Here is a 54313-nt window from a genome sequence, read left to right as displayed (position 1 = left end):
CGGGGTGTGTGCGGAAAGATCTGACATTCAGGGCCTTACAGGGGGGATCTGGTTGGCGATGGTAAACCCGTAATGGTACAGGCTTTTTCGTTGCGTTGCAGGCGCGTGCTGTGGGGCGTGCGCCTGCAGTCTGGCGGGCAATGGTGGAGCTGCGCCGCGTAACCCTCTAGAATGCGCGCCCCTCGATGAATGCCCCTAGCCGTGACCTGCACGATGAATGTGTCCAGCCCTGTCCCTTATGTAACGCAACAGCTGATCTACCTCCTTTATGGCGAGCGCCGGATCTATCAGCTGGAGGCAAAACTCAGCATTCTCACCGCCCTGGCCCGTTGCAAGCCGGCTGAGCTGCCGGTGATCCGCGTGCTTACCGACCAGCCACAGGCTTTTGCCGGCTGGCCGGTGGAAGTGATCGCACTGGACGAGCAGACCTTGCAGGCCTGGGCCGGCGACGGCGGCTACACCCATCGGCGCAAGGCCTGCGCCATCGCCCAGGCCGGGCAGTGGGCGGACAAGACCGTGTTCATCGATACCGATACGGTATTTCTGCAGTCACCGCAAAAGCTGTTCAGCCAGGTCAATGCCGGGCAGTTCTTGGTCGACGAGGTGGAAATGAGCTGGGCCGAGGCCTCGCGCAGCAGCTATTACCACAGCTTCGTCGAGGGGCTTGCGGAGTCGGGCGAAGCACCGGCCGATGACCTGCGGCTGTGTAACAGCGGTGTGATGGGCTTTACCCGCGACAACGTTGGCATCGCCGAGCGCGCCATCGTCCGGATTGACGACTGGACGCCGTATGCCCGTGACTTGCATACGATCGAGCAGATCGCCTTTTCCTTCGAATTGCATGGCGCGCCGATCAACGAGGCGCGCGGCGTGATCAGCCATTACTTTGCGATGAAGCAGTACGTGCATGCCATTCTAGAAATCTTCTTTGCCCGGCATGGCGAGCATTTTCATTCGAAGATGCCAGGTCTGGCCCTGAAGGTGCCGGCGCATCGCCCGGTGCCCTCGTGGTTGGCTCGGCTCTCGGTGAAATGGAGCCTCAAGCATGTACCCCGGGAGTTGCGTGGCATCGGCCGCAAGTTGCTCTACGGCAGTGTGATGAGTGGTGATGATTATCAGCGCGCGTGCAAGGTGGTCTGGTGGCGTTCGGCAATCGAGGACATGCGCACGCTGGGCGGCTTCGAATGGAGCCGGGAGTGGCCTGAGGGGCTGCCGCGGTTGGGGCAGCGTGACGAACTGGCGTTCAGCGAAATCGCCCGGGCCAGCCTGAAAGTTTCCTGAGCCAGAGCCCGAAGCAGGGTGATAGGGTAGAGAGCCGCCCTCAAGGAGCACCCACATGGACCCGATCACTACGCTCGCCACCCGCCTGGGTGAACACCTGCGCCGATTCAATGCGCAGGTGACTACCGCCGAATCCTGCACCGGTGGTGGCATTGCCGAAGCCATTACCCGTATACCTGGCAGCTCGGCCTGGTTCGAAGCCGGATACGTCACCTATTCCAATGCCCAGAAAACCCGCCAGCTGGGAGTGCCTGAAGCGTTGTTCGGTCAGGTGGGGGCAGTCAGCCAGGAGGTGGTCGAAGCCATGGTTCGTGGGGCTCAGGCCGCCAGTGGCGCACGCTTCGCCGTGGCGGTGAGTGGTGTGGCCGGGCCGGACGGCGGCTCGCCAGCCAAACCGGTGGGCACTGTGTGGCTGGCCTGGGGTGATGGCGACCGGGTGTTCAGCGAACGTCGGCAGTTCGACGGTGACCGCGAGGCGGTGCGCCGACAGACGGTGATCGCCGCGTTAGACGGCTTGTTACAGCTTGGTGCCGAGTAAATCGACGACAGGGGTTTGCGCGGGCGTCTGCCTGTGGAATAATACTGGCTACTTATACAGGTATTCCGGCCGTCAGGGCCAAGTCGAACACGTGAGGATTTCAATGGACGACAACAAGAAGCGCGCCTTGGCTGCGGCCCTGGGTCAGATCGAACGCCAATTCGGTAAAGGCGCGGTCATGCGCATGGGTGACCATGAGCGTCAAGGCATTCCGGCCATCTCCACCGGCTCGCTGGGCCTGGATATCGCACTGGGCATCGGCGGTCTGCCAAAAGGCCGTATCGTCGAGATCTACGGCCCGGAATCGTCGGGTAAGACCACGCTGACCCTGTCTGTCATCGCTGAAGCGCAAAAGAACGGTGCTACCTGCGCCTTCGTCGACGCCGAACATGCCCTTGACCCTGAGTACGCCGGCAAGCTGGGCGTCAACGTCGATGACCTGCTGGTTTCGCAGCCGGACACCGGTGAGCAGGCCCTTGAAATCACCGACATGCTGGTGCGTTCCAACGCGGTCGACGTGATCATTGTCGACTCCGTTGCCGCGCTGGTACCGAAGGCCGAGATCGAAGGCGAGATGGGTGACATGCATGTGGGCCTGCAGGCCCGCCTGATGTCCCAGGCACTGCGCAAGATCACCGGTAACATCAAGAACGCGAACTGCCTGGTCATCTTCATCAACCAGATCCGTATGAAGATCGGTGTGATGTTCGGCAGCCCGGAAACCACTACCGGTGGTAACGCCCTGAAGTTCTATGCTTCGGTCCGTCTGGACATCCGCCGTACCGGCGCGGTCAAGGAAGGCGACGAAGTGGTCGGCAGCGAAACCCGCGTCAAGATCGTCAAGAACAAGGTCTCGCCTCCGTTCCGTCAGGCTGAGTTCCAGATTCTTTATGGGAAAGGTATCTACCGTAACGGCGAGATCATTGATCTGGGGGTATCTCAGGGCTTGGTCGAGAAGTCCGGCGCCTGGTACGCCTACCAAGGCAACAAGATCGGTCAAGGCAAAGCCAACGCTGCCAAGTACCTGGCTGAGAACCCGGCTATTGGTGCCGAGATCGAGAAGCAGATTCGTGAGAAGTTGCTGAAAGCGGGTGCTGCTGCTGAAGCCGGCAAAGCTGCTGCTGCCGAAGCTGATGCCGATGACATGGCCGACGCTGACGCCGGTTATTGATTGCGCAGTAGATAGCCAAATATGTCTGCCGTACTCGACACCCCCGTCGCCATCCGGCGGACAGCCATGGACCTGCTCGCACGACGTGAGCACGGTCGAGTCGAGCTGACGCGCAAGTTGCGTCAGCGCGGCGCTTCGGACGAGCTGATCGAGCCTGAACTCGATCGGCTCGCCGAAGAAGGGCTGCTTAGTGAAGCCCGCTACCTTGAGAGTTTCATTCGTTATCGTTCCGGCTCTGGCTATGGCCCTGCGCGTATTCGCGAAGAGCTGTGTCAGCGTGGTTTGGCGCGTGCAGATATCGACCAGGCCCTGCGTGAAAGCGAGGTGAATTGGGGCGAGCGTATGCGCGACGTGTGGCAGCGCAAGTTTGCCGGGCAGCGCCCGCAAGATCCGCGCAGCCGCGCCCAGCAGACCCGGTTCCTGGCTTACCGTGGGTTCCCTATGGACATGATCGGTCGTCTGCTCAGCGGGCGTGATCTCGACGATTATTGACGCTCTAAACCACAGTGGCACGTGCCCGTAGCGGATAATCTGTTTTGCCAAATGCCCCAGGCTGTCTCCATTCCATGTGTAGGAGCGGGTTCACCCGCGAATACGGTGGCGGCTGCGACGCTGAATGGCCAGGGATATTGGGCAGCAGGTCAGGCCCTTTCGCGGGTAAACCCGCTCCTACGAAGGTCTGCGCCCAACAACCGATCATGTGCAGGAGCAAACAGCCTAAGGTTGCTCCTGCAGGTATCACGCGAGCTGTTATAGAAAAGCATCAACTCACTTTCAGCGCCTGCCTGGCCCTCTGCGTGGTATGCATGGGTTGTGGCTTGGCCCAGTTCTCCGGCAGGTTGATGAAATCCACCAGCTCACGCAAGCGGCCCTGATCCCGGCCGTTGAAGGCGAATGACAGGCGGGTCAGGTGGCTGTAATTGCCAACTTCGTGCTCGGCGCTGCTATCCGCTTGCTGGTGATATTTGCCACTCAGGCGCAAATCGGCAAACCCTTCCTGAATGTCATACAACGCCGCCTCGCTGAGCGCATGGTGCATGCGGATCACGAACTGGCTCTTCAGCCAGCGGCTGGAGTGGTAGTTGCTGTAGAACTGGTTGATTTCCTCAACCGCCTCGTCAGCGCTGTGCACCAGGCGCACCAGCTTCAGGTCGCTGGGCAGGATGTAGCGGTTTTCTTCCAACTGGCGGCTGATGAAGTCCAGGCAGTCGTGCCAGAAGCTCCCGCCCGGCGAATCCAGTAGCACCACCGGCACCAGTGGGCTCTTGCCGGTCTGGATCAAGGTCAGTACCTCCAGCGCTTCATCCAGGGTGCCGAAGCCGCCAGGGCACAGCACCAGGCCGTCGGCCTCCTTGACGAAGAACAGCTTTCGAATGAAGAAAAAGTGGAACGGCAGTAGTTTGTCGGTACCGTTCACCGTCGGGTTGGCATGTTGTTCGAAGGGTAAGGTGATGTTGAAGCCCAAGCTGTGCTCGCTACCGGCGCCTTCGTGGGCGGCCGCCATGATGCCGCCGCCGGCGCCGGTGATAACCATCAGGTCGGAGCGCGCCAGAGTGGCGCCCAGCTCGCGGGCCAGGGCGTACATCGGATGCTCCAGCGGGGTGCGTGCCGAGCCGAACACGGTCACTTTGCGTCGGTCCTTGTAGCGCTGCAGGGTCCGGAACGACTGGTCCAGTTCGCGCAGGGCCTGCAGGGTGATCTTGGCGCTCCAGCGGTCGCTGTCGTCATGGGCCATGCGCAGGATGGTCAGCATCATGTCGCGGTAGAGCGGCAGGTTGGGGCTGTTGGGGGCAACCAGTTGCAGTTGTGCTTCGATATTGCTCAGGTCGATATTGTTGTCGCGGAAGTGGCTGAAAAGCAGTTCATTCGAATGGTAAGGCATGCGACGTCTCCTTCTGCACCAATACCTCTGACCTCAATCTAGACCCTTGCGCCCGATCGTGCCGAGGTGTTCGGCGCAGCCGCCTGTCGGCCGGCGGCCATCGGCAGCACGGGTTTGGTTAACTGGTAGAGTGAAACGTGTCGATGCAGGAGGTGGCGGTATGCATCGCTTGGTCATCGAAGTGGACTGGCAGCTCTACCAGCAGCTGGAGAACGCGGCCCAGGTGCATCACCTGAGCCTTGAAGCCGAGTGCCGCCGCAGGCTGTCGGGGCTGGAGTGCCGGTCGCGATACTTGCAGGCGCTGTTGGCGGAGATGCGCGCCGATGCCGCTGAAGGGCGCTGGCACGCTCATGAGGACGAGAAGGCGTAGCGTCGTCGCTGTGCTTACTTCTTCTTGTTGCCGGCCACGCAGCTGGCGTTGTCGAAGGCCTGGTCCATGACTGGCTGGTTGGTCTTGTAGACCGTGAAGCGGTAGACCATGACGGCACCCTTGGACATCAGGTTGCGGAAGCCGTTGTTGCGGCACACGCTGTCGCCGAGTTGGCTGCGCACCTGCTCAGGGTTGGCCTGCATGCGCGCTGCGTGGCTCTGGCGTACGCTCAGATGGTTGACCAGTGCCTTGCCTTCAACGGTGTAACCCTGATCGAGAATGTCCTCGTTGATTGCGCGTGGGGTGCCGACGCTGCTCTCTTTGGCGACCTTCTGCAGCAGGGTGTTCAGGTCGTAATCCTGCTTGGATGCCGCCTGGGCTGCCAGAGGCAGGGCGAGCAGCAGGCTCAGGGCGGGGGCGATAAGGCGCAGCATGAATCTCTCCTGGTTCGATGACTGGCGCTTTGACATGCGCGGGTCAACGGCGTTCCGTAAAATTGCGCGTGGCGAGGACCGGCACGGTAGAAACCCGATTATAAGGAGCGCATTGCCGGCTGCACAGCAATTGCCACCTGTTCTGGTAGACTGGCCGCCTTGTTTTCTCCGAGTCATCCTTGTGCCCATTTTCAATCTGTCCAGAGGCCTGCCGGCATGAGCCATGCGGTAGCGCGTCTGCGCGCCGAACGCCTGGCCCGCAGCAACAAGCCTTTCATCGCCCGTGGCTCGCGTGCCGAGCGTTGCCCGGATTGCCGGGTCATCGCCACCCATTGCCTGTGTGCCTGGAAGCCTAGGGTGCAGGCTGACGCAGGTGTGTGCCTGCTGATGCACGACACCGAGCCGCTGAAACCCACCAACACCGGCTGGTTGATTGCCGACCTGATTGAAGATACCTGGGCCTTCGGCTGGTTGCGCACCGCGGTTGACGAGCGCCTGCTGGCCTTGCTCGATGACCCGCGCTGGCAGCCCTATATCGTTTTTCCGGGCGAGTTCGTTGCCCAGGAGCGGGTGGTCAGCGAGGTGGTGCGCGAGCCGGGCAAGCGTCCACTGTTCATCCTGCTGGATGCCACCTGGACCGAAGCGCGCAAGATGTTCCGCAAAAGCCCGTACCTGGACCGCTTCCCGGTGTTGAGCCTGCAAGCCGAGCAGATGTCGCGCTACCGCCTGCGGCGCTCCAAGCGCGATGATCATTTCTGTACGGCAGAAGTTGCGGCGATGTGCCTGGACCTTGCTGGCGATAGTCAGGCTTCGCAGGCGCTGGATGCCTATCTGGATGTGTTCAGCCTGCATTACCTGAGCGGCAAGCGGCGGCTGCCGCTTGACGAGCAGGACGACACCCACCAGCGTTTGCATACCTTCCTATAGTCCAAGGGGCACAACCCCTGCTTTGGTTCATAATGACGGAGCTGGCAGCCAGGGTGGGCGAGGCGGCAGGGCGATTGGCTTGATCACCCTTGACCGTGCTCGGCATCCTTGGCGCCGATTCCCCGCCGGGCGCTTCCCTTCCCCTCGAGTGCCTGGCACAGAACAGGATCCTTAGATCGATGGCCACATACGAAATCCTGATTGCCGATGACCACCCACTGTTCCGTGGCGCCCTGCGCCAGGCCGTTACCCTCGGGCTTGGCTCCGATGTGCGTCTGGTCGAAGTCGCGAGCATTGCCGAACTGGAAACCCGCCTGAGCGAAAAAGCCGACTGGGACCTGGTGCTGCTGGACTTGAACATGCCGGGTGCCTACGGTTTTTCCGGTCTGGTACTGCTCCGCGGGCAGTACCCGCAGATCCCCGTGGTGATGGTTTCGGCACAGGAAGAGGCCGCCGTGGTGGTCAAGTCCCGCGAGTTCGGCGCCAGTGGTTTCATTCCCAAGTCCAGCACCCTGGAAGTGATCCAGGATGCGGTGCGCAAGGTGCTCGACGGCGAGGTCTGGTGGCCGCCGCAGGCGTTCGAAAAGGTCGATGTTTCGGCCGAGGCCAAGGCCGCCAGCGAAGGCTTGGCCAGCCTCACGCCGCAGCAGTTCCGCGTACTGACCATGGTCTGCGAAGGCTTGCTGAACAAGCAGATCGCCTATGAGCTGAGCGTGTCGGAAGCGACCATCAAGGCCCACGTAACCGCGATCTTCCGTAAACTGGGCGTGCGTACCCGGACCCAGGCTGCACTGCTGCTGCAACAACTTGAATCGGTTGCCAGCAACTGACTGCGTGTGGCTTCACGCTTTTTTGACCCGAGCCGGTCTAGTCTGCTGGCCTTTCTGCTGTGAAGTGACTCAGATGACATCGCCATTCAAGGGCCAGACCGGCCTCAAACGCATCTTCAACGCCGCTGGCTACTCGCTGGACGGCCTGCGTGCCGCCTTCAAGGGCGAGGCCGCATTCCGCCAGCTGGTGCTGCTCAACGTGCTGCTGATCCCGATCGCCTTCTGGCTGCCGGTCAGCCGCGCCGAGCGGGCAATCATGATCGCCGTTTGCCTGTTGGGGCTGATCGTCGAGCTGTTCAACTCGGCGGTGGAGGCGGCCATCGATCGCATTTCGCTGGAGCGCCACCCGCTGTCGAAAAATGCCAAGGACATGGGCAGCGCCGCACAGCTGGTGGCCCTGACCATGGTGGCGCTGGTGTGGGGTGTGATCCTGCTTTAAGCGATCGGCGGCAGCACGATCTCGTCACTGCGGGTAAAGCCGGCAGTGAAGTTGCGGCATAGCTCGAGAAACTCACGCATGGCCGAGGTCTGGTACTTCTGTTTGTGCCAGATGAAGTAGAACTGACGCAGCAGGTCCAGCTCCGGTGTTTCCACAGGTACCAGGCTGCCACGGCGGAAGGCGTCGCGCAGGGCCAGACGTGAAATGCAACCGATGCCCAGGCCCGACTCCACCGCGCGCTTGATCGCTTCGGTGTGCTCCAGCTCCAGGCGAATATTGAGGTTGGCGCGGTGATGGCGCATGGCCTGGTCGAAGGTCAGGCGCGTGCCTGAGCCTTGTTCGCGCAGGATCCACGCCTCTTGCGAAAGGCTTTCGATATCGGCGCGGCCCAGTTTCGCCAGTGGGTGCTGTGGCGCACAGAACACCACCAGTTCGTCCTCGACCCACGGCTGAACTTCCAGGTCGGGGTGATTGCAGTCACCTTCGATTAGACCCAGATCAATTTCGTAGTGCGCGACCTGTTGCACGATATGCGCAGTATTTTGGACATGCAGTTTTACCTGGCTTTCCGGGTGTGTCTGCATGTAGTTGCCGATCAGCAGGGTGGCCAGGTAGTTGCCGATGGTGAGCGTGGCGCCGACCGCCAGTGAGCCGAAACCGGATTTGCCGTTGAGCAGGTCTTCGATTTCCTTGGCCTGGTCAAGCAGGGCTACTGCTTGTGGCAGCAATTGATGGCCCAGGGCATTGAGGGCCAGGCGCTTGCCGGCACGGTCGAACAGCTGGCAGCTCGATTGCCGCTCCAGTTCCGTGATAGAGGTACTGGCGGCCGACTGCGACAGCGCCAACAGGCTGGCGGCCCGAGAGACGCTTTGGTGCTGGGCGACGGCGACGAAGACTTGCATTTGACGGAGTGTGAATCGCATATCGATATAACCGATAACACATATCTTGATAATCCAGTTAACAGATATTGTCGCTGCCCCTAAACTATTGCGCAACTGTGCGCTTTGCGCGCGCGTTTTTCTTCAGGAGCCCCATCGATGAGCAACATGAACCACGAACGTGTCCTCAGTGTGCACCACTGGAACGACACCCTGTTCAGCTTCAAGTGCACCCGTGACCCGGGCCTGCGCTTCGAGAACGGTCAGTTCGTGATGATCGGCCTGCAGCAGGACAACGGCCGTCCGCTCATGCGTGCCTACTCCATCGCTTCGCCAAACTGGGAAGAGCACCTTGAATTCTTCAGCATCAAGGTGCCGGACGGCCCGCTGACCTCGCAGCTGCAGCACCTGAAGGAAGGCGATGAGATCATCATCAGCAAGAAGCCTACCGGCACCCTGGTGCTCGACGACCTGAATCCTGGCAAGCACCTGTACCTGCTGAGCACCGGCACTGGCCTGGCGCCGTTCATGAGCGTCATCCAGGACCCGGAAACCTACGAGCGCTTTGAAAAAGTGATCCTGGTGCACGGCGTGCGCTATGTGAACGAAGTGGCCTACCGCGAGTTCATCACCGAGCACCTGCCGCAGAACGAGTTCTTCGGTGAGTCGGTTCGCGACAAGCTGATCTACTACCCGACCGTGACCCGCGAGCCGTTCGAAAACCAGGGCCGTCTGACCGACCTGATGCGCAGCGGCAAGCTGTTCAGCGACATCGGCCTGCCGCCGATCAACCCGCAAGACGACCGCGCGATGATCTGTGGCAGCCCGAGCATGCTCGACGAGACCAGCGAAGTGCTGGACAGCTTCGGCCTGAAGATCTCCCCGCGCATGCGCGAGCCGGGTGACTACCTGATCGAGCGTGCCTTCGTCGAGAAGTAAGGCGCAGGTGGGTACAGGAAGGCGACTCTCGGGTCGCCTTTCTTATGCCTGGGATTTGTGCATTGCCTGTTCCGGCCCTTTCGCGGGTAAACCCGCTCCTACGGGGGGGGGCGTGCAATTCTCGAGACGTGCGCTGCACCTGTAGGAGCGGGCTTGCCCGCGAAAGGGCCGGTGCAGGCGACCCCCGATCTATTCGACCCGCGTCTCGCCGCTGTACACCAGGACTTCCCGGCACCGCTTGCACAGGTATCGCCGCCCTTGGTGCACCAGCTTGTGCCGCTGCGCGGTAAACGGGAAGTCGCTTTGCGGGCACGGGCAGCGGTAGATGTAGCGGGTCACTGCGCGCCGTTGCACGTCATAGTTGTGGCAACGATTGGGCGGCAGTTCATACACCCCGCGCATGATCAGCTGCCACTCTTCACCATGGGCCTGGATGCGGTCGCCAAACAGTTGGTGGGCAACCAGGTGTGCCACTTCATGGGCCACGGTCTGGCGCAGGAAGTCTTCCTGGTTTTCGCGGTAGAGCTGCAGGTTGAAGCGCAGCAGATTCTCGTGCAGGTGGGCGACGCCGGCTTTTTGCCCGCGCAGTTTGAAGCTGACTTCGGGGCGCGGGAAGCGGCGTTTGAAAAAGGCTTCGGCTTGCTGGTAACAGGTTTCGACGCGTTGTTTGAGCTGCTCGGGCATGGCGGGGCGGTTCTCCTGACCAGGCATTATGCCGCAAGCGCAGGTGGCTTGCCGAGTCACCGGTCAGCGCACAGCCAGAGGCCGCCTTGCGGCGGCCCCTGGTTGATGCCCCAGTGTTGGTTCGGTCTGTTCTAGTTGGTGTAGACGGGCCCCACGCCCAGTCCCCAGATAATTACGGTAGCGGCCATGATAGCCACCAGTACCACCAAGCCTACTGCCAGCACCGAGCTGGAGAACAGGAAGCCTTCATCCGACGGTATGTTCATGAACGTCGGCAAGCCGACATACAGCAGGTACACCGTGTAGCAGATGGCGGCAGTGCCGATCAGCATGCCCAGCCACAGGTGCGGGTAAAGCGCCGCCAGGCCGCCGATGAACAAGGGGGTGGCGGTGTAAGTGGCAAAAGCGATGCATTGCGCCATGGACGGGTTGGCATCGTAGGTGCGGGCCATCCAGTGGATGAACGCGCCCATTACCGCCACTCCGGCGAGCATGGCCAGGTAGGACATGATGCTCATCCAGATTGCGCTTTCCATGGTCAGCATCACTGCTGGTCGGTCACCGATCACCCAGCCCACCTGGGTAGTGCCGATAAACGCCGAAACGGCCGGAATCGCCGCGAGGATCAGGGTGTGTGTCAGGTACATGTGGCTGATGGTTTCTTCTTCGCCACGAATCTCCCGCCATTCCTGATCGGGATGGGTAAACAGCCCCACAACGTGATGAATCATGCCGATCACTCCTCTCAATGTTGCCAAACGCCCCCCAATATGGAGCGTAAGCGGCCCGAGGCCCTAACACCGATGCAAGCGGTAATGTGGCCTTATGTCGCAGTATAGGAAGCCGTTACCTACATAAACCGCGCTTTTTAGAGCAAATTGCGCTGTAAGCCGTGCTGTTGATTACAATGAAGTCTTTATCGGAATGCCTACAGCGGCGTCGCGTTTGTGCGTAAAATAGCCGGCTTTTGTCACACCTCGCGGATCCAAGCGCTATGGGCACCCTCTCGGTCAACCAGAACAAACTGCAAAAACGCCTGCGTCGTCTCGCTGGCGAAGCCATCACCGACTACAACATGATCGAGGATGGCGACAAGGTCATGGTCTGCCTGTCCGGCGGCAAGGACAGCTACACCATGCTCGACGTTCTGTTGCACCTGCAGAAGGTGGCACCGATCACGTTCGAGATCGTTGCGGTGAACATGGACCAGAAACAGCCGGGCTTCCCTGAGCACGTACTGCCGGCCTATCTCAAGGAACTGGGGGTCGAGTACCACATCGTCGAGAAGGATACCTACTCGGTGGTAAAGGAGTTGGTACCCGAAGGCAAGACCACTTGCTCGCTGTGTTCGCGCCTGCGCCGCGGTACCCTGTACACCTTCGCCGACGAAATCGGCGCTACCAAGATGGCGCTGGGGCATCACCGCGACGACATCGTCGAAACCTTCTTCCTCAACATGTTCTTCAACGGCGCGCTCAAGGGCATGCCGCCGAAGCTGCGCGCCGACGATGGCCGCAACGTGGTGATCCGCCCGCTGGCCTACTGCAGCGAGAAGGACATCCAGGCCTACTCGGACATGAAGGAATTCCCGATCATCCCGTGCAACCTGTGCGGCTCGCAGGAAAACCTGCAGCGCCAGGTGGTCAAGGACATGCTGGTGGAGTGGGAACGCAAGCACCCGGGCCGTACCGAGAGCATCTTCCGTGCCTTGCAGAACGTGGCACCGTCGCAGTTGGCCGACCGGAACCTGTTTGACTTCACCAGCCTGAAGATCGACGAAAACGCTACCCCGCGCTTCCTCGACGTGCTGAACATCTGAGCCCATGCGTGATTACCAGTGGTTGCATGAGTACTGCCTGAACCGCTTTGGTTCGGCCCAGGCGCTGGAGGCTTTCCTGCCGCAGCCGCGCACGCCGGCGCAACTGCGCGACATCAGTGACGACCGCTACCTGTCGACATTGGCCCTGCGCGTGTTCCGCGCGGGGCTCAAGCACAGCCTGGTGGATGCCAAGTGGCCGGCGTTCGAGCAGGTGTTCTTTGGCTTCGACCCGGAGAAAGTGGTGCTGATGGGCGCCGAGCATCTGGAGCGGTTGATGCAGGATGAGCGCATTATCCGCCACCTGGGCAAGCTCAAGAGCGTGCCGCGTAATGCGCAAATGGTGCTGGATATCGCCAAGGCGCATGGCAGTTTTGGTGCATTCATCGCCGACTGGCCAGTGACCGACATTGTCGGCTTGTGGAAGTACCTGGCCAAGCACGGCAACCAGTTGGGCGGGTTGTCGGCGCCACGGTTCTTGCGCATGGTCGGCAAGGACACGTTCATCCCGACCGATGACATGGCAGCGGCGTTGATTGCGCAGAAGGTGATCGACAAGCAGCCAACCAGCCAGCGCGACCTGGCTCTGGTGCAGCAGGCGTTCAACCAGTGGCATGCAGAGAGCGGGCGGCCGCTGTGCCAGTTGTCGGTGATGCTGGCGCACACCGTCAACCATTGAGTCTTGTGTTGCTCCCATTCGCGGGCACGCCCGCTCCCACAGGAATCGCACCGCACTTAAGGCCTGTGCAGTAACTGTGGGAGCGGGCGTGCCCGCGAAAAATCTAACTGCCTTCGCCTGCCATGCGCCGCTCATGCTGAAACTTCCAGCGCACGTACAGTAGCCCGGCAATGAACAGCCCCAGGCTCACCAGCACTTCAAGCCAGCCGAATACCGCCCGGGCCGGGTCGAACGCCGCCAGCACGCCTTTGATGAAATAGATATTCACCACGAAGCAGGTCCAGGCATGCGCCCGGGCGCTGCCTTTCAGCATGCCTGGCAGCAGCAACAGCAACGGCACCAGCTCGATCGCCAGGATCACCTCGACCCGGGCCCCATGCAGGTTGGCGAACCACAGGTTGTTCACCACCAGCAGGGCGATCAGGCCGAAGAAGCATGCCAGGCTCAATGCCCGCGTCAGGCGCAGGCGTGGTACCAGCCATTGCAGCGGCGGCAATACCTTGGGCTTTCTAGCCACGCGCCGCCTCCAGGGCCTTGGCCGTGGTCGCCAGACGTTGGCCCAGGGCGCGGCACAGGGTGACTTCGTGTGGGTCGAGTTCACGCTTGCCATCGGCGCCTGCGTGGTGGCTGGCGCCATAAGGCGTGCCGCCACCACGGGTCTCGAGCAGTGCCGACTCGCTGTAGGGCAGGCCCATCACCAGCATGCCGTGGTGCATCAGTGGCAGCATCATCGACAGCAGGGTGGTTTCCTGGCCGCCGTGCAGGCTGGCGGTGGAGGTGAACACGCCAGCCGGTTTGCCGACCAGCTCACCGCCGAGCCAAAGGCTGCTGGTGCCGTCCAGGAAGTACTTGAGTGGCGCTGCCATGTTGCCGAAGCGGGTCGGGCTGCCCAGTACCAGGCCAGCGCAGTGGCGCAGGTCATCAAGGGTGGCGTACAGCGCGCCACTGGCCGGAATATCCGGGGCCACCGCTTCGCATTCGGTGGAAATAGCCGGTACCGTGCGCAGACGCGCCTCCATGCCGGCCAGCTCGATACCGCGGGCGATGTGCCGGGCCATTTCGCTGGTCGCGCCATGGCGGCTGTAATACAGCACCAGGATGTAGGGCGCGCTCACGGCAGGATCTCCAGCACTTTTTCCGGCGGGCGACCGACCACGGCCTTGTCGCCGGCAACCAGGATCGGCCGCTCGATCAGTTTGGGGTGCTGGGCCATGGCCTCGATCAGTTGCGCGTCGGTCAGTGCCGGGTCGGCCAGGTTCAGCGCTTTATATTCGTCCTCGCCGCTGCGCAGCAACTGACGCGGGGCGATGCCCAGCTTGCCGAGCAGGGCCTTGAGGGTGACCGCGTCGGGCGGGGTTTCCAGGTAGCGCACGATGGTCGGTGCCAGGCCGCGGGCTTCGAGCAGTTCCAGGGCGCCGCGGGATTTCGAGCAGCGCGGGTTATGATAGAGCGTGAGGTCAGTCATGTCGGGTCGCATCCAGCTGGGTGTGGCGGCTATTCTAACCGCAGCGACTGACCAATTTGCTTTAAAACTCGAGAAGGATTGACCCATGGCAAGGCGTCTGGCAGCAGTACTGGCCATCACCGCGAGCCTGTTGCTCGGTGGTTGCGGTGCCGATTACGGCGTGGACCAACACGGTAATACGGTTAAGGCCGAACAGATCGAAGGGCACTGGCTGGTGCTCAACTATTGGGCTGAATGGTGCGGACCGTGCCGTACCGAAATCCCGGAACTGAACGCGGCGGCCAAGCAATGGGCGGCTGATGGCGTCAAGGTGGTGGGGGTGAACTTCGATGGCCTGCAGGGGCAGGACCTGAAGCAGGCTGCCGAAACCCTGGGTATCGGTTTCACCGTGCTTGCCCAGGACCCGGCCGAGCGCTATGACCTGCCGCGCAGCGAGGCGTTGCCGGTGACCTACATCATCGACGACAAGGGCAAGGTGCGTGAGCAGTTGATGGGCGAGCAGACCCTGGAAGGGTTGCAGGCCAAGATCAAGGCCCTGAAAGGCGCCTGATGCATTCGGGGCCGCTTTCGCGGCCCTTCGCGAGCAGGCCCGCTCCCACAGGGGGGACGCGACAAACTGTGGGAGCGGGCGCGCCCGCGAAGGGCCGCAAAGCGGCCCCGGCAATCCTCAGCCTTCTTCAGGCCAGAAGCGCAGCGGCTTGCCTTCGGCCGGCCAGAAGCGCATTTGCCCCACCGGTGATACATCCCAACGCTCTACCGTTTCCAACGCCTGCAGGAAGCGCTTTTCCTGTTCCATCAGCGCGGGTGCGCACAGCTTGCGGGTCTTGCCGACCTTGCCGAAGCTCAGGTGTTCGCCATCGAGCGTGTAAGGCGCAAACCAGTGGTTGCAGCCGCCGTTGCCATAGGCACGGCCGTCGCTGGCCAGGGTCAAGGTCAGGTGGCTGTAGTCGATCAGTGGTCGTTCGCCAATCCACTCCAGCACGTAGCTGCGTTCCTGCTGCAGCCGGGAAGGTTCCGTGGCGCAGCCGAGCAGGCCGGTTGCAATCAGCACGCCGGTCAGCAGATTCTTCACTCGGCGCTCTCCTGGCAACGCGGGCACAGGTGTTTTTCGCCACGGCTGGCCCAGCCCAGCTCTGCGATACGGGCGCTGGCAGCCGGCTGACGAGCTGCCTTGCCGAGCTTGGCGTCTACTGCGAACTCGAAGCCCAGCACCGCATCGCAGCGATCGCACTCGACCTGCCAGGTGAGGATTTCCAGCTCGTTGAATACCGGGCCGCTCGCCACGGCCACCCACTGGCCGCGTGGGTTGATCAAGTGGCGCACGCTTTCCACGGTCAGGCGCATGGACAAATCCTTGCTGCCCTTGAGCGTGACCAGCAGGCTGTCGCCTTTTTGCATCGAACCGCCGTTGCCCGTGACCTGATAGCGGCCCGGCACCAAAGCGCGGCACTCGATCAGGGTGTGTTGCGGGTTGAAAAGGGTGTAGCGAAAATCGTGTTCGACCATGGGTCCTCCAGAAATGCCGCGTATCCTAGCATTAACCCATCACCAGGTTCTGTGGATTGCCTGCCGCCCAGCGGTTGATGTTGTCCAGTGTGGTCGCGGCAATGGCATCCAGCGCCTCGCGGGTGAGGAAAGCCTGGTGGGCGGTGATGATCACGTTGGGGAAGGTCAGCAGCCGAGCCAGCACATCGTCTTGCAAGGGCAGGTCGGAGCGGTCCTCGAAGAACAGTTGGGCTTCTTCTTCGTAGACGTCCAGGCCCAGGTAGCCAAGCTGGCCGCTTTTCAGTGCGTCGATCAGCGCCGGGGTGTCGACCAGCGCACCGCGACCGGTGTTGATCAGCATGGCGCCGGGCTGCAACTGGGCCAGGCTTTGCGCGTTGATCAGGTGGCGAGTGTGTTCGGTCAGTGGGCAGTGCAGGCTGATGATGCGGGCTTCGCGCAACAGCTCGGGCAGGGCCATGTAGCGGGCGCCAAGGGCCAGCAGCTCCGGGTTGGGGTAGGGGTCGTACGCCAGCAGCTGGCAGCCGAAACCGGCCATGATGCGAGCGAAGGCGGCCCCGATCTGGCCGGTACCGACGACCCCGACGGTTTTCCCGTGCAGGTCGAAGCCGGTCAGCCCGTGCAGGGTGAAGTCACCTTCGCGGGTGCGGTTGTAGGCCCGATGCAGGCGTCGGTTGAGTGCCAGGATGAGCGCCACGGCATGCTCGGCAACGGCGTGTGGCGAGTAGGCCGGCACACGCACCACGGCCAGCCCCAAGCGCTGGGCGGCGGCCAGGTCGACGTGGTTGTAGCCGGCCGAGCGCAGGGCGATCAACCGCGTGCCAGCGGCGGCCAGGCGCTGCAGCACCGGCGCGTCGAGTTCGTCATTGATGAAGGCGCAGACCACCTCAAAGCCATCTGCCAGGGCGGCGGTGTCGAGGGTCAGGCGGGCGGGCTGGAAATGCAGCTCCAGGGCGGTGCCGCTGGCAGCCTTGGTGAAGCTTTCCTGATCGTAGTGCTGGCTGCTGAACAACAGGGCGCGCATGGTCGAACTCCTTTGCAATGCATGTCTTGGGTGGGTCACTGCCTGTCAAGGCATGCCCAGCGTGGCCCAGATCCCCTCAAGCGCTCAATCTGGCCTGTGCCGCCAGCCGGCTGATCGCGCTGTCCAGTTCATCCAGGGCCTGCTGTGCCTGGGGATTGTCCTGCTTCAGCAAGGTCTCGCTGCGTTGGCACGCTGCCCGTAACTGCGGCACGCCGCAATAGCGTGAGGCACCGTTCAGACGGTGTACCTGCTCGATCAGGCCATTGCGGTCATCGGCGGCGCGGGCGGCGCGTATGGCTTCGCGGTCTGCATCCAGCGAGGCCAGCAGCATGCTCAGCATGTCAGCCGCCAGATCTGCCTTGCCAGCGGCCAGGCGCAGGCCCTCTTCGGGGTCGAGTACCTTCAGTTCGTCGCCGTTGGTCAGCAGCTCGGCCTGTGCCTGCTGCGGTGTGCCCAGGCTCAGGCCGGTCCACTTCATCACCACCTGGGCCAGTTGCCGTTCGCTGATCGGTTTGGTCAGGTAGTCGTCCATGCCGCTGTGCAACAACGCGCGTTTTTCGTTGGCCATGGCATGGGCAGTGAGGGCGACGATCGGCAGCGGGTTGCCGCTCTGGGTGTTTTCCCACAGGCGGATCTGTTCGGTACAGGCGCGGCCGTCCATGCCGGGCATCTGCACATCCATCAGCACCAGGTCGAACAACTCTTCCTGCACGGCCTGTACCGCCGCATAACCATTGTTGACGGCCAGTACCTCGGCACCCAAGTCTTCGAGCAGGGTTTTTACCAGCAGCAGGTTGGCGGCATTGTCGTCGACGCAGAGTATTTTCGGTCGTCGCTGGCCGTTGGCGTTGCTCCCCTCGGCCAGCGGACGGCGAGGTTGTACCAGCTCCAGCAAGAGGCGCCGCAGCTTGCGGGTGCAGGTCGGCTTGGACAGCAACTGGCCATGGCCGTTGGGCAGGTACGGGTGGTACAGCGCCTGCTCGGTGGTCGGGCACAGCACCACGCATTGGCAGTGGTAACGCTCGAGCTGCTGATGATAACGGCCCAGTTGCTCGGGCGACAGGTTACCCAGGTTGGCCCCGAGCACCGCGAACTCGAAGGGCAGGCCGGCCTGGCTGGCGGCCTGCACCCCCTGCAGCAACTGGTCGTAGGTAGCGAACAGGCTCACGCTGAGGCCGCAGTCTTCCAGCTGGTGCTCCAGTGCCTGGCGCGCCAGTTCGTGGCCATCGACAATGGCAGCACGGCGGCCCAGCAATGGCTGCGGTGGCAGCGCTTCGGCATCGTCATGAGCCTTGGGCAGGTTGAGGCTGATCCAGAACTGCGAACCTTCGCCCGGGGTACTGTCGACACCGATCTCGCCGCCCATCTGTTCGATCAGGCGCTTGGAAATCACCAGCCCGAGACCGGTGCCACCGGGCTGGCGGGCCAGTGAGTTGTCAGCCTGGCTGAAGGCCTGGAACAGTGTGCGCACATCCTGTGGCGACAGGCCGATGCCGGTGTCCTGCACGCTGATGCGCAACTGCGCGCAGTCTTCGTGCTCATCTTCCAGCATGGCGCGCACGACGATGGTGCCTTCGCGGGTGAACTTGATGGCGTTGCTGACCAGGTTGGTGAGGATCTGCTTGAGCCGCAACGGGTCGCCAACCAGCGAAGCAGGCGTGTCGCGGTAGATCAGGCTCAGCAATTCCAGCTGCTTGGCGTGGGCGGCCGGAGCGAGGATGGTCAGGGTGTCCTGGATCAGGTCCCGCAGGTTGAACGGTATGCTGTCGAGCACCAGCTTGCCGGCTTCGATCTTGGAGAAATCGAGGATCTCGTTGATGATTCCCAGCAGGTTGTCAGCAGACTTCTCGATGGTGTTCAGGTAGTCGAGCTGGCGCGGTGTCATCTCGCTTTTTTGCAGCAGGTGGGTAAAACCGAGGATGCCATTGAGCGGGGTGCGGATTTCGTGGCTCATGTTGGCCAGGAACTCCGACTTGATGCGGCTGGCCTCAAGTGCCTCTTTGCGCGCCATGTCCAGCTCGATGTTCTGGATTTCGATGGTTTCCAGGTTCTGGCGCACGTCTTCGGTGGCCTGGTCGATGCTGTGTTGCAGTTCTTCGTGGGCGTTTTGCAGGGTTTCGGCCATGCGGTTGATGCCGTGGGCCAGTTCGTCCAGCTCATGGCTGCCCATGGTCGGCAGGCGTTCTTCGAGGTGGCCGTCCTTGAGCTGATTGACCGCGTGCTTGATGCGTTCGATGGGGTCGTTGATGGTGCGGCTCATGCGCAGCGCCAGCAGGCCGCTGAGTGCCAGGCAGGCGAGAATCAGCAACAGGCTGGTGAACAGGTTGCGGTAGCCGCGCAGCAGCGTGCCGTCATGCGACAACTCGATCTCTACCCAGCCCAGCAGGCGCTCGGCTTCGGCCGGCACGGCGTCGGTGGCCAGGTCGCGGTGGTGGCCGAACACTGGCATCAGGTAGCGGGTGGCGTCGTTGCCACTGCGCTGCAGGAGTTGGGTGCCGGTACCGCCGCTGGGCGGCAGATTGAGCATGCTCGGGCCGGCGTGGGCCAGGCGCGTGCGGTCCGGGGCCAGAAACGCCACTGCGCGCACATCGGCCTGCTCCAGGGTTTGTGCGGCAATTCTCTCCAGTTGCGCAGGCGCGAGCCGGGCCATGGCGGGTGCGGCCAGGGGCGCCAGTTGTTCGGCGATCATCTTGCCGCGCTGCAGCAGCTGGGTGCGCAGGTCGTTCTGTTGCAGCCAGGTGAAATAGCTACCCAGCACCAGGGCCATCAAGCCGGCCGGTAGCAGTGCCAGCAGCAGTACCCGGCTGCGGATTCCCAAGCGATCGAGCACACTCGCCTCCTCTGATGTGCCTGGATGCCGTCAAGTGGTAACGGCCAAGCCGCGAAGTTACTCCGCCTGCCGCACCATTGCATCTCTTTAGTACGTGATATGCGCCGTTGCCGAGGCATTGGTCGCAGTGCGGTTGCCTGGCAGGTGGCGAATGCTCAATAATCACGCAATTGAGAATGCATGGCAGTTGCCAATGAATCCTGTATCTATTTACAACACCAACATCCTTGCCATCGAGGACGACCCGGTGCTTGGTGCCTATCTGCAGGAAGAGCTGCAGCGTGGCGGCTGCCAGGTCACCTGGTGCCGCAATGGCCTGGAGGGCCTGGAAACGGCTGGCCGCCAGGCTTTCGATGTGGTGCTCATGGACATCCTGCTGCCCGGGCTTGATGGGCTGGACGCCTTGGCGCAGTTGCGCAGGCACAGCACCACACCGGTGATCATGATGTCGGCGCTGGGGGCCGAGGCGGATCGTATCAGCGGCTTTCAGCGCGGCGCCGACGATTACCTGCCCAAGCCATTCAGCATGGCCGAGTTGCAGGTGCGCATCGAGGCGATTCTGCGCCGCGTGGCACTGGAGCGGCGGCATCAGGGCCCGCTGGAGCAAGCCGGCTGCGGCGAGCTGCAGTTCGATGAGGGGCTGTGCGACGTGCGCCTGAATAGCCGCCTGGCAGGCCTGACCCCCAGCGAATACCGCCTGCTGGATATCCTCAACCGCAACCTCGACGAAGTCCTCAGCAAGCCGTTCCTGTACCAGCACGTGTTGCAGCGCGGCTATTCACGGCATGACCGTAGCCTGGACATGCACGTCAGCCAGATCCGTCGCAAGCTCAAGGGCATCGGTTATCACGAACGGCAGATCCGCACCGTGTGGGGCAAGGGTTACGTGCTCAGTGCCAGCGAGGCGGAGTGAACCATGCTCGACCGCCATTCGCTGTTCTGGAAGCTGACCATCTTGCTGGTGGGCTTCTGCCTGCTGATGATCGGCCTCAGTTATACCTGGGGCCGACACATGGAAACCCAGAATGCCTTCCTCTCGGAGTCGGCACGGCAGACCCTGCGGGGTTATGCCGCCGAAGCTGAGCAGGCCTGGCGCAGCGGCGGGCGGGAAGGGCTGGACCAGTGGGTGGCGGCCATGCATCAGCGCGAACGGGGCTGGGTGGGCGTGCTCGACATCAACCTGCGCCCGCTCGACAACGCCACACTCAACCCACTGATCATGCAGCGTCTGACACGCCTGCGCGGTGTCGATTGGCCGATGAGTCGGCGCAGTGTCGACCAGCCGTGGGTGCGCATACCGTTCCCGGGGGCGCCGGAGCAGGGCATGCTGGTGATCGAACTGCCGCAGCGCTTCAATCCGGGGCAGCACCGCTTGCTGTGGCGCATTGTCACCAACGGCATCATCCCGGGGCTGTTCACCTTGCTGTTGTGTGTAGGCCTGTACCGCATGCTGATCGTGCCGCTGAACCAACTTCGCGAGCAGGCCAATGCCTGGCGGGCCGATCAGCTGTCGGCCCGGCTGGACTCGCGCACCATCGCCCGGCATGACGAGCTGGGCGAACTGGCGCGTGCCTTTGACCAGATGGCCGAGCGGCTGCAGGGCACGGTGGCTATGCAGCAGCAGTTGCTGCGCGACCTGTCCCACGAAATGCGCACGCCGCTGAGCCGGCTGCGGGTGGCCTGCGATGGTGAAACCGACCTGCAGCGTTTGCGTGACCGCCTGATCCGTGAAGTGGACTGCATGCAGCAACTGGTCGAAGACACCCTGCAACTGGCCTGGCAGGACGCCGAGCGTGCGCCGATGAACCTTGAGCCGATCGAGGTCCACGCCTTGTGGGAGTTGCTGGCCGAAAATGCCAGCTACGAGAGCGGCTGGTCGCCTGCGCAACTGCGCTGCGAAGTACCGGCCGACTGCTGGGTGCAGGGCAACCTCAACCACCTGGCTCAGGCGCTGGAGAACATCTTGCGCAATGCCATTCGCCACTCGCCGGCCGAGGGTGTGGTGCGGTTGGGTGGGCAGCGTGAGGGCAGCTATTGGTGGCTGTGGCTTGAGGATGAGGGTGGCGGTGTCGCTGAAGAAGACCTGGAACGGATCTTCGCGCCGTTCTCGCGGTTGGATGGTTCGCGGCCCGGGGATGGTGGCTTCGGCCTGGGGCTGAGCATCGCCCGCAGTGCCATCCAGCGCCAGGGCGGCACCTTGTGGGCGCAGAATGGCAACCGCGGGTTGCGCTTGTGGATGAGGTTGCCGTTGCATGTGCCGGCCGCTTCGCGGGTAAACCCGCTCCTACAGGCTTGCGAGTCCCCGTAGGAGCGGGTTTACCCGCGAAGAGGCCAGCACATGTCACACCGTTATAGCTTGTAGCTATATGCACTACAGATTGCGTGATATGGCCGTGAAGGGTTTGCCGGTATGATAGGCACCCCCGCCGTCCGGATTGCGAAATACGCCATGACCTTGCAGTACCCAACCATCGCCGATTGCGTCGGCAATACGCCACTGGTTCGCCTGCAGCGCATCGCTGGCGAAACCAGCAATACCCTCCTGCTCAAGCTCGAAGGTAACAATCCTGCCGGCTCGGTGAAAGACCGCCCGGCCCTGTCGATGATCGCTCGCGCCGAATTGCGGGGCCAGATCAAGCCAGGCGATACCCTGATCGAAGCCACCTCCGGCAACACCGGCATCGCCCTGGCGATGGCGGCGGCGATCAAGGGCTACAAGATGATCCTGATCATGCCCGACAACTCCACCGCCGAGCGCAAGGCCGCCATGACGGCCTATGGCGCCGAGCTGATCCTGGTGACCAAGGAGGAGGGGATGGAAGGCGCCCGTGACCTGGCCGAGAAGCTGCAGGCCGAAGGCCGTGGCCTGGTGCTCGACCAGTTCGCCAACGGCGACAACCCGATCGCCCACTACAACAGCACCGGCCCGGAGATCTGGCAGCAGACCCAAGGCACCATTACCCATTTCGTCAGCTCCATGGGTACCACCGGTACCATCATGGGCTGCTCGCAGTACCTCAAGGAACAGAACCCCGCGGTGCAGATCATCGGCCTGCAACCGATGGAGGGCTCGGCTATTCCGGGCATTCGCCGCTGGCCCGAGGAATACCTGCCGAAAATCTTCGATGCCACCCGCGTCGACCGCGTGGTCGACATGTCGCAGCAGGAAGCCGAAGACACCACCCGTCGCCTTGCGCGTGAAGAGGGCATTTTCTGCGGCGTGTCTTCTGGTGGTGCGGTTGCGGCCATGTTGCGCCTGTCCCGCGAAGTGGAAAATGCCGTAATGGTCGCGATCATTTGCGACCGCGGCGACCGTTATCTGTCCACCGGCCTGTTTGATCCACGCTAAATGTCCAAGAAAAAAAGCAACAGCGGCCTGCGCTTCCAGCCGGCCGGCGGCAATCGCACCCCCCAGGTACCCGTGGGCAAGAAGCAGCGCCTGGACATCGAGCGCCTGGCCGGTGACGGCCGTGGCATCGCCTTCCTCGACGGGCGTACCTGGTTCGTCAGCGGTGCCTTGGCCGGTGAGGCCGTGGAGGCGCGGGTGCTCAACGCCCGTGGCAAAGTGGTCGAGGCACGCCTGGAGCGGTTGCTGCAGGCCGCGCCCGAGCGCCGTGAGGCGCCGTGTCGCTACTACGACCGCTGCGGTGGCTGCAACCTGCAGCACCTGCCGCACGAAGCGCAACTGGCGCTGAAGCAGCGCACACTCGCCGAGCAGTTGCAGCGGGTGGCCGGCGTGCAACCCGAGGCGTGGGCTGCCCCCCTGAGCGGGCCGGAATTCGGCTACCGGCGCCGGGCCCGTGTGGCCGTGCGCTGGGACGTCAAGGCGCGTCAGCTGGAGGTGGGCTTCCGCGCCGAAGCCAGCCAGGACATCATTGCCATCGACGATTGCGCAGTGCTGGTACAACCCTTGCAGTCCATTTTGCGCCACTTGCCGACTGTGCTGCGTTCGTTGAGCAAGCCGCAGGCGCTGGGCCATGTAGAGCTGTTCAGTGGCACCGCCGAGGCGGTTCTGGTGCGCCACGTCGCGCCATTGCCGGCTGAGGACCAGGCCAGGTTGCAAGCGTTCTGCGAGCAGGCCAACGCCCAGCTGTGGCTGCAAGGCGAAGGTGAGCCGGCGCCAGTGGACCCAGCGGCGCAGTTGGGCTTTGCCCTGGCACCCTGGCAGCTGGAGCTGGCCTGGCGCCCGGGCGATTTCGTGCAGGTGAATGCCCAGGTCAATACGGCGATGATCGAGCAGGCTTTGGCCTGGCTCGCTCCACAAGCCGACGAGCGTGTGCTGGACTTGTTCTGCGGTCTGGGCAACTTTGCCCTGCCGCTGGCCCGCCAGGCGCGTGAAGTGGTGGCAGTGGAAGGTGTACAGGCCATGGTCGATCGGGCCGCGGCCAATGCCCGGAACAACAATGTGCATAACGCACGGTTTTTTCAGGCCGATTTATCGCAGCCTTTGGCCGGCACCGGATGGGCCGCCGAGGGCTTTTCTGCGGTACTCTTGGATCCACCGCGCGACGGTGCTTTCGAGGTGGTGCAAGGCATCGCCCGCCTCAAGGCCAGAAGGCTGGTCTACGTATCGTGCAACCCGGCCACGCTGGCGAGAGACGCCCAAGTGCTGGTCGGCCAGGGGTACCGGTTAAAAAGGGCCGGGATTCTCGACATGTTTCCTCAGACGGCGCATGTCGAGGCCATGGCGTTATTCGAAGCGGGCTAGCTGACTGGCCCCTTGGTGCGGTTGCCACGGAAGGGCGGCCGCACGGTGATCGCCAGCACACCCGTATGGTGTGCTGCATGGAAAGGTAAAACAAAGATGGTACAGGTGAGAGTGCACCAGCCGGTCAACACCGACGGCAGTATCAATCTCGAAGCATGGTTGGACCATGTGGTAAGCGTCGATTCGGCACTGGATCGCGCAGCGCTGAAAGAAGCCTGCGAGTTTGCCCTTGAGGTAGAGAAAAAGGGCAACCCGGCCAAGCATTCCTGGGCGGATGGTACGTCCAGCTTCCAGGCAGGCCTGGAAATCGCCGAAATTCTGGCTGACCTCAAGCTCGACCAGGACTCCCTGGTGGCTGCGGTCATCTACCGCTCGGTGCGCGAGGGCAAGGTCACCCTCGCCGAGGTCAGCCAGCGGTTTGGCCCGGTGGTGTCCAAGCTGATCGACGGCGTGCTGCGCATGGCCGCCATCAGTGCCAGCCTCAGCCCACGACAGTCGCTGGTGCTGGGCTCGCAGGCGCAGGTCGAGAACCTGCGCAAGATGCTGGTGGCCATGGTCGACGACGTACGCGTGGCGCTGATCAAGCTGGCCGAACGCACGTGCGCAATCCGGGCGGTCAAGTCCGCCGATGACGAGAAACGCCTGCGTGTCGCGCGTGAAGTGTTCGACATCTACGCGCCGCTCGCGCACCGCCTGGGTATCGGTCACATCAAGTGGGAGCTGGAAGACCTGTCCTTCCGCTACCTGGAGCCCGACCAGTACAAGCAGATCGCCAAGCTGTTGCATGAGCGGCGGCTGGACCGCGAGCGCTTCATCAGCGATGTGATGAACCAGTTGCAGAACGAGTTGCTCGCCACTGGCGTGAATGCCGACATCAGCGGTCGGGCGAAACATATCTATTCGATCTGGCGCAAGATGCAGCGCAAAGGCCTGGAGTTCAGCCAGATCTACGACGTGCGTGCGGTGCGCGTGCTGGTGCCGGAAATCCGCGACTGCTACACCGCGCTGGGCATCGTGCACACCTTGTGGCGGCATATTCCCAAGGAGTTCGACGACTACATCGCCAACCCCAAGGAGAATGGCTACCGCTCGTTGCACACTGCGGTAATCGGCCCCGAGGGCAAGGTGCTGGAGGTGCAGATCCGTACCCACGGCATGCACGAAGAGGCCGAACTTGGGGTATGCGCCCACTGGCGCTACAAGGGCACCGACGTCAAGCCCAGCTCCAACCACTACGAAGAAAAGATTTCCTGGTTGCGCCAGGTGCTGGAATGGCACGAAGAGCTGGGCGACATTGGTGGCCTGGCCGAGCAGTTGCGGGTCGACATCGAGCCTGACCGGGTTTATGTGTTCACCCCCGACGGCCACGCCATCGACCTGCCCAAAGGCGCCACGCCATTGGACTTTGCCTACCGCGTGCACACCGAGATCGGCCACAACTGCCGCGGCGCGAAGATCAACGGCCGTATCGTGCCGCTGAACTACAGCCTGCAGACTGGCGAGCAGGTGGAGATCATCACCAGCAAGCACGGCAACCCCAGCCGTGACTGGTTGAACTCCAACCTGGGCTACGTGACCACCTCGCGGGCGCGGGCCAAGATCGTCCACTGGTTCAAATTGCAGGCCCGCGACCAGAACGTTGCTGCCGGCAAGACCTTGCTTGAGCGCGAGCTCAGTCGTCTGGGCCTGCCGCAGGTTGATTTCGAGCGCCTGGCCGAGAAGACCAACGTCAAGACCGCCGAGGACATGTTTGCCTCGCTCGGTGCTGGCGACCTGCGCCTGGCTCATCTGGTCAACGCTGCCCAGCAGTTGCTGGAGCCTGAGCGTATCGAGCAGATCGAGTTGGTGCCGCGCAAGCCTACCGGGCCGCGTACCGGCAAGCGTGGCGACATTCAGATCCAGGGTGTCGGCAACCTGCTGACACAAATGGCCGGCTGCTGCCAGCCGCTACCGGGCGATGCCATTGTCGGTTACATCACCCAGGGCCGGGGCGTGAGCATTCATCGCCAGGACTGCGCCTCGGTATTGCAACTGGCGGGCAAGGAGCCAGAGCGCATGATCCAGGTGAGCTGGGGGCCGATCCCGGTGCAGACCTACCCGGTCGACATCGTCATCCGCGCCTACGACCGCCCGGGCCTGCTGCGCGATGTGTCGCAGGTGCTGCTGAACGAGAAGATCAACGTGCTGGCGGTGAACACCCGTTCGAACAAGGAAGACAACACCGCGCTGATGTCGCTGACCATCGAGATTCCAGGCCTGGACGCGCTGGGGCGCCTGCTGGGGCGGATCTCGCAGTTGCCGAACATCATCGAGACGCGGCGTAATCGTACCCCTTGAGACCGGGGCGTCTGCTTCGCGGGTAAACCCGCTCCTACAGGATGGATGCAGGTTTGAAATCTGCACCGTACCTGTGGGAGCGGGCAAGCCCGCGAAGAAGCCACCACCGAAGGACCTGCCTGTATGACCTACACCCTTGACGACCTGCTGCACCTCATGGCCCGCCTGCGTGACCCGCAGTACGGCTGCCCGTGGGACCTGAAGCAGAACTACGCCAGCATCGTCCCGCACACCATCGAAGAGGCCTACGAGGTCGCTGACACCATTGAGCGCGGCGATTTCGAGCACCTGCAAGGCGAGCTGGGCGACCTGCTGTTCCAGGTGGTCTACTACAGCCAGCTGGCCCGCGAAGAAGGGCGTTTCGAGTTCGATGGCGTGGTCGACAGCATCACCCGCAAGCTCATCCGCCGCCACCCGCACGTTTTTCCGACTGGCGAGCTGTACGCGCCGGTGGACACGCCCAGCTTGAGCGAAGCCCAGGTCAAGTCGCGCTGGGAAGAAATCAAGGCCGAAGAGCGCGCGGAGAAGAGCCAGCCCGAACAGCTGTCGCTGCTTGATGACGTGCCGGCAACCTTGCCGGCGCTATCGCGGGCAGCCAAACTGCAAAAACGTGCGGCCACGGTCGGTTTCGACTGGCCGGCGGCGTTGCCGGTGCTGGACAAGGTCCGCGAAGAGCTGGATGAAGTGCTGCAGGCCATGGCCGACGGCGACGCCGATGCGCTGGAAGATGAAGTCGGCGACTTGCTGTTTGCTGCGGTCAACCTGGCCCGCCACCTCAAGCAAGACCCAGAGCATGCGCTGCGCCGCGCCAATCGCAAGTTCGAACGACGTTTCCGTTTTATCGAACAGGCATTGCGCGACAGTGGCCGCCCCATTGAAGATTGTGACCTTGACGAGCTGGATGCCCTTTGGGGGGAAGCCAAACGTCAGGAAAAGAACCTGCCCAGCTGCGGCTGAGCTGTTGCATAAGTGAGTGAATATTCATGAGCCTTTCCCTTCGCGACCAATTGCTCAAAGCCGGTCTGGTCAACCAGAAACAGGTCTCGCAGACCAACAAAGCTGAAAAGAAACAGAAGCGCATGGAGCACAAAGGCCAGGTCGAAGTCGACGACAGCCAGCAGCGCATGGCCAAGGAAGCCATGGCTGAAAAAGCCCGGCGTGACCAGGAGCTGAACCGCCAGCAGCAGGAAAAGGCCGAGCAGAAGGCCCGTGCCGCGCAGGTCAAGCAACTGATCGAGGCCACTCGCCTGCCCAAGCTGAGCACCGAGGATTACTACAACTTCGTCGACGACAAGAAGGTCAAGCGCATTGCCGTCAACGCCCTGATGCGTACCAAGCTGAGCAACGGCGCGCTGGCCGTGGTAGCCCATGCCGGTGGTTACGAGGTTATCCCCCGTGAGGCCGCCTTGAAGATCCAGGAGCGCGACCCTGGCCGTATTCTGCTGCTCAACAGCCATGTCGAGGAAACGGACGAAGACGACCCGTACGCGGCTTACAAGATCCCTGATGATCTGATGTGGTAAACACGAAAACCCCGCCTTGGCGGGGTTTTCCCTTTGAAGGTTGGGTCATTGCGTGGCGCGCTGGTTTTCCAGGTCTTCAAGCTCAACGCGGTATTGGTGTGCTTCGTGTTCGTTATGGAACATGCCCACCAGTTGACCTTGTTGGTACACATCCCAGATCCGCACGCCAGCGGCCAGGCCTTCGTGGGACATTCTCGATTCGTCGCGTTCGGTTACTTGGACAGTCATCGGTAAACTCCACTTCTTCAAGATGGCTGCGACAGTGTGTCGCACGTCTTCTTTATAGAGTTTGTTAGCAGACTAAGTAAGTAAAACAGGCATGAAACAAGTTTCATGAAGCTCGAAGGGATGCTGCCTGGGTGGGCTTTTTCGCAGCAAAGAAAAGCCCCGCACTGGGCGGGGCTTCAGGTATTGCAGGCAGTGCGCGATCAGTTGCCCTTCACCGGCTTGCCATCAACCGTGCCATCCTGCAGCACGATCACGTACTCCTTGCCATCGGTCTCTACCTGGCGCAGTTGCACCAGCAGGTAGTCCCAGTTCTTGGCAAACCACAGCTCGGTGATGCGCTTGCTCTGGCTGGGATCGCGCACGCGCTCGACCTTCACGGCATCGACCTGGCCGGTCTTGGTGGTGACCTTTTCGGTGCCCAGCACGCGGAAGTCGTAGGTGTCGATCTCGTCGCCGTCGACCACCTGGTAGGTCATGCTCTTCTTGCCTGCGGCCACGTCGTGCTGCAGGGCCAACTGGTAGGAGGATTTGTCCAGTACGCCGCGGTTCAGTGGCAGGCTGACAGCATCGCCACGGTCGCTGCCGGTGATCTTCTTGGTGCTCCAGTCGAAGTCAAGGTCGACCTTCTTGGCCTTGCCCAGGCCGCCGCGCTCGAAGTGATACTTCTGCGGCAGCAGGGTGTCGTTTTCCAGGCGCAGGGTGCTTTGCTCGGTCAGGCTGGCGATCATCATGGAAGCCTTGAAGTTAAGGTCCCAGGTACCGTTGGCATTTTTGACCAGGCTGCGCTCGGCGGTGCCGCTCATGGGCAGCTGCTTCCAGTCGGCGGTGTAGCTGGCCGAGAACGGCTTCAGATCAGCTGCCTGGAGGGGCAGGGCGAGCACGGCGAGAGCCAAGAGCAGGGCGCGACGCATAAATTCTCCTAGGATCGAATCAAGTGACCGCTGGCCGCCAGTGGCTGGCCGTCCAGTAATGCACCCTGTTCGCCAAGACGCAAGCGCCCTTCAGCGAACCAGCGCACCGCCAGTGGGTAGATCAGGTGTTCCTGATGGTGTACCCGCTGTGCCAGGCTTTCGACGGTGTCATCAGACGCCACCGGTACCACAGCCTGTACGACCAGTGGGCCGCCATCGAGTTCCTCAGTCACGAAGTGTACGCTGCAGCCATGCTCGGCGTCGCCAGCTTCCAATGCCCGGCGATGCGTATGCAGGCCCTTGTACTTGGGCAGCAGCGACGGGTGGATGTTGAGCAGGCGGCCCTGATAGTGGCGCACGAAGCCGCCACTGAGGATGCGCATGAAACCGGCCAGCACGACCAGGTCCGGGGCAAAGCCGTCGATGCGCGCCATCAGCGCGGCATCGAAGGCTTCACGGCCGTCGAACTGGGTGTGGTCGAGCACGACGCTGTCGATGCCGGCCGCTGCGGCGCGTTGCAGGCCGTAGGCATCGGCGCGGTTGGAAACCACCGCGCGGATACGCACCGGGCTGTCCTGCCCTTGGCAGCTGTCGATCAGGGCTTGCAGGTTGCTGCCGGAGCCCGACAGCAGTACCACTACATTGCAGGTCTTGCTCGGCATCAGTGTGCCTTGAGGTTCTGCAGCTCGACCTGGGCAGCGCCTTCGGCGGCTTCGGCGATGTGGCCGATTACCCACGGTTGCTCACCGGCGGCGCGCAGTTCGTTCAGGGCGGCTTCGACCTGGTCCTGGGCCACGCAGATGACCATGCCCACGCCGCAGTTCAGTACGCGGTGCATTTCGTGCTCGTCGACGTTGCCTTTTTCCTGCAGGAAGTCGAACACCGCCGGGCGCTGCCAGCTGGCTACGTCAACCACGGCCTGGGCGTTTTTCGGCAGTACGCGCGGGATGTTGTCCAGTAGGCCGCCGCCGGTGATGTGGGCCATGGCCTTGACTGCGCCGGTGTTCTTGATCAGCTGCAGCAGCGGTTTGACGTAGATGCGGGTCGGCGCCATCAGCAGGTCGGTCAGCGGCTTGCCGTCCAGCTGGGTGTTCTCGATGTCGGTAGCCGACACTTCGAGGATCTTGCGGATCAGCGAGTAGCCGTTGGAGTGCGGGCCCGAGGACGGCAGGGCGATCAGCGCGTCACCGGTGGCAACCTTGGAGCCGTCGATGATTTCGGCCTTTTCCACCACGCCTACGCAGAAACCGGCCAGGTCGTAGTCTTCGCCTTCGTACATGCCAGGCATTTCGGCGGTTTCACCACCGACCAGCGAGCAGCCGGCCAGTTCGCAACCGGCGCCGATGCCGGTGACCACGGTGGCGGCCACGTCAACGTTCAGCTTGCCAGTGGCGTAGTAGTCGAGGAAGAACAGCGGCTCGGCGCCGCACACGACCAGGTCGTTGACGCACATGGCGACCAGGTCCTGGCCGATGCTGTCGTGCTTGTTCAGGTTCAGCGCCAGGCGCAGCTTGGTGCCGACGCCGTCGGTGCCGGAGACCAGCACCGGCTGCTTGTAGCCGGCCGGGATCTCGCAGAGGGCGCCGAAGCCGCCCAGGCCACCCATGACTTCAGGGCGTGCGGTGCGTTTTGCCACGCCCTTGATGCGTTCGACCAGTGCTTCGCCGGCGTCGATGTCTACACCGGCGTCCTTGTAGCTCAGGGAGGGTTGCTTGCTCATTGATCCAGGCCTTTAGGAGGGAGGGATTCTTAAAAACGACCATGACGGCCAAGGCCGGCTGATAAGCGGCGGCGGTCTGAAACGTCAGTGGTCTGTGAAGGCGCGCGATTTTATCAGGGTTGCCGGGCAGCGGCCATCCTCAGGCCGACGGGCAGGGCGGTAATTGTTGAAAAAAGCTGGAGGGTGGTTGATGCGGTTGCATGTGTATAAGCTGCAAGCAACGAGCTTTACGCTGCACGACAATGCAGCCCGGCGCTCGGCCTGCTTTTTCTTGCAGCTTGAAGCTTACGGCTTGAAGCTCGACTGGACAGGAATCCTCCATGCGTTTGTTCAATATTCTGGCAGCCGGTTGCCTGGCCCTGATCTCGGCCACTGCCCTGGCTGAAAATGTCTCCGGCCTTTATCAGGTGCGCGAGCCGGTCACCGGGCCGGGCGCCGAAGCCCGTACCGCGGCCACAGTCAAAGCCCTGGACACGTTGGTGCAGCGTCTGACCGGTGACCCAAAGGCCGTGCAGAGCCCTGCATTGGCCGAGCTGCGCAAGGACCCACAGCAAATCATCAACCAGGTGGGCAGCGAAGCCGGCCCGCCCGAGTCGGTAGTGGTCGAGTTCGACCCAGGTAGCACCGAGCGGGCCTTGCGCAAGGCTGGCCTGGCGCTGTGGGGCAGTAACCGGCCCTCGATACTGGGGTGGTGGTTGAACGACACGGTCGAGGGCAGCAACCTGGTCGGTGATGGCCAGGCCAGTGCCCAACCCCTGCGCCGCGCCGCCCAGCACCGTGGTCTGCCGTTGCGCTTGCCGCTGGCCGACTTGCAGGAGCAGCTGGTCGCCAATGCCAAGCAGATCGAAGGCAACGATCCAGCGCCACTGCGCGAAGCTTCCGAGCGCTACGGCGCCGATGCCTTGCTGGCGGTACATGCCCAGGAAGCCGACGGCAAGTGGCAGGGCAAGTGGCAGCTGTGGCTGGGCGACCAGCGTGAGCAGGGCACTGCCGAGGGCGCCGACCAGGCCGCCTTGGCTGACGCGGTGATGATGGCGGTAAGCAGCCGCCTGGCGCCGCGCTACGTTACCCGGCCGGGTGCCAGCAGCCAGTTGCAGGTGCAAGTGCAGGGCATGAACCTGCAGCGCTATGCCGAACTGGCCCGCGTGCTGGAGCCCTATGGCCCACGCTTGCAGGCGGCTGAAGGCACTACCCTGACCTACGGGGTTACGGGCAATCGTGAACAGCTACGTGCCCAGCTTGGCCTGGCCAAACTGCAGGAAGTGCCGGTCGAGCAGGCACCGGCGGTGCCGGCCATGCCAGCACCGGCAGTGGATGCCGCAGCCGCGCAGCCCGCGCCTGCGCAGCCAGCACCCAAGCCGTTCGACGGCTTGCGTTTTCGCTGGTAAGGGGCGCTTGCCGTGACTGACATGCGTCGCTGGATCTGGCTGGGCGCTGCACTGCTGATCGCTGTGCTGCTTTATAGCCTGCACAATATTCTTACGCCGTTCCTGGTCGGCATCATGCTGGCCTACCTGGCCGACCCGCTGGTCGATCGTCTCGAGCGCCTGGGGCTTTCGCGTACCTGGGGTGTGGTGGTGGTGTTCGGCCTGTTCACCCTGTTGCTGTTGGCGTTGTTGCTGGTGCTTGTGCCGATGCTGGCCAAGCAGTTGGTGCGCCTGTACGAGTTGGCGCCGCAAATGCTCGACTGGCTGGAGCATGTTGCGCTGCCGTGGGTACAGGGCCGCCTTGGCCTGGCCGATGGTTTCTGGAAATTCGACAAGATCAAGGCCGCCATCGGCGCGCACATGGGGCAGACCACCGATATCGTCGGCATGCTGCTGTCCCAGGCCACTGCCTCAAGCCTGGCGTTGGTGGCCTGGTTGGCCAACATGGTGCTGATCCCGGTAGTGGGCTTTTATCTGCTGCGCGATTGGGACTTGATGATGGGCAAGCTGCGCGGCCTGCTGCCGCGCCAGCGCGAGCCGCAAGTGATGGGCCTGGCAGGTGAATGCCATGAAGTGCTGGGGGCATTCGTGCGCGGGCAACTGATGGTGATGCTGGCCCTGGGCGTCATCTATTCAGCCGGCCTGATGCTGGTGGGGCTCGAACTCGGTCTGCTGATCGGCATGCTTGCAGGCCTTGCGGCCATCGTGCCGTACATGGGCTTCATCATTGGCATTGGTGCCGCGCTGGTGGCCGGCCTGTTCCAGTTCGGTGGCGACCTGTATCCGATGCTGGGCATCGTTGCGGTGTTCATGGTCGGGCAGGCGCTGGAGGGTATGGTGCTGACCCCTCTGCTGGTGGGCGATCGCATCGGCCTGCATCCGGTTGCGGTGATCTTTGCCATCCTCGCCGGTGGTGAACTGTTCGGCTTCACCGGTGTGCTGCTGGCGCTGCCGGTGGCGGCGGTGATCATGGTGCTGCTGCGGCATGTGCATGACCTGTACAAGGAATCGGATATGTACGCCGGGAATATCGACCCGGAGCTTTGAACGCCCCGTGTTTCGTTTTGAGCTGTTTCGCGGGCGCTGAGCATGGTTCGTCCTGCATGCGGCGCTCGCTTGTGCAGCGCAACTTGTTGATTTTGCTTGCCCTATCTGCAGTCGAGATTGTGCGCCCCGCGTTGCGGGTATAGACTTTGCAGATTGTTCACCAAAGGCCCCCAGCGGTCCCGTCGACCGCCCGCGAGCATGAAACCACCGATCCAGTTGCCCCTGGGTGTGCGCCTGCGCGATGACGCCACCTTCATCAACTACTATCCGGGCGCCAATGCTGCGGCATTGGGTTACGTCGAGCGGCTATGCGAAGCCGACGCCGGCTGGACCGAGAGCCTTATCTACCTGTGGGGCAAGCAGGGTGTTGGCCGTTCCCACCTGCTGCAGGCCGCCACCCATCGCTTCCAGCAACGTGGCGAGCCCGCTGTCTACCTGCCGCTGGCGCAATTGCTCGACCGTGGCGTGGAACTGCTCGACTACCTGGCCCAGTACGAACTGGTGTGCATCGACGATCTGCATGTGATCGCCGGCAAGGCGGATTGGGAAGAGGCCATGTTCCACCTGTTCAACCGCCTGCGCGACAGCGGCCGACGCTTGCTGCTGGCTGCCTCGGCATCACCGCGTGAGCTGCCGATCAAGCTGCCGGACCTGAAGTCGCGGTTGACCCTGGCCCTGGTGTTCCAGATGCGCGGCCTGTCCGACGAAGACAAGCTGCGCGCCTTGCAGCTGCGAGCTTCGCGCCGTGGCCTGCACCTGACCGACGAAGTCGGCCATTTCATCCTCACCCGCGGCGCGCGGAGCATGAGCGCGTTGTTCGACTTGCTCGAGCGCCTCGATCAGGCGTCGCTGCAGGCACAACGCAAGCTCACCATCCCTTTTCTCAAGGAAACCCTCGGCTGGTAACCCCCTGAAAACCCTGGGCCAGAGCGGTAAAACAAAAAAGTCACATCTTTTTCGATAAAATTTGCAAATGGCCATGATAGAGGGCATAGTTTCACCCTTCTAAAGGATTACAGACACGGTCGTGCCCATGCTGAAGCGCTTCGCACCCCTCGTGCCACTCGCACTCGTGACCCTGCTTTTTGGCTGCGCGGCCCAAGGCCCGGTATCTCAGCCCCAGGATCACACCCCGATCACTGCACAATCGGCTGTCAAGGCCAAGGCCTCTTCCTCGTCGGTATTCGGCGAGCCGGAAGAGCTGGCCACCGAAGATGACCTGGCGTCTTTCTCCGGCAGCAAGCCTTACCAATTGCCGGTTCTGGCTGACAGCATTCTCGAGCGCGGCATGTCGTTGATCGGCACCCGCTACCGCTTTGGTGGTACCTCGGAAAAGTCCGGCTTCGACTGCAGTGGCTTCATCGGTTACCTGTTCCGCGAAGAGGCGGGCATGACGCTGCCGCGCTCCACGCGTGAAATGATCAACGTCGATGCGCCGAAAGTGGCCCGCAACAAACTCAAGCCAGGTGACTTGCTGTTCTTCAGCACCAATGGCCGCGGCCGGGTAAGCCATGCCGGCATCTACCTGGGTGACAACCAGTTCATCCACTCCAGCAGCCGCCGCAGTGGTGGTGTGCGCATCGACAGCCTCGGTGATCGTTACTGGAGCAAGACCTTCATTGAAGCCAAGCGCGCCTTGGCCATGGCGCCGACCAACATCGCGCGCAACTGATATCAAAATGATGTACCCTGCCGCGGCGGTGATGCTTTGAAAAAAAGCACACCGCCGTGCGCATTTACAGAAAGCGTCTAATCTAAATTCTCAACTCTTTTCGGCTGCAGCGCAGCGGTCTCAGACAGGATGTTCTGGCCATGATAAAGATGGCGCGCTTCGCATTTCTCTCCTTGGCAGCCTTGCTGGCTGCATGCTCCAGCCGTGCGCCTGCGCCGGCCCCTGTGGTACAGCCGCAGGTTACCTATAGCCAGCCCAATCCTTCACCGATTGCCGATGACGTGCTGATTCGCGCCATTGGTCTGGTTGGCACGCCCTATCGTTGGGGGGGCAATACCCCGGACTCCGGCTTCGACTGCAGCGGCCTGATCAAGTATGTGTACCGTGATGCTGCTGGCATCAGCCTGCCGCGCTCGACGCGAGAGATGATCGTCATGCGCGCACCCACGGTGGATGCCAGTTCGCTGCAGTCCGGTGACCTGGTGTTCTTCGCCACCAGTGGCGGCTCGCAGGTCAGCCATGCCGGCATCTATGTCGGGGACGGGCGCTTCGTGCATGCACCTTCCACCGGTGGCACCGTGCGCCTGGACTACCTGTCGAACAGCTACTGGGCCAAGGCCTACCTGCAGGCCAAGCGGGTGATTCCGCAAGGGCATCTGGCACAGAACCCTTGATATCCATGCCTGTTTAGCGGCCCCTCGAGCTCGGGGCCGATACCGGCTGCCTGGATTCAAGGTGTTTTGCTCACCCGCCAGACCACCCGCTTCGATTGACGCTCCCGGTGCAACCCTCTAACCTTCGCGGCGTGTTTCAGGTGCCCTGCCAGCCCCGACTGGGCAGGGTGAAACTGGGAAGCCGGTGGGCGCCAGCATGGCGCGATTCCGGCGCTGCCCCCGCAACGGTGGATGAGTAAAAGGCCGCGCAGGGCCACTGGATGCCAGCATCCGGGAAGGCGCGCAGGCCAGGGCCAAGGCCCACTCACAAGCCCGGAGACCGGCCTGATACTGCCAACGGCATCACGGAGGGTGATGCGCGGTGCACCGTGGCGCCCAGCCATGGCCTCTGCGCGTTCTCCGTTTGCCTGCCTATTACCTGTCGCCGCGCATTGCCGTGGTGCCAGCCAGCGGAGAACCCTGATGAGCGATTCCACCGAACGCGACGAACGCCACCTGGCGCGCATGCAGCGCAAGAAGGCGGTCATCGACGAACGCATCGCCAATTCCCCTAACGAATGCGGCCTGCTGCTGGTGCTGACCGGCAATGGCAAGGGCAAGAGCAGTTCGGCCTTCGGCATGCTCGCGCGCGCCTTGGGCCACGGCATGCAATGCGGTGTGGTGCAGTTCATCAAGGGCCGCAACAGCACCGGCGAGGAGCTGTTCTTCCGTCGCTTCCCCGAACAGGTGCGCTACCACGTGATGGGCGAGGGCTTTACCTGGGAAACCCAGGACCGCCAGCGTGACATCGCTGCTGCGCAAGCCGCCTGGGCGGTGTCGCGCCAGTTGCTGCAGGACCCAGGTGTACAGTTCGTGGTGCTGGACGAGCTCAACATCGCCCTCAAACATGGTTACCTCGACCTGGACCAGGTACTGTCCGACATTCAGGCCCGCCCGCCCATGCAGCATGTGATTGTCACTGGCCGCGCTGCGAAGCCCGAGATGATCGAACTGGCCGACACCGTGACCGAAATGGGCATGCTCAAGCACGCCTTCCAGGCCGGTATCCGCGCACAGAAAGGCGTCGAACTGTGAGTCGATCGCGGCACTGCCCCGCCGTGTTGATCGCGGCGCCGGCCTCTGGCCAGGGCAAGACTACCGTCACTGCTGCGCTGGCCCGCCTGCACCGCAACCTCGGGCGCAAGGTGCGGGTGTTCAAATGCGGGCCCGACTTTCTTGACCCGATGATTCTCGAACGGGCCAGTGGCGCGCCGGTGTATCAGCTGGACCTGTGGATGATCGGTGCGGAGGAAAGCCGTCGTCTGCTGTGGGAAGCTGCTGGCGAGGCTGACCTGATCCTCATCGAAGGGGTGATGGGGCTGTTCGACGGTACCCCGTCAAGCGCCGACCTGGCGCGCCACTTTGGCGTGCCGGTGCTGGCGGTGATCGACGGCACAGCCATGGCCCAGACCTTCGGCGCCCTGGCCCTGGGCCTGGCGCGGTACCAGGCCGATCTGCCGTTCGCCGGCGTGCTGGCCAATCGGGTAGGCAGCCTGCGTCATGCGCAACTGCTCGAAGGCAGCCTGACCGAGGGCTTGCGCTGGTATGGCGGCTTGTCCCGCGAGCGCGGCATCGAGCTGCCCAGCCGCCACCTGGGCCTGGTGCAGGCCAGCGAGCTGAATGACCTGGACACCCGCCTGGACGCTGCCGCCGAAGCGCTGGGCGCCAGTTGCGATGCGGCGTTGCCGCCGCCAGTCAGCTTTGCCGAGCCGGAACCGCAAGCCAGCGTTGCCTCGCTGGCCGGTGTGCGCATTGGCGTGGCGCGGGACGAGGCGTTCGCCTTCATCTATGGCGCTAACCTCGACCTGTTGCGCAACCTGGGTGCCCAGCTGGTGTTCTTCTCGCCGCTGCACGACCACGAACTGCCGGCGGTAGACAGCCTGTATCTGCCGGGTGGTTATCCTGAGCTGTATCACCATGCGCTGGCCGCCAACGCACCGATGTGCGAGGCGATCCGCGCCCACCACGCGCAGGGCAAGCCATTGCTGGCCGAGTGCGGCGGCATGCTGTACCTGCTTGATGCTCTGACTGACGTGGCCGGTGAACGTGCCGAACTGCTCGGCCTGCTGCCGGGTGAGGCGACCATGCAGAAGCGCCTGGCTGCCCTGGCGCTGCAGGCGGTGGAACTGCCGGAGGGGACCTTGCGCGGTCACACCTATCACCATTCGCTGACCAGTACTGCGCTGGAACCGATCGCCCGGGGTCTGAGCCCCAACGGCGGGCGTGGCAACGAGGCGGTTTATCGTCTGGGCCGGCTGACGGCCTCTTACGTGCACTTCTATTTCCCTTCCTGCCCGGATGCGGCGGCGGCGCTGTTGCGACCATGAATGATCACGCCTACAGCGACGCCGAGCGCGCCGCCATTTACCGGGTCATCGGCGAGCGCCGCGACATGCGCCATTTTGCGGGTGGCCAGGTGGCGCCCGAACTGCTTGGCCGCTTGCTGGCCGCCGCACATCAGGCGCCCAGTGTCGGGCTAATGCAGCCGTGGCGCTTTATCCGCATCACCCAGCGTGACCTGCGCGGGCGCATCCAGGCCTTGGTGGAAGCGGAGCGGGTACGCACGGCCGAGGCGTTGGGCGAGCGATCCGATGCCTTCATGAAGTTGAAGGTGGAGGGCATAAACGATTGTGCCGAGCTGCTGGTGGCGGCCTTGATGGACAACCGCGAGCCACACATCTTCGGCCGCCGCACCCTGCCGGAGATGGACCTGGCCTCGCTGGCCTGTGCCATCCAGAACCTGTGGCTGGCCGCGCGTGGCGAAGGGCTGGGCATGGGCTGGGTGTCGCTGTTCGACCCGCAGGCGTTGGCCGCGCTGCTGGGCATGCCCGCCGGGGCCAAGCCGGTGGCGGTACTGTGCCTTGGGCCGGTCGCCGAGTTCTATCCGGTGCCGATGTTGGTGCAGGAAAGCTGGGCCGAAGAGCGGCCCCTGAGTGAAATGCTTTACGAAAACCAATGGGGAGAGCGTCAATGAGCGTGGCCTTGCTGACCGTGGCCGGGGTGGCCCTGGACGCTTTGCTGGGCGAACCACAGCGCCGTCACCCCTTGGTGGCGTTCGGCAATATGGCCGGCAACCTGGAGCGCCGCCTGAATGCGGGCGGGCGCGGCTGGCGCAGCCACGGCGTGAGCGCGTGGTTTCTGGCGGTGGTGCCGCTGACCCTGGTGGCGCTGGTCCTTTCGTGGCTGCCGTATATTGGCTGGCTGGTTGACGTGCTGGCGCTTTACTGCGCCGTGGGGCTGCGCAGCCTGGGCGAGCATGTGCTGCCGGTGGCCAGCGCCTTGCGCCAGGGCGACCTGGCGGAGGCGCGGCGACGGGTTGGCTACCTGGTCAGCCGAGAAACGCGCGAACTGGACGAGCCCGCGGTGGCCCGAGCGGCGACCGAGTCGGTGCTGGAGAACGGCAGCGACGCAGTGTTCGCCGCGTTGTTCTGGTTTGTGGTGGCCGGTGCGCCCGGTGTGGTGCTGTACCGCCTGAGCAACACGCTGGATGCCATGTGGGGCTACCGTAACGAACGTTTCGAGCGCTTTGGCTGGTGCGCGGCGCGCATCGACGATGTGCTCAACTACATACCTGCAAGGCTGGTGGCCCTGACTTATGCTCTGTTGGGCAAGACCCGTCTGGCCTTGGCCTGCTGGCGCAAGCAGGGCCCGCTGTGGGACAGCCCCAACGCCGGGCCGGTGATGGCTGCCGGCGCCGGCGCGCTGGGCGTGGAGCTTGGTGGCCCGGCGGTGTACCACGGCGAACTGCATGAGCGGCCGCGTCTGGGCGAGGGGCCAGTGGCCGATGCCGATGCCATCGAGCGCGGCTGGCAGCTGGTGCAGCGCGGCGTGTGGCTGTGGCTGCTGGTGATCTGCCTGGGGGCCTATATCAATGCTTGAACATGGTGGCCGCCTGTTACGCGCGGTGCAGCAATACGGTATCCCCCGTGAGCAGTGGCTCGACCTGTCCAGCGGCATTGCGCCCTGGCCATTTTCTGTCCCGCCGATTCCCGTCGACGCCTGGGCCCGCCTGCCGGAAACCGAGGACGGCCTGGAGGACGCCGCGCGCTTGTATTACGGCGCCCGCCAGTTGCTGCCGGTAGCCGGCTCCCAGGCCGCGATCCAGGCCTTGCCACTGCTACGTCCAGCCGCTCGAGTAGGCGTGCTGACGCCGTGCTATGCCGAACACCCCTATGCCTGGCAACGGGCGGGGCATCAACTGCTGGCGCTGGATGAAGCGCAAGTCGAGGCTGCGCTCGACGGCCTCGATGTGCTGGTGCTGGTGAACCCCAACAACCCGACCGGCCAGCGGGTGTCGCGCGAACGCCTGCTGGCTTGGCATGCTCGCCTGGCTGCCCGCGGTGGCTGGCTGCTGGTCGACGAAGCATTCATGGACAACACCCCGGCGGACAGCGTGGTGGACTGCGCCGAACGCCCGGGACTGATCGTGCTGCGCTCGTTTGGCAAGTTCTTCGGCTTGGCCGGCGTGCGCCTGGGCTTCGTTGCCGCCGAACACAGCTTGCTGCTGCGCCTGGCCGAGCTGCTCGGACCCTGGACCGTCAACGGCCCGACCCGGGTGCTGGCCCAGGCCAGCCTGTCTGATCAGACTGCCCAGCGCGCGCAGGCCGAACGCTGTGCTGCTGCCAGCGAGCGGCTTGCGCACGTGTTGCGCAGTGCCGGCCTGGCGCCTAGTGGTGGCTGCGACCTGTTCCAGTACGTGCGTAGCGAGCATGCTGCGCGGCTGCATGAATTTCTCGCCCGGCGCGGCATCCTGGTACGGCTGTTCGAACAGCCAGCGGCAGTGCGCCTGGGGTTGCCTGCCTGCACGGCGGACGAACAGCGCCTGGCCCAGGCCCTGGCGGCTTATCAGAAGGAAACGGCATGACGACCCTCATGGTGCAAGGCACCACCTCCGACGCAGGCAAGAGCACACTGGTGACCGCGTTGTGCCGCTGGCTGTTGCGCCAGGGCGTCGCTGTGGTGCCCTTCAAACCACAGAACATGGCGCTGAACAGCGCGGTGACGGCTGATGGTGGTGAAATCGGCCGGGCCCAGGCGGTGCAGGCCCAGGCCTGCCGGCTACAACCGCACACCGACATGAACCCGGTGCTGCTCAAGCCCAACAGCGATACCGGCGCCCAGGTCATCATCCACGGTCGGGCGGTCACCAGCATGAATGCAGTGGCCTACCACGACTATAAAACCACGGCCATGCAAGCGGTGCTGGCGTCTCATCAACGCCTGAGTGCCGCGTACCCGGTGGTCATGGTCGAGGGGGCGGGGTCGCCGGCAGAGATCAACCTGCGTGCCGGCGATATCGCCAACATGGGCTTTGCCGAAGCGGTGGACTGCCCGGTGATCCTGGTGGCCGACATCAACCGCGGTGGTGTGTTCGCCCACCTGGTGGGCACGCTGGAATTGCTGTCGACCACTGAACAGGCGCGGGTCAAAGGTTTTGTCATCAACCGCTTCCGTGGCGACATTGCTCTGCTGCAGCCAGGGCTGGACTGGCTGGAACAACGCACCGGCAAACCGGTACTGGGCGTCCTGCCTTACGTTACCGACCTGCACCTGGAAGCCGAAGATGGCATCGATGTGCGCCAAGGCGTCAAGCACGAGCGAGTGCTAAAGGTGATCGTGCCAGTGCTGCCGCGCATCAGTAACCACACCGACTTCGACCCGCTGCGCCTGCACCCGCAGGTGGACTTGCAGTTCATTGGCCCAGGCCAGCCGATTCCGGCTGCCGACCTCATCATCTTGCCAGGCTCCAAGAGCGTGCGTGGCGACCTGGCACAACTGCGCGAGCGCGGTTGGGACAAGGCCATCGAGCGGCACCTGCGCTATGGCGGCAAGCTGATCGGTATCTGCGGTGGCCTGCAGATGCTGGGGCGGGAAGTGCATGACCCGCTGGGGCTGGAGGGAGCCGCAGGCTCAAGCCAGGGGCTCGGCCTGCTCGACTATGCCACGGTGCTCGAAGCCGAGAAGCAACTGCGCAATGTGGCCGGCACGCTGAGCCTTGAAGCGGCAACGGTAACCGGTTATGAAATTCATGCTGGCGTTACGACGGGGCCTGCGCTGGCGCAACCCGCGGTCCAACTGGCTGATGGCCGCCATGATGGTGCTGTCAGTGCCGATGGCCAGATCCTCGCCACCTACCTGCATGGCCTGTTCGAAGGCAGCCAGTCGTGTGCCGCGCTATTGCGCTGGGCCGGGCTGGAGGATGTGCAGGTTATCGACTACGAAGCGTTGCGCGAACACGACATCGAGCGCCTGGCCGATCTGGTGGAAAAGCACCTGGACACCGCGCATTTGCGCCAACTGTGTGGGGTAGCCTGACATGCGTAACCTGATTCTCGGCGGCGCCCGGTCTGGCAAAAGCCGCCTGGCCGAACAACTGGCCAGCGCCAGCGGCTTGCCGGTGACCTACATCGCCACCAGCCAGCCGCTGGATGGCGAAATGAACGAACGCGTGTTGCTGCATCGTCAGCGCCGGCCGGATGACTGGGGGTTGATCGAAGAGCCCTTGGCCCTGGCCGCGGTACTGCGCGCCGAAGCGGCCGAGGGGCGCTGCCTGCTGGTGGATTGCCTGACCCTGTGGCTGACCAATTTGTTGATGCTGGAAGATGACCAGCGCCTGGCCGAGGAGCGTGATGCCCTGCTGGCATGCCTGGAACAGTTACCTGGCACCCTTATCCTGGTCAGTAACGAAACCGGCCTGGGCGTCGTGCCCATGGGCGAGCTGACCCGGCGCTATGTCGACCTGGCCGGCTGGCTGCACCAGGCCGTGGCCGAACGCTGTCAGCGTGTAGTGCTGACCGTGGCCGGCCTGCCCCTAATCCTCAAAGGACCTGCACTATGACCCAAGCCTGGTGGCGTGACGCCTGCCAACCCCTCGACAACGCCGCCATGGACCAGGCCCGCGCCCGGCAGCAGCAACTGACCAAACCTGCTGGCTCGCTCGGTCAACTTGAAGAACTGGCCATTCAGCTGGCTGGCCTGCAGGGGCTTGAACGACCAATGCTGGATCAGGTAGCCATCAGCATTTTTGCCGGCGACCACGGCGTGGTCGAAGAGGGCATCTCGGCCTACCCGCAGGCGGTGACCGGGCAGATGCTACGCAACTTCGTCGGCGGGGGCGCGGCGATCAGTGTGCTGGCGCGGCAACTGCAGGCCAGCCTGGACGTGGTCGACCTGGGCACCATTGACGCGCAGTTGGAGCTGCCCGGCGTGCGTCATCTGCGCCTGGGCACCGGTACTGCCAACTTTGCCCGTCAACCCGCGATGACCGAAAACCAGCTGCAAGCGGCCTTGCAGGCTGGTCGCGACAGTGCCCAGCGCGCCGCCGAACAGGGCGCACAGCTGTTCATCGGTGGCGAGATGGGCATCGGTAACACCACCGCCGCCGCAGCCTTGGCCAGTGTTCTGCTGGGGTGTCCGGCGTCGGAGCTGAGCGGCCCTGGTACCGGCCTGGACTACGCCGGGGTGCAGCACAAGGCTGAAGTCATCGAGAGGGCGCTGTGCCTGCATGGCTTGCGTGCTGAAGACCCGTTACAGGCACTGGCTTGTGTTGGCGGTTTCGAGATCGCGGCGTTGGCGGGTGCCTACCTCGGTTGCGCGCAGGCGGGTGTCGCGGTGTTGGTGGATGGCTTTATCTGCAGTGTCGCTGCGCTCGTGGCAGTGCGCCTCAACCCGCAGTGTCGGGCCTGGCTGTTGTTCGCTCACCAGGGGGCTGAGCCCGGGCACAAAACCTTGCTTGCTGCGCTGCAGGCCGAGCCCTTGCTGGCCTTGGGCTTGCGCCTGGGTGAGGGCAGTGGCGCTGCCCTGGCGGTGCCGCTGTTGCGCCTGGCCTGTGCGCTGCATGGGCAGATGGCGACCTTTGCCGAGGCCGCGGTGGCGGACCGCCCGGCATGATCCTCGACTTGCTGCGCCATGGTGAGACGGAACAGGGCGGCCTGCGTGGCAGCCTTGATGATGCCTTGACCGACAAGGGCTGGGCGCAGATGCGCCGCGCCGTGGCCGACGCCGGCCCGTGGCAGGTGCTGGTCAGCTCGCCGCTGCAACGCTGTGGGCGCTTTGCCGATGAGCTGGGTGCGCAGTTGAACCTGCCTGTGCAGCGTGAGCCCGCCCTGCAGGAACTGCACTTCGGTGATTGGGAGGGCCAAAGTGCCGCGCAGATCATGGAGCACCAGGCCGATGCACTGGGCCGTTTCTGGGCCGACCCTTACGCCTTCACACCGCCCAATGGCGAGCCGGTCGAGGCGTTTGCCGAACGGGTGCTGGCGGCTGTCGAGCGTTTGCGCCTTCAGCATGCCGGCAAGCGCGTGCTGCTGGTGACCCATGGCGGCGTGATGCGGCTGTTACTGGCCCGTGCCCGTGGCTTGCCCAGGGAGCAGTTGCTGCAGGTCGAGGTTGGCCATGGCGCGTTGATGCGGCTGGTGCCGGGTGGCGATGGGCAACTGGTCGAGGCGCCCTGAGATGTTGCCGTTCTGGATCGCCCTGCAGTTTCTCAGCAGCCTGCCGGTGAGCCTGCCGGGCATGCCGGCACCGCGTGAGGTAGGGCGTTCGCTGCTGTACTACCCGCTGGTCGGGCTGCTGTTCGGCTTGCTGCTGTGGTTGGCCAGTCATCTGCTACAGGGTACGCCGTCGCCGCTGCATGCGGCTTTGCTGCTGACGTTGTGGGTATTGCTCAGTGGTGCCTTGCACCTGGATGGCCTGGCGGACAGTGCCGACGCCTGGCTAGGTGGTTTCGGCGACCGTGAGCGCACCTTGCGGATCATGAAAGACCCGCGCAGCGGGCCGATTGCCGTGGTCACCCTGGTCTTGGTGTTGTTGCTGAAGTTCTGCGCATTGTGGGTGCTGGTCGGGCAGGGCATCGGGGCGCAATTGCTGCTGGCGCCGTTGATCGGGCGGGCGGCTATGTTGGGTCTGTTCCTTTGTACACCTTATGTGCGACCTGGCGGGTTGGGCCAGGCGTTGGCCGAACATATGCCCCGGTGCGCGGCGGGGTGGGTGTTGCTGGTTTGTGGGCTGTTCTGCCTCTTCCTGGGCGGATGGAGCGTGCTGCTGGCGCTGGCGGTGTTTGCCTGGTTGCGGCATCTGATGTGCCGGCGCCTGGGCGGGACCACCGGTGATACCGCCGGTGCGTTGCTGGAGCTGCTGGAGCTGGCCGTCGTGCTCGGGTTGGCGCTGGGGCTTTGAGCGCTTGATCTGGACGGCGCTTTAGCGGCTGCTTTGCGGTGCTTTCGCAGCAGGCCATAGGTGTGGAGGGGCAGTAACTTCCAGAAACGGTCCGGAAGCGCCTGCCTCTTCCTTGCCGGCGTATCCTCAGCCTCCCCCCCAGCAATCAGGTAGGCTTCCCGTGCGTCACTGGATCTTTGCCAGTCTATTGGTCCTGTCCACCCTCCCAGCCACTGCTGCAGATCTCATGGCGTTCTGGGACACCCCACGCCACGGCGGCAACAGCTTCAACCGGCTGCCACCCGATCAAGCCTACTTCGATGCCCTGAGGGGGTACGGCGCCACATGGGTGCGGCTGTCGTACGACAAATGGCAACCGGTGAAACGTGATTTCCTCCTCGGCAGCGCCGATACCTATGAAGGCCTGCCCGACGCCGACCTGGCGGTGCTGCGTGCCACCCTCGACCGGGCGCACCAGGCGGGGCTCAAGGTGGTCATCGCGCCACTCTCGCTACCGGGTATGCGCTGGTCGCAAAACAACCAGGGCCAGTTCGATGATCGCTTGTGGCAAGACAAACGTTACTGGTCCCAGGCTGCGGCGTTCTGGCGAGATATGGCGCGCGAACTGAAAAGTCATCCGGCCATCGCGGCCTACAACCTGATCAATGAGCCAGCACCGGAGAAACAGGGTGGCCTGGCTGAACATGCCGAACTCGGGCAGATGCAGCAGTGGTATGCGCAAGCGCAGGGCGGTGCGCGCGATCTGCCCTTGCTGTACCGGCAACTGATAGCGGCCATACGCGAAGAAGACGTTGATACGCCGATCATGGTCGATGCCGGCTGGTATGCAGGCGCAGACGCGTTCGGCTACTGGCCGGCGCCGCTGGAGGACCCGCGAGTGCTGTACAGCGTGCACATGTATGAGCCCTATGCCGCAACCAGTGCGCCGAACATGGCGCGCAAACAGCCCATCGCCTATCCAGGCCCCGTATCTTTTGCCGGGCAGACACAGCTGTGGGATGGGCGGCGAGTTGAAGGCTACTTGCGCCAGCCGCTGGCATGGGCCGAGGCCGTGGGGCTACCGCTTTCTCGTCTGGTGGTGGGCGAGTTTGGCTGCATGCGCAGGCTGCCGGGTTGTCGGCAGTACCTTGAAGATGTACTCGTCGTGCTGGATCGCAACCGGTTGCACTGGGCATTCTATAGCTTCCGTGAAGACAACTGGGATGGCATGGACTACGAGCTGGGCACGGCGAAGGTGCCGTGGCGCTACTGGCAGGCGGTCGAGCAGGGCGCGCCGGACCCCTTGGCGCGCAAGGCGACGGTTGAGTTCGAGCCGATCCGCAGGCGCTTGAACCCTGACTGACGCTTCTCAATCTTTCGTGAAACTTCTTGCAACACTCCGCACGCGGGTATATACACGTATCCATGCTGACCAGTGAATGCATCTGTACCCACCTGCGTCGCGCCGCCCGCGGCGTGAGCCGGCATTACGACGAAGCCCTTGCCGGCTTCGGGGTCAATGTCGCCCAGTTTTCCCTGCTGCGGCACCTGCAGCGGCTCGACCGACCCAGCATCACAGCCCTGGCCGAAGCCATGGGGCTCGAGCGCAGTACCCTGGGCCGCAACCTGCGTGTGCTGGAGGCGGATGGGCTGGTAGCACTGGGCGAGGGCGACGACCAGCGTAACCGCGTGGTGCTGTTGACCGCGGCGGGTAAGCAACTGCTGCACGTTGCCCACCCGGCCTGGGAGCAGGCCCAGAAAGAGCTGGTTGAACGGCTCGGGGTGGGGCAGCGGGATGAACTGGTGCGACTGCTGGAACAACTGGCCTGATTTGATACGACTATAAGCGGGTATATACCCGTAAACCTTGCGATGTGCTGGAGATAACGACAATGACTTCGGTGTGGCGAACCAGCGGATGGGTGTTGGTGGGGGCGGCCTTGATACTGGCGCTGTCTCTGGGCGTACGGCACGGCTTTGGCCTGTTTCTGGGGCCGATGAGTGCTGATTTTGGCTGGGGGCGTGGAGTGTTTGCCTTCGCCATTGCCCTGCAGAACCTGATCTGGGGCCTGGCGCAGCCGTTCGCTGGCGCCTTGGCCGACCGGCTTGGCGCGGCGCGGGTGGTCATCATCGGCGGTATTCTCTATGCCGTCGGCTTGATCTTGATGGGCTTGGCTGATTCGCCCTGGTCGTTGTCGCTGAGTGCGGGCTTGCTGATCGGCATCGGCCTGTCCGGCACGTCGTTCTCGGTCATCCTCGGTGTGGTCGGGCGTGCAGTGCCGGCCGAAAAGCGCAGCATGGCCATGGGGATCGCCAGCGCCGCCGGGTCGTTCGGCCAGTTCGCCATGTTGCCGGGCACCCAAGGCCTGATTCAGTGGCTGGGCTGGTCGGCAGCGTTGCTGGTACTGGGCCTTTTGGTGGCGTTCATCGTGCCTTTCGTCTGTCTGCTGCGCGATCGCCCGTTACCCAGTCACGGTGCCGAGCAGACCCTGGGCCAGGCGCTGCGCGAGGCGTGCACGCACTCCGGCTTCTGGTTGCTGGCGCTGGGCTTTTTTGTCTGTGGCTTCCAGGTCGTATTCATTGGCGTTCACCTGCCGGCCTACCTGGTTGACCAGCATCTGGCTGCGGCCACCGGTACGACAGTGCTGGCGCTGGTCGGCCTGTTCAACATCGTCGGTACCTTCACTGCTGGCTGGTTGGGCGGGCGCATGTCCAAGCCGCGCCTGCTGACCGGGTTGTACCTGCTGCGTGCGGTGGTGATCGTGCTGTTCCTGTGGGCGCCGGTGAGCGAGTTCAGTGCTTACCTGTTCGGCATTGCCATGGGCCTTCTGTGGTTGTCCACGGTACCGCTGACCAATGGGACCGTGGCCACGGTGTTCGGGGTGCGCAACCTGTCCATGCTGGGCGGTATCGTGTTCCTGTTCCATCAGTTGGGTGCGTTCCTGGGGGGCTGGCTGGGTGGGATAGTGTATGACCGCACCGGTAGCTATGACCTGGTCTGGCAGATTTCCATCCTGCTCAGCCTGCTGGCCGCTGCCCTTAACTGGCCGGTGCGCGAACGCCCGGTTTCACGCCTTCAGGCCCAGGCTGTATGAACCGCTACCTGATACGCGGCCTGTTGGCTATTGCCGCCCTGTTGCTGCTGGCACTGGTGTGGTGGGGCTGGCATCAGGGTGGGATGGCGCTGATGCAACTGGGCATGAGTGTGTGTTAGGCGCTACCCTGCAAGCTCAAGGATTGTCATGCGGGAGAAACGAGTCATGCGTGCACATTGGTTGACGGTGCCGGTGCTGGCCCTGCTTGCCAGTACATCGAGCTGGGCTGCAGATTGCCCGGCATTGTTGCAGGGCAGCCTGCCGGAATTGCGCGGTAAGGGGCAGGTCGACCTCTGCGAGCGCTTTGCCGGCAAGCCGCTCGTGGTGGTGAATACTGCCAGTTATTGCGGTTTTGCCCCGCAGTTCGAGGGGCTCGAGGCGACCTACAAGGAGTATCACGAGCAAGGCCTGGAAATGCTCGGCGTGCCGTCCAATGACTTCAAGCAGGAAGACGCCGACAGTGAGAAGACTGCCAAGGTTTGCTATGCCAACTACGGTGTCACCTTCACCATGACCAAGACGCAGGCGGTGCGGGGCAAGGATGCGATACCGCTGTTTGCGGAGCTGGCCAGCCAGAGCAGTGCGCCGAAGTGGAATTTCTACAAGTATGTTGTCGATCGCAAGGGCAAGGTGATCGGTAACTTCTCCAGCCTGACCAAACCGGATGATCCCGCGTTCCGCGCCGCTATCGAAAAGGCCATCGCCTCACAGCAGTAACCAGGCTGCGCTTGCTGCGGCGTTTGATTTTAAGCGCGAGGCAGTTCAGGCGACGCAGATTGCGACTTCAGGAGGCCTTACGCCGTCCTCCTGAAGTCGCGGGATCAAGATCAAAAACAGGAAGTGGCTGGCTGCGGGTCACTTCACCGTGCATGCACGGTAATCGCCACCAACCGCACCACCACCGGCCGGACCACCAGCACGCACACAAATGCCACCGGCATCGCCAACTGATAGGCCTTGAGCACATTGCCCAGATACTCAGGGGTAAACCCGGCATTGGCCGCCGTGATCACGAAGCACATCAACAGCGCCATGATCGACGACATGTAGAACGCGAAAACGTAGGGAGTAGCGACCGGGTGCAATTTACGTCGACTGCGCGATCGGGACAGGTTGCTCATGCGAACTCCTGAAAGCTGAGTGGAAGCGCAGATTAGCAACCTGCCCCCTGCAGCTGTAGACCGGCAGCATTGAGTTCTTTATAAAGAAACTCTTACGAATCCAAGCGCTCACCATGGACCTGCTCAACGCCATTCGCTGCTTCATCAAGGTGGTCGAGGCCGGTAGCATCGCTGCTGGTGCCCGTATCCTCGGCCTCAGTCCGGCAGCCGTCAGCCAGAACCTGGCGCGGCTGGAAGGCCACCTGCAAGTACGCCTGCTCAGCCGAACCACACGCAGCATGGCCCTGACGCCCTCTGGCGCCCAGTATTACGAGCGTGTAAAGCATATCGAGCGTGATCTGGCCCTGGCCGAACAGGCAGTGACAACACCCGACAGCGAGCCTCAGGGGCGGCTGTGCATTGCCTCGACCTCTGCCTTTGGGCGCCATGTGCTGGCGCCGTTGATACCTGCTTTCAGTGCCCGCTACCCTTTACTTTCGATAGAGTTGGTAACGACTGATCGTCGGGTCAACCATGCCCGTGAAGACGTTGACGTGAGCTTGCGCATTGCCCCACAGCTCGAAGACCAGCTGCTGGCCCGGCGCATCGCCCGCATCCCGTTCATTTGTTGTGCCTCACCCGGTTACCTGCAGAGCGCTGGCGTACCTGCCACGCCCGAGGCCTTGCGCGGGCACCGTTGCCTTGTGTTTCGCTATCCGGTGGATGGCCGCTTCCTGCGCTGGGGCTTCATGCGGGACGGCCTGCGCTTCGAAGCGGAGTTCGGCAGTGTATTGATCAGCGACGATATCGATGCCCTGACCCAGATGGCCCTGCACGATGGTGGCATCACCCGTCTGGCCGAGTTCATCGTGCGACCGCACCTGGCCTCGGGTGCGTTGGTGCCGCTGTTCGAATACTGCGACAGCAGCCAGGCTTACGCCCAGACCGAGCCCATGGACATCTACCTGTGCCTGGCCGATCGCTTTGCCATGACCACCAAGGTGCGCGCTTTCATGGACTACCTGCGCGAATGCCTGGGCGACAGCTGGCAAGTGCAGGCATGAAAAAACCGCCACGAAGGCGGTTTTCATGTAACGCACAGGAATCAGAAGCGGTAGGTGAGGGATGCACCGATACCGTGAGCGCTGTTCTCGTACTTGGCCTGGTAGCTGCCTTTCAACAGCCCTTGTTGTTGCGAGCTTGGCAGGTTGTTGACCTTGGTATCCTCTTCCCACAAATACGAATAGGCAACGTCGATGGTCATGTCATCGTTCGGGCTCCAGCCGGCACCAAAGCTGACCGCTTTACGATCGCCAGTCGGAATGCGTGGCGAGCGATCATGGTTGTTGGTGGGCGACTGGTCGACGGAGAAGCCTGCGCGCAGGGTCCACTCCTTGTTCACCTTGTAGGACGCGCCAATGGCGTGGGCCCAGGTGTCGTGCCAGTTCTGCTCTTCGGTGATGGTCTTCAACGGGTAGCCTGCCGGCGCTTCGTTCTCGACGACGATGCTTTCCAGGCGGCTCCAGCGCGTCCAGGTGCTACCCGCATACAGTGTCCAATGGTCATCCAGTTCATGAGTGACCGAGAAGTCCACAGACTCTGGCGTCTTGATCTTCAGGCTGGCGTCGAACTTGCCGTTCAGGCCAAGCTGTGGAATCGGGTAGGAAACGCGGGTATTGCCTTCAAGCTTGTAGTCGACCATCGAGTGATAGGTCAGGCCCAGACGGGTACGGTCCGTAGCTTGCACCAGAACGCCGATGTTGTAACCGATCGCAGTGTCGTCGCCCTTGATCTTGGTCTCGCCATCAGGGCCATTGGGCCCCAGGAGGGCCTTGCTGCTCAGGTTCGAACCCAGTTCACCCTTGATACGGTTGATAGTCGGGCCAAAACCGATCGACACTTTGTCGTTGAAGGCGTAGCTGACGGTTGGCTGGAAGGTGACAACCTCGACCTTGCTCTTCTTGCCCCAGTAGCGTGCAGCGTCATCGCTACCGTAGTCGGTGATCAGGCCATATGGCACGTAAACGCCGAAGCCAACGCTCCAGTGATCATCAATCGGCTTGACGTAGTAGCCCATGGGTACGCCAACGAGAGGCACCATGTCACCATCGGTTTCCCCCCCGAAGTTGCTGCCTGGGCCCGATATGTCGGTCTTGGCGATGACGGCAGCGCCGCCCACGGTGAATTGTTCGCGCTTGAGGCGGGACATGCCGGCCGGGTTGCCATACACAGTGCTGGCATCGTCGGCAGAAGACGAGCGCCCAGCAAAACCGGTTCCCATGCCGCTGATACTTTGTTCGTTCAGCGCGAACCCGGCGGCGAGCAGTTGGCTGGAAGCAAGCGCAACGGCTACGCCGAGGGAGGTTTTGAGCATTACTTTTTTCATTATTAGAAAACTCCTTGGGTCTCCGGGGCGAAAAGCTACCAACAAATCACGCGCTGCGCTATAGGCTCAATCGCAGGAGTTAGAGCGGTTTTGTAGGACAATCCGACCAAAATTCCATTTTTTCCGGGTTACTTGTAGGACGCGTCTCAAGATGCCTGTGGCAATTTCTGATCTATGCAGGCATGCCAGGCATGGGTGAAGTCGCGCAGACGACCCTGGGGGTTGAAAATCTGTCGCCAGATACGCGCCAGTGCCAGCAGATCGTCCGCCGCAGGCAATGGGGTGGCCTGCTCTTCGATGAGCATCCAGGCAATGGCAGTGGAATAGCGCAGGTTGACGGTGAGCTCCAGGTGCGGGCCACCAAGGAAGGCGTGCTGGCTGGCCAGGCCGCGGACCAGGCTGGCGAGGTCGGGGTCACGGGCCAGGTATTCGTCCCAGAGCGCCTGGTGACGATGTTCGCCGATGCGGTAGAGGCCGTGCCCGCGTCGGTCGTGCAGGGCTGAGCCGAGTGCTGACTGGCTGGCGGCGATACCCAGGAGCAAGGCTTCGGCGCTGGCGCAGTGACGGTTCAGGTAGACCAGGGTGGGTCGGATCACATACTGACACAATTCATTCGCCGCAATACCCATGATGCCCTCGAGCAGGTAAGGGCCGGACGGGCGCTGGAGCTTGGCAGCTGGTGAATGATCAGGCCCGCCGGGAGCGGAAAGCACCGCTCGAGTTGAAGTGTAGTGTGATAATCATGGTGTAAAGAGCTGTTTTTAAATCGATTGCTGCCTGATGCTCCGGGCTATATGCCCTAAGGCAATTACGCCCAGAGCGTTCAGGCAGTCTTGCGATCGGATGATTCAGCGCTTGAATACCACGGTATTCGCCGGTCACGCGGTGAGCGACTGACGCGTCCGGGCGATCACCGCCTGCAGCGGTTCATGGCGGCTGTACTGTTCGTGGTACAGGCGTTCTGTGTGGCAGGCAACGCCGTGTTCGTCTACCAAGGTAAAGCTGAAGCTGCCCTTGCGTGGGGCAACGATAAGGCACTTCAACGGCGAGAAGGCCTGGGAGAGGGTGCCAATGGCAGCCTGAATCTGATGATGAGTTTGCATATTGTTGGAGGTTCCTGCTTTAAACACGGGGGTTATGATCCGTGCATGATAGAAACGTTCCAGTGACGCCTTTATTAAGGGACGAACGAACCTGACTGGAACAGGGCAGCCAGAGGGGGCGCAATCAAATGTAGGCGCTTGGGCTGACTGGTAGGTACTTCGGAAGGCAGGCAGCACGCCGGGGCCAAGGTTCTAGGCCGTCGAGGTGGGATCCTGATCAATCTGTCATGTGATTCGTGCTTGCGCAGCGTAAGGCTGGCGAGTGAATCATTGAATGGGCCGGTCCTTGTTTCAGCAGGGACGCTCTTGGGGGGAGCGAGTCTGCAAGGACGCTTGCGGCCAGAATTGACTTTCAGCTTGGTACTAACGAGGGGCACCTTACCGGAAGTGCAGATGTTTGGCAAGCGCTACGTTTGTTCAGGTGAGCCGCGCAGTATGGCGCGAATTTTCGTTGCTGGGAAGAGGGGGAAAATGGCCCGAATGCCGGCCGATGTGCCCTTTTCGTGCACCCAAATGGAGGTTCATGGTGCACTTGTTCACATTCGGGGCAGCGCCTGTAACGGTCTGGTAACACCACCCGGCAGCCTCGCCAATGCCTTGACTGCGTGGTTAAGTCAATGAAAAAAAACACTATTTTTAGCTGGTGAAAAAATCGTCAGTTTGACCAAAGCCCCCAATTCACGGGGGTTTGAGGGGTGTGAGAGGGGGTTGTCCACCGAGTTATCCACAGGAACTGTGGATTGTCCCGAGCGCTTGCTCTAGCACGGGCGTGCCAGCAATGGGATGGACTGTCCGACAATTGCCATGCTCCAACAGACTGGTTGGTCATCCACCTGAAAACGTCAAGAAAAGATCATGGAATTTTTTTTCAATCCTCCAGAAATCGACAGGCCAGGGCGAAAAAAAAAGAGTAGAGTGGCGCGCCTTTCGAGTTACCAAACCTGTTGCTCATGAAGTTTCGCGGTAAAAACCTCGCCAGCCCTGCTGCATCGACACTTGCACCTCCCGCCAAACGCTTTTCCCTGAAAGTGGCCCTGTGGTTGCTCGACAGTCCGCGCTTGGGCGACAACCCTCAGGTCAAGCACCTGGCCGGGCGCTTGTTGAAGCAGCCGGCGCGCCAAGGTGTGGTTGTGGCGCAGAGCCGCCTGGGGCAGATGCTGTGCCGCGATTGTGGCAACGCCCGTGACCGGCGTATAGGCCATGAGCTGCTGCGTCAGGCTGCCCGCGCAGGGGATCGGCGGGCGCAGCTGGAGTACGCCCGGCTGTGTCAGCACAACGAGCCGGAGCAGGCGCGCTATTGGCTTGAGCTTGCGGCAGGGCAGGGATCGCAGGAAGCGCGGCGGTTGCTGCGACAGTGGTTTCCTGCCTGAGGCTTGTTGCCTGCGCGGGCCCATTCGCGAGCAATCACTGATGTGTGTTCACCACCGTGGTAGGAGCGGGTTTACCCGCGAATACGGTGGCGGCGGCAACGGTGAACGGCGGGTGGGGATTGGC

Annotated in this window: 62 protein-coding genes and 1 riboswitch (1 of these 63 cut by a window edge); of the genes, 41 read left to right on the top strand and 21 right to left on the bottom strand. The window is 62.9% G+C overall.

Translation table 11 applies throughout. The annotated features are described in order from the left end of the window. On the bottom strand, positions 1-27 hold the 5' portion of the coding sequence (gene mutS / locus N5D53_RS18595; RefSeq protein WP_010952693.1) for a DNA mismatch repair protein MutS. It extends 2547 nt beyond the left edge of the window; 27 of the gene's 2574 nt are visible here — the first part of the coding sequence; the start codon lies at positions 25-27; its stop codon lies beyond the left edge, outside the window. A gap of 186 nt (positions 28-213) precedes the next feature. Between mutS and N5D53_RS18590 the strand changes: the two genes are divergently transcribed. From N5D53_RS18590 to recX, 4 genes are all read left to right on the top strand, one after another. Next, a complete protein-coding gene (locus N5D53_RS18590) occupies positions 214-1281 on the top strand; it encodes a hypothetical protein (protein WP_190870043.1) in 1068 nt (355 codons plus the stop codon). Positions 1282-1336: 55 nt separating this feature from the next. Then, positions 1337-1819 carry a CinA family protein gene (locus tag N5D53_RS18585; protein ID WP_010952695.1) on the top strand — a complete coding sequence of 161 codons (483 nt, stop codon included), beginning with the start codon at positions 1337-1339 and terminating at the stop codon, positions 1817-1819. A gap of 103 nt (positions 1820-1922) precedes the next feature. After that, complete coding sequence (recA, locus tag N5D53_RS18580; RefSeq protein WP_003252365.1) at positions 1923-2990, top strand: recombinase RecA; 1068 nt, start codon at positions 1923-1925, stop codon at positions 2988-2990. Positions 2991-3011: 21 nt separating this feature from the next. After that, entirely contained in the window at positions 3012-3482 is a 471-nt protein-coding gene (gene recX / locus N5D53_RS18575; RefSeq protein WP_003252366.1) for a recombination regulator RecX, read from the top strand. Between the two features lie 271 nt (positions 3483-3753). Here the strand turns inward: recX and N5D53_RS18570 are convergent, their stop codons facing one another. Then, positions 3754-4872, bottom strand: coding sequence for an LOG family protein (locus N5D53_RS18570; protein ID WP_010952697.1), 1119 nt, complete (start codon positions 4870-4872; stop codon positions 3754-3756). 160 nt (positions 4873-5032) lie between these two features. Between N5D53_RS18570 and N5D53_RS18565 the strand changes: the two genes are divergently transcribed. Further along, positions 5033-5242, top strand: a complete 210-nt coding sequence (locus tag N5D53_RS18565; protein ID WP_020193312.1) for a hypothetical protein — start codon at positions 5033-5035, stop codon at positions 5240-5242. 14 nt (positions 5243-5256) lie between these two features. On the opposite strand, the gene N5D53_RS18560 is transcribed toward N5D53_RS18565, so the two are convergent. Further along, positions 5257-5676, bottom strand: a complete 420-nt coding sequence (locus N5D53_RS18560; protein ID WP_003252372.1) for a quorum-sensing-regulated virulence factor family protein — start codon at positions 5674-5676, stop codon at positions 5257-5259. 216 nt (positions 5677-5892) lie between these two features. Here N5D53_RS18560 and N5D53_RS18555 point away from each other — a divergent pair, with 216 nt between their 5' ends. The 3 genes from N5D53_RS18555 (at position 5893) to N5D53_RS18545 (ending at position 7872) form a co-directional block, all read left to right on the top strand. Next, the gene (locus tag N5D53_RS18555; RefSeq protein ID WP_004574842.1) at positions 5893-6603 is read left to right on the top strand and encodes a tRNA-uridine aminocarboxypropyltransferase; all 711 of its coding nucleotides are present in this window, start codon (positions 5893-5895) and stop codon (positions 6601-6603) included. 179 nt (positions 6604-6782) lie between these two features. Continuing rightward, positions 6783-7433, top strand: a complete 651-nt coding sequence (gene erdR, locus N5D53_RS18550; RefSeq protein ID WP_010952699.1) for a response regulator transcription factor ErdR — start codon at positions 6783-6785, stop codon at positions 7431-7433. Between the two features lie 73 nt (positions 7434-7506). Beyond that, positions 7507-7872, top strand: coding sequence for a diacylglycerol kinase (locus tag N5D53_RS18545; protein ID WP_010952700.1), 366 nt, complete (start codon positions 7507-7509; stop codon positions 7870-7872). Here the strand turns inward: N5D53_RS18545 and finR are convergent. Further along, positions 7869-8795, bottom strand: a complete 927-nt coding sequence (gene finR / locus N5D53_RS18540) for a LysR family transcriptional regulator FinR (protein WP_003252379.1) — start codon at positions 8793-8795, stop codon at positions 7869-7871. The two genes, N5D53_RS18545 and finR, sit on opposite strands and share 4 nt — an antisense overlap. Before the next feature lie 117 nt (positions 8796-8912). Here finR and fpr point away from each other — a divergent pair, with 117 nt between their 5' ends. After that, complete coding sequence (gene fpr / locus N5D53_RS18535; RefSeq protein WP_003252381.1) at positions 8913-9692, top strand: ferredoxin-NADP reductase; 780 nt, start codon at positions 8913-8915, stop codon at positions 9690-9692. Positions 9693-9881: 189 nt separating this feature from the next. Here the strand turns inward: fpr and N5D53_RS18530 are convergent, their stop codons facing one another. Together N5D53_RS18530 and N5D53_RS18525 are read right to left on the bottom strand one after the other, a co-directional pair. Continuing rightward, a complete protein-coding gene (locus N5D53_RS18530; RefSeq protein WP_010952701.1) occupies positions 9882-10376 on the bottom strand; it encodes a SprT family zinc-dependent metalloprotease in 495 nt (164 codons plus the stop codon). A gap of 131 nt (positions 10377-10507) precedes the next feature. Beyond that, the gene (locus tag N5D53_RS18525) at positions 10508-11107 is read right to left on the bottom strand and encodes a Yip1 family protein (protein ID WP_003252385.1); all 600 of its coding nucleotides are present in this window, start codon (positions 11105-11107) and stop codon (positions 10508-10510) included. A gap of 263 nt (positions 11108-11370) precedes the next feature. Here N5D53_RS18525 and ttcA point away from each other — a divergent pair, with 263 nt between their 5' ends. Both ttcA and N5D53_RS18515 read left to right on the top strand, forming a co-directional pair. Next, complete coding sequence (gene ttcA / locus N5D53_RS18520) at positions 11371-12195, top strand: tRNA 2-thiocytidine(32) synthetase TtcA (protein ID WP_014592121.1); 825 nt, start codon at positions 11371-11373, stop codon at positions 12193-12195. Positions 12196-12199: 4 nt separating this feature from the next. Beyond that, on the top strand, positions 12200-12871 hold the full coding sequence (locus tag N5D53_RS18515) for a DNA-3-methyladenine glycosylase I (protein ID WP_010952703.1): 672 nt from the start codon (positions 12200-12202) through the stop codon (positions 12869-12871). Positions 12872-12974: 103 nt separating this feature from the next. Here N5D53_RS18515 and N5D53_RS18510 read toward each other — a convergent pair whose 3' ends face one another. Genes N5D53_RS18510 through arsC form a run of 3 tightly spaced genes read right to left on the bottom strand, consistent with a single transcriptional unit; the run spans position 12975 to position 14336 of the window. Then, positions 12975-13388, bottom strand: coding sequence for a DUF2069 domain-containing protein (locus tag N5D53_RS18510; protein WP_021785866.1), 414 nt, complete (start codon positions 13386-13388; stop codon positions 12975-12977). Beyond that, positions 13381-13986, bottom strand: a complete 606-nt coding sequence (gene wrbA / locus N5D53_RS18505) for an NAD(P)H:quinone oxidoreductase (RefSeq protein ID WP_104962427.1) — start codon at positions 13984-13986, stop codon at positions 13381-13383. Before wrbA ends, N5D53_RS18510 begins: the two co-directional genes overlap by 8 nt. After that, complete coding sequence (gene arsC / locus N5D53_RS18500) at positions 13983-14336, bottom strand: arsenate reductase (glutaredoxin) (RefSeq protein WP_104962426.1); 354 nt, start codon at positions 14334-14336, stop codon at positions 13983-13985. The genes wrbA and arsC overlap by 4 nt, the downstream gene beginning before the upstream one ends. A gap of 85 nt (positions 14337-14421) precedes the next feature. Between arsC and N5D53_RS18495 the strand changes: the two genes are divergently transcribed. After that, a complete protein-coding gene (locus tag N5D53_RS18495; RefSeq protein WP_010952706.1) occupies positions 14422-14886 on the top strand; it encodes a peroxiredoxin family protein in 465 nt (154 codons plus the stop codon). A 117-nt stretch (positions 14887-15003) separates the two neighbouring features. Here N5D53_RS18495 and N5D53_RS18490 read toward each other — a convergent pair whose 3' ends face one another. The 4 genes from N5D53_RS18490 to N5D53_RS18475 form a co-directional block, all read right to left on the bottom strand. Beyond that, positions 15004-15408 carry an META domain-containing protein gene (locus N5D53_RS18490; protein ID WP_014592116.1) on the bottom strand — a complete coding sequence of 135 codons (405 nt, stop codon included), beginning with the start codon at positions 15406-15408 and terminating at the stop codon, positions 15004-15006. Beyond that, positions 15405-15842 (bottom strand): hypothetical protein, encoded by a 438-nt coding sequence (locus tag N5D53_RS18485; protein WP_014592115.1) that lies wholly within the window; start codon positions 15840-15842, stop codon positions 15405-15407. Before N5D53_RS18485 ends, N5D53_RS18490 begins: the two co-directional genes overlap by 4 nt. Positions 15843-15873: 31 nt before the next feature. After that, the gene (locus tag N5D53_RS18480; RefSeq protein WP_104962425.1) at positions 15874-16863 is read right to left on the bottom strand and encodes a 2-hydroxyacid dehydrogenase; all 990 of its coding nucleotides are present in this window, start codon (positions 16861-16863) and stop codon (positions 15874-15876) included. Between the two features lie 76 nt (positions 16864-16939). Next, positions 16940-19693 carry a response regulator gene (locus N5D53_RS18475; RefSeq protein ID WP_129933608.1) on the bottom strand — a complete coding sequence of 918 codons (2754 nt, stop codon included), beginning with the start codon at positions 19691-19693 and terminating at the stop codon, positions 16940-16942. A gap of 193 nt (positions 19694-19886) precedes the next feature. Here N5D53_RS18475 and N5D53_RS18470 point away from each other — a divergent pair, with 193 nt between their 5' ends. From N5D53_RS18470 to N5D53_RS18440, 7 genes are all read left to right on the top strand, one after another. Beyond that, the gene (locus tag N5D53_RS18470) at positions 19887-20606 is read left to right on the top strand and encodes a response regulator transcription factor (protein ID WP_104962423.1); all 720 of its coding nucleotides are present in this window, start codon (positions 19887-19889) and stop codon (positions 20604-20606) included. Positions 20607-20609: 3 nt separating this feature from the next. Next, positions 20610-22001 (top strand): sensor histidine kinase, encoded by a 1392-nt coding sequence (locus N5D53_RS18465; protein WP_104962422.1) that lies wholly within the window; start codon positions 20610-20612, stop codon positions 21999-22001. A gap of 141 nt (positions 22002-22142) precedes the next feature. Continuing rightward, entirely contained in the window at positions 22143-23042 is a 900-nt protein-coding gene (cysM, locus tag N5D53_RS18460; protein WP_010952713.1) for a cysteine synthase CysM, read from the top strand. Beyond that, positions 23043-24401 carry a 23S rRNA (uracil(1939)-C(5))-methyltransferase RlmD gene (gene rlmD, locus N5D53_RS18455; protein ID WP_010952714.1) on the top strand — a complete coding sequence of 453 codons (1359 nt, stop codon included), beginning with the start codon at positions 23043-23045 and terminating at the stop codon, positions 24399-24401. Between the two features lie 96 nt (positions 24402-24497). Continuing rightward, positions 24498-26738, top strand: coding sequence for a GTP diphosphokinase (relA, locus tag N5D53_RS18450; RefSeq protein ID WP_003252420.1), 2241 nt, complete (start codon positions 24498-24500; stop codon positions 26736-26738). A 123-nt stretch (positions 26739-26861) separates the two neighbouring features. Then, positions 26862-27695 (top strand): nucleoside triphosphate pyrophosphohydrolase, encoded by an 834-nt coding sequence (gene mazG / locus N5D53_RS18445; RefSeq protein WP_003252422.1) that lies wholly within the window; start codon positions 26862-26864, stop codon positions 27693-27695. Between the two features lie 26 nt (positions 27696-27721). Continuing rightward, a complete protein-coding gene (locus N5D53_RS18440) occupies positions 27722-28261 on the top strand; it encodes a DUF2058 domain-containing protein (RefSeq protein WP_003252424.1) in 540 nt (179 codons plus the stop codon). A gap of 45 nt (positions 28262-28306) precedes the next feature. Here N5D53_RS18440 and N5D53_RS18435 read toward each other — a convergent pair whose 3' ends face one another. The 4 genes from N5D53_RS18435 to purM all read right to left on the bottom strand — a co-directional run bounded on the left by N5D53_RS18435 (position 28307) and on the right by purM (position 31120). Beyond that, positions 28307-28489, bottom strand: a complete 183-nt coding sequence (locus N5D53_RS18435) for a hypothetical protein (protein ID WP_003252431.1) — start codon at positions 28487-28489, stop codon at positions 28307-28309. 200 nt (positions 28490-28689) lie between these two features. After that, positions 28690-29400, bottom strand: a complete 711-nt coding sequence (locus tag N5D53_RS18430) for a DUF3108 domain-containing protein (RefSeq protein ID WP_010952720.1) — start codon at positions 29398-29400, stop codon at positions 28690-28692. A gap of 8 nt (positions 29401-29408) precedes the next feature. Next, on the bottom strand, positions 29409-30062 hold the full coding sequence (purN, locus tag N5D53_RS18425; RefSeq protein WP_014754253.1) for a phosphoribosylglycinamide formyltransferase: 654 nt from the start codon (positions 30060-30062) through the stop codon (positions 29409-29411). Beyond that, the gene (gene purM, locus N5D53_RS18420) at positions 30062-31120 is read right to left on the bottom strand and encodes a phosphoribosylformylglycinamidine cyclo-ligase (protein ID WP_003252437.1); all 1059 of its coding nucleotides are present in this window, start codon (positions 31118-31120) and stop codon (positions 30062-30064) included. Before purM ends, purN begins: the two co-directional genes overlap by 1 nt. Before the next feature lie 320 nt (positions 31121-31440). On the opposite strand from purM, the gene N5D53_RS18415 reads away from it, so the two are divergent. From N5D53_RS18415 to N5D53_RS18320, 20 genes are all read left to right on the top strand, one after another. Then, a complete protein-coding gene (locus N5D53_RS18415; RefSeq protein ID WP_104962415.1) occupies positions 31441-32508 on the top strand; it encodes a DUF2066 domain-containing protein in 1068 nt (355 codons plus the stop codon). A 12-nt stretch (positions 32509-32520) separates the two neighbouring features. Then, the gene (locus N5D53_RS18410; RefSeq protein WP_010952723.1) at positions 32521-33594 is read left to right on the top strand and encodes an AI-2E family transporter; all 1074 of its coding nucleotides are present in this window, start codon (positions 32521-32523) and stop codon (positions 33592-33594) included. 198 nt (positions 33595-33792) lie between these two features. Then, positions 33793-34500 carry a DnaA regulatory inactivator Hda gene (gene hda / locus N5D53_RS18405; RefSeq protein ID WP_003252443.1) on the top strand — a complete coding sequence of 236 codons (708 nt, stop codon included), beginning with the start codon at positions 33793-33795 and terminating at the stop codon, positions 34498-34500. A 127-nt stretch (positions 34501-34627) separates the two neighbouring features. Next, positions 34628-35266 carry an NlpC/P60 family protein gene (locus N5D53_RS18400; RefSeq protein WP_190870045.1) on the top strand — a complete coding sequence of 213 codons (639 nt, stop codon included), beginning with the start codon at positions 34628-34630 and terminating at the stop codon, positions 35264-35266. Positions 35267-35406: 140 nt separating this feature from the next. Further along, positions 35407-35940 (top strand): C40 family peptidase, encoded by a 534-nt coding sequence (locus N5D53_RS18395; protein WP_104962413.1) that lies wholly within the window; start codon positions 35407-35409, stop codon positions 35938-35940. 121 nt (positions 35941-36061) lie between these two features. After that, positions 36062-36283: riboswitch (cobalamin riboswitch) on the top strand. Positions 36284-36402: 119 nt separating this feature from the next. Beyond that, positions 36403-37014 carry a cob(I)yrinic acid a,c-diamide adenosyltransferase gene (gene cobO, locus N5D53_RS18390; protein WP_003252448.1) on the top strand — a complete coding sequence of 204 codons (612 nt, stop codon included), beginning with the start codon at positions 36403-36405 and terminating at the stop codon, positions 37012-37014. Beyond that, on the top strand, positions 37011-38306 hold the full coding sequence (locus N5D53_RS18385) for a cobyrinate a,c-diamide synthase (RefSeq protein WP_190870046.1): 1296 nt from the start codon (positions 37011-37013) through the stop codon (positions 38304-38306). Before cobO ends, N5D53_RS18385 begins: the two co-directional genes overlap by 4 nt. Continuing rightward, a complete protein-coding gene (gene bluB, locus N5D53_RS18380) occupies positions 38303-38953 on the top strand; it encodes a 5,6-dimethylbenzimidazole synthase (RefSeq protein ID WP_104962411.1) in 651 nt (216 codons plus the stop codon). The genes N5D53_RS18385 and bluB overlap by 4 nt, the downstream gene beginning before the upstream one ends. After that, positions 38950-39858, top strand: coding sequence for an adenosylcobinamide-phosphate synthase CbiB (gene cbiB, locus N5D53_RS18375; protein ID WP_104962410.1), 909 nt, complete (start codon positions 38950-38952; stop codon positions 39856-39858). The genes bluB and cbiB overlap by 4 nt, the downstream gene beginning before the upstream one ends. Next, a complete protein-coding gene (gene cobD, locus N5D53_RS18370; protein WP_104962409.1) occupies positions 39851-40843 on the top strand; it encodes a threonine-phosphate decarboxylase CobD in 993 nt (330 codons plus the stop codon). Before cbiB ends, cobD begins: the two co-directional genes overlap by 8 nt. After that, on the top strand, positions 40840-42294 hold the full coding sequence (locus N5D53_RS18365; protein ID WP_104962408.1) for a cobyric acid synthase: 1455 nt from the start codon (positions 40840-40842) through the stop codon (positions 42292-42294). The genes cobD and N5D53_RS18365 overlap by 4 nt, the downstream gene beginning before the upstream one ends. A 1-nt stretch (position 42295) precedes the next feature. Continuing rightward, the gene (gene cobU, locus N5D53_RS18360) at positions 42296-42817 is read left to right on the top strand and encodes a bifunctional adenosylcobinamide kinase/adenosylcobinamide-phosphate guanylyltransferase (protein ID WP_003252463.1); all 522 of its coding nucleotides are present in this window, start codon (positions 42296-42298) and stop codon (positions 42815-42817) included. Next, positions 42814-43869: a nicotinate-nucleotide--dimethylbenzimidazole phosphoribosyltransferase gene (cobT, locus tag N5D53_RS18355; RefSeq protein WP_104962407.1), complete on the top strand. Its 1056-nt coding sequence runs from the start codon at positions 42814-42816 to the stop codon at positions 43867-43869. The genes cobU and cobT overlap by 4 nt, the downstream gene beginning before the upstream one ends. After that, positions 43866-44432, top strand: coding sequence for an alpha-ribazole phosphatase family protein (gene cobC, locus N5D53_RS18350; protein WP_060546111.1), 567 nt, complete (start codon positions 43866-43868; stop codon positions 44430-44432). The genes cobT and cobC overlap by 4 nt, the downstream gene beginning before the upstream one ends. A 1-nt stretch (position 44433) precedes the next feature. Continuing rightward, a complete protein-coding gene (locus N5D53_RS18345) occupies positions 44434-45156 on the top strand; it encodes an adenosylcobinamide-GDP ribazoletransferase (protein ID WP_121162083.1) in 723 nt (240 codons plus the stop codon). A gap of 226 nt (positions 45157-45382) precedes the next feature. Then, a complete protein-coding gene (locus N5D53_RS18340) occupies positions 45383-46498 on the top strand; it encodes a cellulase family glycosylhydrolase (RefSeq protein ID WP_121162081.1) in 1116 nt (371 codons plus the stop codon). Between the two features lie 62 nt (positions 46499-46560). Next, positions 46561-46965 carry a MarR family winged helix-turn-helix transcriptional regulator gene (locus tag N5D53_RS18335; RefSeq protein ID WP_014592088.1) on the top strand — a complete coding sequence of 135 codons (405 nt, stop codon included), beginning with the start codon at positions 46561-46563 and terminating at the stop codon, positions 46963-46965. Positions 46966-47036: 71 nt separating this feature from the next. Then, positions 47037-48230 carry an MFS transporter gene (locus N5D53_RS18330; RefSeq protein WP_162497238.1) on the top strand — a complete coding sequence of 398 codons (1194 nt, stop codon included), beginning with the start codon at positions 47037-47039 and terminating at the stop codon, positions 48228-48230. Further along, positions 48227-48349, top strand: a complete 123-nt coding sequence (locus N5D53_RS18325; RefSeq protein ID WP_010952738.1) for a hypothetical protein — start codon at positions 48227-48229, stop codon at positions 48347-48349. Before N5D53_RS18330 ends, N5D53_RS18325 begins: the two co-directional genes overlap by 4 nt. A gap of 46 nt (positions 48350-48395) precedes the next feature. Next, a complete protein-coding gene (locus N5D53_RS18320) occupies positions 48396-48947 on the top strand; it encodes a glutathione peroxidase (RefSeq protein ID WP_003252479.1) in 552 nt (183 codons plus the stop codon). A gap of 143 nt (positions 48948-49090) precedes the next feature. Here N5D53_RS18320 and N5D53_RS18315 read toward each other — a convergent pair whose 3' ends face one another. Continuing rightward, positions 49091-49351, bottom strand: a complete 261-nt coding sequence (locus N5D53_RS18315; protein WP_070096274.1) for a DUF2798 domain-containing protein — start codon at positions 49349-49351, stop codon at positions 49091-49093. A gap of 113 nt (positions 49352-49464) precedes the next feature. Here N5D53_RS18315 and N5D53_RS18310 point away from each other — a divergent pair, with 113 nt between their 5' ends. Beyond that, positions 49465-50394, top strand: a complete 930-nt coding sequence (locus tag N5D53_RS18310; protein ID WP_104962402.1) for a LysR family transcriptional regulator — start codon at positions 49465-49467, stop codon at positions 50392-50394. Positions 50395-50435: 41 nt separating this feature from the next. On the opposite strand, the gene N5D53_RS18305 is transcribed toward N5D53_RS18310, so the two are convergent. From N5D53_RS18305 to N5D53_RS18295, 3 genes are all read right to left on the bottom strand, one after another. After that, positions 50436-51716 carry an outer membrane protein transport protein gene (locus N5D53_RS18305; RefSeq protein WP_012053441.1) on the bottom strand — a complete coding sequence of 427 codons (1281 nt, stop codon included), beginning with the start codon at positions 51714-51716 and terminating at the stop codon, positions 50436-50438. Between the two features lie 146 nt (positions 51717-51862). Then, positions 51863-52345 carry a hypothetical protein gene (locus N5D53_RS18300; RefSeq protein ID WP_003252489.1) on the bottom strand — a complete coding sequence of 161 codons (483 nt, stop codon included), beginning with the start codon at positions 52343-52345 and terminating at the stop codon, positions 51863-51865. A 249-nt stretch (positions 52346-52594) separates the two neighbouring features. Then, positions 52595-52819, bottom strand: a complete 225-nt coding sequence (locus tag N5D53_RS18295; protein WP_010952743.1) for a hypothetical protein — start codon at positions 52817-52819, stop codon at positions 52595-52597. Positions 52820-53769: 950 nt separating this feature from the next. Here N5D53_RS18295 and N5D53_RS18290 point away from each other — a divergent pair. After that, a complete protein-coding gene (locus N5D53_RS18290; RefSeq protein WP_014592081.1) occupies positions 53770-54189 on the top strand; it encodes an SEL1-like repeat protein in 420 nt (139 codons plus the stop codon). The last annotated feature ends 124 nt before the right edge of the window (positions 54190-54313 follow it).

This window comes from Pseudomonas sp. GD03862, from assembly GCF_029840855.1.
Taxonomy (GTDB): domain Bacteria; phylum Pseudomonadota; class Gammaproteobacteria; order Pseudomonadales; family Pseudomonadaceae; genus Aquipseudomonas; species Aquipseudomonas alloputida.
Note: the sequence above shows the minus strand (reverse complement) of the source record. Positions and strands in the feature narration are given on the sequence as shown.

Excerpts from the sequence above, each read along its gene's own strand:
- N5D53_RS18590 (WP_190870043.1), top strand. The coding sequence starts at position 214 with ATGAATGTGTCCAGCCCTGTCCCTTATGTAACGCAACAGCTGATCTAC.
- N5D53_RS18585 (WP_010952695.1), top strand. The coding sequence starts at position 1,337 with ATGGACCCGATCACTACGCTCGCCACCCGCCTGGGTGAACACCTGCGC.
- recA (WP_003252365.1), top strand. The coding sequence starts at position 1,923 with ATGGACGACAACAAGAAGCGCGCCTTGGCTGCGGCCCTGGGTCAGATC.
- recX (WP_003252366.1), top strand. The coding sequence starts at position 3,012 with ATGTCTGCCGTACTCGACACCCCCGTCGCCATCCGGCGGACAGCCATG.
- N5D53_RS18570 (WP_010952697.1), bottom strand. The coding sequence starts at position 4,872 with ATGCCTTACCATTCGAATGAACTGCTTTTCAGCCACTTCCGCGACAAC.
- N5D53_RS18565 (WP_020193312.1), top strand. The coding sequence starts at position 5,033 with ATGCATCGCTTGGTCATCGAAGTGGACTGGCAGCTCTACCAGCAGCTG.
- N5D53_RS18560 (WP_003252372.1), bottom strand. The coding sequence starts at position 5,676 with ATGCTGCGCCTTATCGCCCCCGCCCTGAGCCTGCTGCTCGCCCTGCCT.
- N5D53_RS18555 (WP_004574842.1), top strand. The coding sequence starts at position 5,893 with ATGAGCCATGCGGTAGCGCGTCTGCGCGCCGAACGCCTGGCCCGCAGC.
- erdR (WP_010952699.1), top strand. The coding sequence starts at position 6,783 with ATGGCCACATACGAAATCCTGATTGCCGATGACCACCCACTGTTCCGT.
- N5D53_RS18545 (WP_010952700.1), top strand. The coding sequence starts at position 7,507 with ATGACATCGCCATTCAAGGGCCAGACCGGCCTCAAACGCATCTTCAAC.
- finR (WP_003252379.1), bottom strand. The coding sequence starts at position 8,795 with ATGCGATTCACACTCCGTCAAATGCAAGTCTTCGTCGCCGTCGCCCAG.
- fpr (WP_003252381.1), top strand. The coding sequence starts at position 8,913 with ATGAGCAACATGAACCACGAACGTGTCCTCAGTGTGCACCACTGGAAC.
- N5D53_RS18530 (WP_010952701.1), bottom strand. The coding sequence starts at position 10,376 with ATGCCCGAGCAGCTCAAACAACGCGTCGAAACCTGTTACCAGCAAGCC.
- N5D53_RS18525 (WP_003252385.1), bottom strand. The coding sequence starts at position 11,107 with ATGATTCATCACGTTGTGGGGCTGTTTACCCATCCCGATCAGGAATGG.
- ttcA (WP_014592121.1), top strand. The coding sequence starts at position 11,371 with ATGGGCACCCTCTCGGTCAACCAGAACAAACTGCAAAAACGCCTGCGT.
- N5D53_RS18515 (WP_010952703.1), top strand. The coding sequence starts at position 12,200 with ATGCGTGATTACCAGTGGTTGCATGAGTACTGCCTGAACCGCTTTGGT.
- arsC (WP_104962426.1), bottom strand. The coding sequence starts at position 14,336 with ATGACTGACCTCACGCTCTATCATAACCCGCGCTGCTCGAAATCCCGC.
- N5D53_RS18495 (WP_010952706.1), top strand. The coding sequence starts at position 14,422 with ATGGCAAGGCGTCTGGCAGCAGTACTGGCCATCACCGCGAGCCTGTTG.
- N5D53_RS18485 (WP_014592115.1), bottom strand. The coding sequence starts at position 15,842 with ATGGTCGAACACGATTTTCGCTACACCCTTTTCAACCCGCAACACACC.
- N5D53_RS18480 (WP_104962425.1), bottom strand. The coding sequence starts at position 16,863 with ATGCGCGCCCTGTTGTTCAGCAGCCAGCACTACGATCAGGAAAGCTTC.
- N5D53_RS18470 (WP_104962423.1), top strand. The coding sequence starts at position 19,887 with ATGAATCCTGTATCTATTTACAACACCAACATCCTTGCCATCGAGGAC.
- N5D53_RS18465 (WP_104962422.1), top strand. The coding sequence starts at position 20,610 with ATGCTCGACCGCCATTCGCTGTTCTGGAAGCTGACCATCTTGCTGGTG.
- cysM (WP_010952713.1), top strand. The coding sequence starts at position 22,143 with ATGACCTTGCAGTACCCAACCATCGCCGATTGCGTCGGCAATACGCCA.
- rlmD (WP_010952714.1), top strand. The coding sequence starts at position 23,043 with ATGTCCAAGAAAAAAAGCAACAGCGGCCTGCGCTTCCAGCCGGCCGGC.
- relA (WP_003252420.1), top strand. The coding sequence starts at position 24,498 with ATGGTACAGGTGAGAGTGCACCAGCCGGTCAACACCGACGGCAGTATC.
- mazG (WP_003252422.1), top strand. The coding sequence starts at position 26,862 with ATGACCTACACCCTTGACGACCTGCTGCACCTCATGGCCCGCCTGCGT.
- N5D53_RS18440 (WP_003252424.1), top strand. The coding sequence starts at position 27,722 with ATGAGCCTTTCCCTTCGCGACCAATTGCTCAAAGCCGGTCTGGTCAAC.
- N5D53_RS18435 (WP_003252431.1), bottom strand. The coding sequence starts at position 28,489 with ATGACTGTCCAAGTAACCGAACGCGACGAATCGAGAATGTCCCACGAA.
- N5D53_RS18430 (WP_010952720.1), bottom strand. The coding sequence starts at position 29,400 with ATGCGTCGCGCCCTGCTCTTGGCTCTCGCCGTGCTCGCCCTGCCCCTC.
- purN (WP_014754253.1), bottom strand. The coding sequence starts at position 30,062 with ATGCCGAGCAAGACCTGCAATGTAGTGGTACTGCTGTCGGGCTCCGGC.
- purM (WP_003252437.1), bottom strand. The coding sequence starts at position 31,120 with ATGAGCAAGCAACCCTCCCTGAGCTACAAGGACGCCGGTGTAGACATC.
- N5D53_RS18415 (WP_104962415.1), top strand. The coding sequence starts at position 31,441 with ATGCGTTTGTTCAATATTCTGGCAGCCGGTTGCCTGGCCCTGATCTCG.
- hda (WP_003252443.1), top strand. The coding sequence starts at position 33,793 with ATGAAACCACCGATCCAGTTGCCCCTGGGTGTGCGCCTGCGCGATGAC.
- N5D53_RS18400 (WP_190870045.1), top strand. The coding sequence starts at position 34,628 with ATGCTGAAGCGCTTCGCACCCCTCGTGCCACTCGCACTCGTGACCCTG.
- N5D53_RS18395 (WP_104962413.1), top strand. The coding sequence starts at position 35,407 with ATGATAAAGATGGCGCGCTTCGCATTTCTCTCCTTGGCAGCCTTGCTG.
- cobO (WP_003252448.1), top strand. The coding sequence starts at position 36,403 with ATGAGCGATTCCACCGAACGCGACGAACGCCACCTGGCGCGCATGCAG.
- bluB (WP_104962411.1), top strand. The coding sequence starts at position 38,303 with ATGAATGATCACGCCTACAGCGACGCCGAGCGCGCCGCCATTTACCGG.
- cbiB (WP_104962410.1), top strand. The coding sequence starts at position 38,950 with ATGAGCGTGGCCTTGCTGACCGTGGCCGGGGTGGCCCTGGACGCTTTG.
- cobD (WP_104962409.1), top strand. The coding sequence starts at position 39,851 with ATGCTTGAACATGGTGGCCGCCTGTTACGCGCGGTGCAGCAATACGGT.
- N5D53_RS18365 (WP_104962408.1), top strand. The coding sequence starts at position 40,840 with ATGACGACCCTCATGGTGCAAGGCACCACCTCCGACGCAGGCAAGAGC.
- cobU (WP_003252463.1), top strand. The coding sequence starts at position 42,296 with ATGCGTAACCTGATTCTCGGCGGCGCCCGGTCTGGCAAAAGCCGCCTG.
- cobT (WP_104962407.1), top strand. The coding sequence starts at position 42,814 with ATGACCCAAGCCTGGTGGCGTGACGCCTGCCAACCCCTCGACAACGCC.
- cobC (WP_060546111.1), top strand. The coding sequence starts at position 43,866 with ATGATCCTCGACTTGCTGCGCCATGGTGAGACGGAACAGGGCGGCCTG.
- N5D53_RS18345 (WP_121162083.1), top strand. The coding sequence starts at position 44,434 with ATGTTGCCGTTCTGGATCGCCCTGCAGTTTCTCAGCAGCCTGCCGGTG.
- N5D53_RS18340 (WP_121162081.1), top strand. The coding sequence starts at position 45,383 with ATGGCGTTCTGGGACACCCCACGCCACGGCGGCAACAGCTTCAACCGG.
- N5D53_RS18335 (WP_014592088.1), top strand. The coding sequence starts at position 46,561 with ATGCTGACCAGTGAATGCATCTGTACCCACCTGCGTCGCGCCGCCCGC.
- N5D53_RS18325 (WP_010952738.1), top strand. The coding sequence starts at position 48,227 with ATGAACCGCTACCTGATACGCGGCCTGTTGGCTATTGCCGCCCTGTTG.
- N5D53_RS18320 (WP_003252479.1), top strand. The coding sequence starts at position 48,396 with ATGCGTGCACATTGGTTGACGGTGCCGGTGCTGGCCCTGCTTGCCAGT.
- N5D53_RS18315 (WP_070096274.1), bottom strand. The coding sequence starts at position 49,351 with ATGAGCAACCTGTCCCGATCGCGCAGTCGACGTAAATTGCACCCGGTC.
- N5D53_RS18310 (WP_104962402.1), top strand. The coding sequence starts at position 49,465 with ATGGACCTGCTCAACGCCATTCGCTGCTTCATCAAGGTGGTCGAGGCC.
- N5D53_RS18305 (WP_012053441.1), bottom strand. The coding sequence starts at position 51,716 with ATGAAAAAAGTAATGCTCAAAACCTCCCTCGGCGTAGCCGTTGCGCTT.
- N5D53_RS18300 (WP_003252489.1), bottom strand. The coding sequence starts at position 52,345 with ATGGGTATTGCGGCGAATGAATTGTGTCAGTATGTGATCCGACCCACC.
- N5D53_RS18295 (WP_010952743.1), bottom strand. The coding sequence starts at position 52,819 with ATGCAAACTCATCATCAGATTCAGGCTGCCATTGGCACCCTCTCCCAG.
- N5D53_RS18290 (WP_014592081.1), top strand. The coding sequence starts at position 53,770 with ATGAAGTTTCGCGGTAAAAACCTCGCCAGCCCTGCTGCATCGACACTT.